Origin of the sequence: Streptomyces geranii (assembly GCF_002954775.1) — a bacterium.
GTDB lineage: Bacteria > Actinomycetota > Actinomycetes > Streptomycetales > Streptomycetaceae > Streptomyces > Streptomyces geranii.
Window position 1 is genome coordinate 1 of record NZ_KZ672954.1, and the last position, 55,140, is coordinate 55,140.

At 68.9% G+C, this 55,140-nt stretch carries 63 protein-coding genes and 1 pseudogene; 15 read left to right on the forward strand and 49 right to left on the reverse strand.

From position 1 onward, the window contains the following. Both CW359_RS47495 and CW359_RS04055 read right to left on the reverse strand, forming a co-directional pair. The coding region (locus tag CW359_RS47495; protein ID WP_408647450.1) for a CoA-transferase at window positions 1-255 on the reverse strand (255 nt) is incomplete at its 3' end. Between the two features lie 812 nt (window positions 256-1,067). After that, a complete protein-coding gene (locus CW359_RS04055) occupies window positions 1,068-1,727 on the reverse strand; it encodes a ScbR family autoregulator-binding transcription factor (RefSeq protein ID WP_105968461.1) in 660 nt (219 codons plus the stop codon). Window positions 1,728-1,818: 91 nt separating this feature from the next. Here CW359_RS04055 and CW359_RS04060 point away from each other — a divergent pair, with 91 nt between their 5' ends. From CW359_RS04060 to CW359_RS04070, 3 genes are all read left to right on the forward strand, one after another. Beyond that, window positions 1,819-2,928 (forward strand): ScbA/BarX family gamma-butyrolactone biosynthesis protein, encoded by a 1,110-nt coding sequence (locus CW359_RS04060; protein ID WP_105968348.1) that lies wholly within the window; start codon window positions 1,819-1,821, stop codon window positions 2,926-2,928. Between the two features lie 158 nt (window positions 2,929-3,086). After that, entirely contained in the window at window positions 3,087-4,187 is a 1,101-nt protein-coding gene (locus CW359_RS04065) for a glycoside hydrolase family 5 protein (protein WP_105968462.1), read from the forward strand. A 43-nt stretch (window positions 4,188-4,230) separates the two neighbouring features. Further along, window positions 4,231-5,139: an LLM class flavin-dependent oxidoreductase gene (locus CW359_RS04070; RefSeq protein ID WP_105968349.1), complete on the forward strand. Its 909-nt coding sequence runs from the start codon at window positions 4,231-4,233 to the stop codon at window positions 5,137-5,139. Window positions 5,140-5,155: 16 nt separating this feature from the next. Here the strand turns inward: CW359_RS04070 and CW359_RS04075 are convergent, their stop codons facing one another. The 3 genes from CW359_RS04075 to CW359_RS04085 all read right to left on the reverse strand — a co-directional run bounded on the left by CW359_RS04075 (window position 5,156) and on the right by CW359_RS04085 (window position 8,011). Further along, entirely contained in the window at window positions 5,156-6,148 is a 993-nt protein-coding gene (locus CW359_RS04075) for an expansin EXLX1 family cellulose-binding protein (protein ID WP_105968350.1), read from the reverse strand. A 115-nt stretch (window positions 6,149-6,263) separates the two neighbouring features. Beyond that, the gene (locus tag CW359_RS04080; protein WP_105968351.1) at window positions 6,264-7,055 is read right to left on the reverse strand and encodes a thioesterase family protein; all 792 of its coding nucleotides are present in this window, start codon (window positions 7,053-7,055) and stop codon (window positions 6,264-6,266) included. A gap of 107 nt (window positions 7,056-7,162) precedes the next feature. Further along, window positions 7,163-8,011 carry an amidohydrolase family protein gene (locus CW359_RS04085; RefSeq protein WP_198655083.1) on the reverse strand — a complete coding sequence of 283 codons (849 nt, stop codon included), beginning with the start codon at window positions 8,009-8,011 and terminating at the stop codon, window positions 7,163-7,165. A gap of 63 nt (window positions 8,012-8,074) precedes the next feature. Here CW359_RS04085 and CW359_RS04090 point away from each other — a divergent pair, with 63 nt between their 5' ends. From CW359_RS04090 to CW359_RS04100, 3 genes are all read left to right on the forward strand, one after another. Beyond that, the gene (locus CW359_RS04090; RefSeq protein ID WP_105968353.1) at window positions 8,075-8,839 is read left to right on the forward strand and encodes a GntR family transcriptional regulator; all 765 of its coding nucleotides are present in this window, start codon (window positions 8,075-8,077) and stop codon (window positions 8,837-8,839) included. Between the two features lie 99 nt (window positions 8,840-8,938). Further along, window positions 8,939-10,240 (forward strand): MFS transporter, encoded by a 1,302-nt coding sequence (locus tag CW359_RS04095; RefSeq protein ID WP_105968354.1) that lies wholly within the window; start codon window positions 8,939-8,941, stop codon window positions 10,238-10,240. Window positions 10,241-10,472: 232 nt separating this feature from the next. Beyond that, entirely contained in the window at window positions 10,473-12,740 is a 2,268-nt protein-coding gene (locus CW359_RS04100) for an ATP-binding protein (protein WP_105968355.1), read from the forward strand. Window positions 12,741-12,872: 132 nt separating this feature from the next. Here CW359_RS04100 and CW359_RS04105 read toward each other — a convergent pair whose 3' ends face one another. Next, entirely contained in the window at window positions 12,873-14,303 is a 1,431-nt protein-coding gene (locus CW359_RS04105; protein ID WP_105968356.1) for an RICIN domain-containing protein, read from the reverse strand. Between the two features lie 49 nt (window positions 14,304-14,352). Further along, on the reverse strand, window positions 14,353-15,288 hold the full coding sequence (locus CW359_RS04110) for a hypothetical protein (RefSeq protein WP_105968463.1): 936 nt from the start codon (window positions 15,286-15,288) through the stop codon (window positions 14,353-14,355). A gap of 351 nt (window positions 15,289-15,639) precedes the next feature. Here CW359_RS04110 and CW359_RS04115 point away from each other — a divergent pair, with 351 nt between their 5' ends. Beyond that, window positions 15,640-18,627, forward strand: a complete 2,988-nt coding sequence (locus CW359_RS04115; protein ID WP_105968357.1) for a helix-turn-helix transcriptional regulator — start codon at window positions 15,640-15,642, stop codon at window positions 18,625-18,627. Between the two features lie 64 nt (window positions 18,628-18,691). Here the strand turns inward: CW359_RS04115 and CW359_RS04120 are convergent, their stop codons facing one another. The 4 genes from CW359_RS04120 to CW359_RS46240 form a co-directional block, all read right to left on the reverse strand. Then, entirely contained in the window at window positions 18,692-19,552 is an 861-nt protein-coding gene (locus CW359_RS04120; protein ID WP_105968358.1) for a hypothetical protein, read from the reverse strand. A gap of 98 nt (window positions 19,553-19,650) precedes the next feature. Then, on the reverse strand, window positions 19,651-20,514 hold the full coding sequence (locus CW359_RS04125) for a hypothetical protein (protein ID WP_232838213.1): 864 nt from the start codon (window positions 20,512-20,514) through the stop codon (window positions 19,651-19,653). Then, entirely contained in the window at window positions 20,511-20,888 is a 378-nt protein-coding gene (locus CW359_RS04130; RefSeq protein ID WP_105968465.1) for a hypothetical protein, read from the reverse strand. The genes CW359_RS04125 and CW359_RS04130 overlap by 4 nt, the downstream gene beginning before the upstream one ends. 148 nt (window positions 20,889-21,036) lie before the next feature. Further along, entirely contained in the window at window positions 21,037-23,292 is a 2,256-nt protein-coding gene (locus CW359_RS46240) for an AfsR/SARP family transcriptional regulator (protein ID WP_232838214.1), read from the reverse strand. A gap of 373 nt (window positions 23,293-23,665) precedes the next feature. On the opposite strand from CW359_RS46240, the gene CW359_RS04140 reads away from it, so the two are divergent. Both CW359_RS04140 and CW359_RS04145 read left to right on the forward strand, forming a co-directional pair. Beyond that, entirely contained in the window at window positions 23,666-24,547 is an 882-nt protein-coding gene (locus CW359_RS04140; protein WP_105968359.1) for an NAD(P)-dependent oxidoreductase, read from the forward strand. Window positions 24,548-24,667: 120 nt separating this feature from the next. Beyond that, on the forward strand, window positions 24,668-25,432 hold the full coding sequence (locus CW359_RS04145) for an SDR family oxidoreductase (RefSeq protein ID WP_105968360.1): 765 nt from the start codon (window positions 24,668-24,670) through the stop codon (window positions 25,430-25,432). Window positions 25,433-25,441: 9 nt separating this feature from the next. On the opposite strand, the pseudogene CW359_RS04150 reads toward CW359_RS04145, so the two are convergent. Next, window positions 25,442-25,522: pseudogene (locus CW359_RS04150) on the reverse strand (IS5/IS1182 family transposase); the annotation flags it as partial. 179 nt (window positions 25,523-25,701) lie between these two features. On the opposite strand from CW359_RS04150, the gene CW359_RS04155 reads away from it, so the two are divergent. Continuing rightward, entirely contained in the window at window positions 25,702-25,923 is a 222-nt protein-coding gene (locus tag CW359_RS04155) for a hypothetical protein (RefSeq protein WP_105968361.1), read from the forward strand. Window positions 25,924-25,987: 64 nt separating this feature from the next. Here the strand turns inward: CW359_RS04155 and cyaB are convergent, their stop codons facing one another. After that, a complete protein-coding gene (cyaB, locus tag CW359_RS04160; protein ID WP_105968362.1) occupies window positions 25,988-26,542 on the reverse strand; it encodes a class IV adenylate cyclase in 555 nt (184 codons plus the stop codon). 17 nt (window positions 26,543-26,559) lie between these two features. Next, entirely contained in the window at window positions 26,560-27,414 is an 855-nt protein-coding gene (locus CW359_RS04165) for a helix-turn-helix domain-containing protein (protein WP_105968363.1), read from the reverse strand. Window positions 27,415-27,579: 165 nt separating this feature from the next. On the opposite strand from CW359_RS04165, the gene CW359_RS04170 reads away from it, so the two are divergent. Together CW359_RS04170 and CW359_RS45745 are read left to right on the forward strand one after the other, a co-directional pair. Then, window positions 27,580-27,792, forward strand: a complete 213-nt coding sequence (locus CW359_RS04170) for a hypothetical protein (RefSeq protein WP_105968364.1) — start codon at window positions 27,580-27,582, stop codon at window positions 27,790-27,792. A 2-nt stretch (window positions 27,793-27,794) separates the two neighbouring features. Next, on the forward strand, window positions 27,795-28,112 hold the full coding sequence (locus tag CW359_RS45745; protein WP_198655084.1) for a hypothetical protein: 318 nt from the start codon (window positions 27,795-27,797) through the stop codon (window positions 28,110-28,112). A gap of 613 nt (window positions 28,113-28,725) precedes the next feature. Here the strand turns inward: CW359_RS45745 and CW359_RS04180 are convergent. Further along, complete coding sequence (locus CW359_RS04180; RefSeq protein ID WP_105968365.1) at window positions 28,726-29,064, reverse strand: XRE family transcriptional regulator; 339 nt, start codon at window positions 29,062-29,064, stop codon at window positions 28,726-28,728. Continuing rightward, window positions 29,061-29,438, reverse strand: a complete 378-nt coding sequence (locus CW359_RS04185) for a type II toxin-antitoxin system RelE/ParE family toxin (RefSeq protein ID WP_105968366.1) — start codon at window positions 29,436-29,438, stop codon at window positions 29,061-29,063. Before CW359_RS04185 ends, CW359_RS04180 begins: the two co-directional genes overlap by 4 nt. Before the next feature lie 523 nt (window positions 29,439-29,961). Between CW359_RS04185 and CW359_RS04190 the strand changes: the two genes are divergently transcribed. Then, complete coding sequence (locus tag CW359_RS04190) at window positions 29,962-30,477, forward strand: MarR family winged helix-turn-helix transcriptional regulator (protein ID WP_105968367.1); 516 nt, start codon at window positions 29,962-29,964, stop codon at window positions 30,475-30,477. A 67-nt stretch (window positions 30,478-30,544) separates the two neighbouring features. Here the strand turns inward: CW359_RS04190 and CW359_RS04195 are convergent, their stop codons facing one another. The 3 genes from CW359_RS04195 to CW359_RS04205 form a co-directional block, all read right to left on the reverse strand. Then, a complete protein-coding gene (locus CW359_RS04195; RefSeq protein ID WP_105968467.1) occupies window positions 30,545-30,970 on the reverse strand; it encodes a PPOX class F420-dependent oxidoreductase in 426 nt (141 codons plus the stop codon). 74 nt (window positions 30,971-31,044) lie between these two features. Further along, a complete protein-coding gene (locus tag CW359_RS04200) occupies window positions 31,045-31,437 on the reverse strand; it encodes a nuclear transport factor 2 family protein (RefSeq protein WP_105968368.1) in 393 nt (130 codons plus the stop codon). Window positions 31,438-31,655: 218 nt separating this feature from the next. Then, a complete protein-coding gene (locus CW359_RS04205; RefSeq protein ID WP_105968369.1) occupies window positions 31,656-32,036 on the reverse strand; it encodes a VOC family protein in 381 nt (126 codons plus the stop codon). A gap of 300 nt (window positions 32,037-32,336) precedes the next feature. Here CW359_RS04205 and CW359_RS04210 point away from each other — a divergent pair, with 300 nt between their 5' ends. Then, window positions 32,337-33,218 carry an SPL family radical SAM protein gene (locus CW359_RS04210; RefSeq protein ID WP_105968370.1) on the forward strand — a complete coding sequence of 294 codons (882 nt, stop codon included), beginning with the start codon at window positions 32,337-32,339 and terminating at the stop codon, window positions 33,216-33,218. 915 nt (window positions 33,219-34,133) lie between these two features. Here CW359_RS04210 and CW359_RS04215 read toward each other — a convergent pair. Continuing rightward, window positions 34,134-34,799 carry a hypothetical protein gene (locus CW359_RS04215; RefSeq protein ID WP_157968477.1) on the reverse strand — a complete coding sequence of 222 codons (666 nt, stop codon included), beginning with the start codon at window positions 34,797-34,799 and terminating at the stop codon, window positions 34,134-34,136. A 410-nt stretch (window positions 34,800-35,209) separates the two neighbouring features. Between CW359_RS04215 and CW359_RS04220 the strand changes: the two genes are divergently transcribed. After that, window positions 35,210-36,127 (forward strand): NADP-dependent oxidoreductase, encoded by a 918-nt coding sequence (locus CW359_RS04220; RefSeq protein ID WP_105968372.1) that lies wholly within the window; start codon window positions 35,210-35,212, stop codon window positions 36,125-36,127. A 282-nt stretch (window positions 36,128-36,409) separates the two neighbouring features. Here the strand turns inward: CW359_RS04220 and CW359_RS04225 are convergent, their stop codons facing one another. The 29 genes from CW359_RS04225 to CW359_RS04350 all read right to left on the reverse strand — a co-directional run bounded on the left by CW359_RS04225 (window position 36,410) and on the right by CW359_RS04350 (window position 55,039). Beyond that, a complete protein-coding gene (locus CW359_RS04225) occupies window positions 36,410-37,276 on the reverse strand; it encodes a hypothetical protein (protein ID WP_105968373.1) in 867 nt (288 codons plus the stop codon). Window positions 37,277-37,345: 69 nt separating this feature from the next. Beyond that, window positions 37,346-37,534, reverse strand: a complete 189-nt coding sequence (locus CW359_RS04230) for a DUF4314 domain-containing protein (RefSeq protein WP_105968374.1) — start codon at window positions 37,532-37,534, stop codon at window positions 37,346-37,348. Window positions 37,535-37,838: 304 nt separating this feature from the next. Next, window positions 37,839-38,897 carry a hypothetical protein gene (locus CW359_RS04235; RefSeq protein WP_105968375.1) on the reverse strand — a complete coding sequence of 353 codons (1,059 nt, stop codon included), beginning with the start codon at window positions 38,895-38,897 and terminating at the stop codon, window positions 37,839-37,841. An 82-nt stretch (window positions 38,898-38,979) separates the two neighbouring features. After that, window positions 38,980-39,564 carry a hypothetical protein gene (locus CW359_RS04240; protein WP_105968376.1) on the reverse strand — a complete coding sequence of 195 codons (585 nt, stop codon included), beginning with the start codon at window positions 39,562-39,564 and terminating at the stop codon, window positions 38,980-38,982. Window positions 39,565-39,581: 17 nt separating this feature from the next. Beyond that, window positions 39,582-39,866: a hypothetical protein gene (locus tag CW359_RS45120; protein WP_157968478.1), complete on the reverse strand. Its 285-nt coding sequence runs from the start codon at window positions 39,864-39,866 to the stop codon at window positions 39,582-39,584. A gap of 38 nt (window positions 39,867-39,904) precedes the next feature. Next, on the reverse strand, window positions 39,905-40,252 hold the full coding sequence (locus tag CW359_RS04245) for a hypothetical protein (RefSeq protein WP_105968377.1): 348 nt from the start codon (window positions 40,250-40,252) through the stop codon (window positions 39,905-39,907). Between the two features lie 99 nt (window positions 40,253-40,351). Beyond that, window positions 40,352-41,425, reverse strand: a complete 1,074-nt coding sequence (locus CW359_RS04250) for a PP2C family protein-serine/threonine phosphatase (protein WP_105968378.1) — start codon at window positions 41,423-41,425, stop codon at window positions 40,352-40,354. After that, window positions 41,422-41,823, reverse strand: coding sequence for a hypothetical protein (locus CW359_RS04255; protein ID WP_157968479.1), 402 nt, complete (start codon window positions 41,821-41,823; stop codon window positions 41,422-41,424). Before CW359_RS04255 ends, CW359_RS04250 begins: the two co-directional genes overlap by 4 nt. 73 nt (window positions 41,824-41,896) lie before the next feature. Then, window positions 41,897-42,220 (reverse strand): hypothetical protein, encoded by a 324-nt coding sequence (locus tag CW359_RS04260; protein WP_105968380.1) that lies wholly within the window; start codon window positions 42,218-42,220, stop codon window positions 41,897-41,899. A gap of 15 nt (window positions 42,221-42,235) precedes the next feature. Beyond that, window positions 42,236-42,538, reverse strand: coding sequence for a hypothetical protein (locus CW359_RS04265; RefSeq protein ID WP_105968381.1), 303 nt, complete (start codon window positions 42,536-42,538; stop codon window positions 42,236-42,238). A 116-nt stretch (window positions 42,539-42,654) separates the two neighbouring features. Further along, window positions 42,655-43,338: a hypothetical protein gene (locus CW359_RS04270; protein WP_105968382.1), complete on the reverse strand. Its 684-nt coding sequence runs from the start codon at window positions 43,336-43,338 to the stop codon at window positions 42,655-42,657. Continuing rightward, the gene (locus tag CW359_RS04275) at window positions 43,335-43,559 is read right to left on the reverse strand and encodes a hypothetical protein (protein ID WP_105968383.1); all 225 of its coding nucleotides are present in this window, start codon (window positions 43,557-43,559) and stop codon (window positions 43,335-43,337) included. Before CW359_RS04275 ends, CW359_RS04270 begins: the two co-directional genes overlap by 4 nt. Continuing rightward, window positions 43,556-43,903, reverse strand: coding sequence for a hypothetical protein (locus tag CW359_RS04280; RefSeq protein ID WP_105968384.1), 348 nt, complete (start codon window positions 43,901-43,903; stop codon window positions 43,556-43,558). Before CW359_RS04280 ends, CW359_RS04275 begins: the two co-directional genes overlap by 4 nt. Next, window positions 43,900-44,604, reverse strand: coding sequence for a hypothetical protein (locus CW359_RS04285; RefSeq protein ID WP_105968385.1), 705 nt, complete (start codon window positions 44,602-44,604; stop codon window positions 43,900-43,902). Before CW359_RS04285 ends, CW359_RS04280 begins: the two co-directional genes overlap by 4 nt. Before the next feature lie 19 nt (window positions 44,605-44,623). After that, a complete protein-coding gene (locus CW359_RS04290) occupies window positions 44,624-45,076 on the reverse strand; it encodes a hypothetical protein (RefSeq protein ID WP_105968386.1) in 453 nt (150 codons plus the stop codon). Then, a complete protein-coding gene (locus CW359_RS04295) occupies window positions 45,073-46,578 on the reverse strand; it encodes a DNA cytosine methyltransferase (protein ID WP_105968387.1) in 1,506 nt (501 codons plus the stop codon). Before CW359_RS04295 ends, CW359_RS04290 begins: the two co-directional genes overlap by 4 nt. Window positions 46,579-46,647: 69 nt before the next feature. Next, window positions 46,648-47,145, reverse strand: coding sequence for a hypothetical protein (locus CW359_RS04300; RefSeq protein WP_105968388.1), 498 nt, complete (start codon window positions 47,143-47,145; stop codon window positions 46,648-46,650). Window positions 47,146-47,189: 44 nt separating this feature from the next. Continuing rightward, window positions 47,190-47,354 (reverse strand): hypothetical protein, encoded by a 165-nt coding sequence (locus CW359_RS45125; RefSeq protein WP_157968480.1) that lies wholly within the window; start codon window positions 47,352-47,354, stop codon window positions 47,190-47,192. Further along, complete coding sequence (locus CW359_RS04305) at window positions 47,351-47,569, reverse strand: hypothetical protein (RefSeq protein WP_105968389.1); 219 nt, start codon at window positions 47,567-47,569, stop codon at window positions 47,351-47,353. Before CW359_RS04305 ends, CW359_RS45125 begins: the two co-directional genes overlap by 4 nt. Further along, the gene (locus CW359_RS04310) at window positions 47,569-48,219 is read right to left on the reverse strand and encodes a hypothetical protein (RefSeq protein WP_105968390.1); all 651 of its coding nucleotides are present in this window, start codon (window positions 48,217-48,219) and stop codon (window positions 47,569-47,571) included. The genes CW359_RS04305 and CW359_RS04310 overlap by 1 nt, the downstream gene beginning before the upstream one ends. Before the next feature lie 81 nt (window positions 48,220-48,300). After that, window positions 48,301-48,750 carry a hypothetical protein gene (locus tag CW359_RS04315; RefSeq protein ID WP_105968391.1) on the reverse strand — a complete coding sequence of 150 codons (450 nt, stop codon included), beginning with the start codon at window positions 48,748-48,750 and terminating at the stop codon, window positions 48,301-48,303. A gap of 102 nt (window positions 48,751-48,852) precedes the next feature. Beyond that, a complete protein-coding gene (locus tag CW359_RS45130) occupies window positions 48,853-49,833 on the reverse strand; it encodes a helix-turn-helix domain-containing protein (RefSeq protein ID WP_157968481.1) in 981 nt (326 codons plus the stop codon). A gap of 89 nt (window positions 49,834-49,922) precedes the next feature. Next, entirely contained in the window at window positions 49,923-51,050 is a 1,128-nt protein-coding gene (locus CW359_RS04320; RefSeq protein ID WP_232838216.1) for a PD-(D/E)XK nuclease family protein, read from the reverse strand. 32 nt (window positions 51,051-51,082) lie between these two features. Continuing rightward, window positions 51,083-52,174, reverse strand: coding sequence for an AAA family ATPase (locus CW359_RS04325; protein WP_157968482.1), 1,092 nt, complete (start codon window positions 52,172-52,174; stop codon window positions 51,083-51,085). 23 nt (window positions 52,175-52,197) lie between these two features. Then, window positions 52,198-52,542, reverse strand: a complete 345-nt coding sequence (locus CW359_RS04330) for a hypothetical protein (protein ID WP_232838217.1) — start codon at window positions 52,540-52,542, stop codon at window positions 52,198-52,200. Between the two features lie 219 nt (window positions 52,543-52,761). Continuing rightward, window positions 52,762-53,349 (reverse strand): hypothetical protein, encoded by a 588-nt coding sequence (locus CW359_RS04335; protein ID WP_105968394.1) that lies wholly within the window; start codon window positions 53,347-53,349, stop codon window positions 52,762-52,764. Between the two features lie 190 nt (window positions 53,350-53,539). After that, on the reverse strand, window positions 53,540-53,794 hold the full coding sequence (locus CW359_RS04340) for a hypothetical protein (protein WP_105968395.1): 255 nt from the start codon (window positions 53,792-53,794) through the stop codon (window positions 53,540-53,542). A gap of 32 nt (window positions 53,795-53,826) precedes the next feature. After that, window positions 53,827-54,675: a peptidoglycan-binding protein gene (locus CW359_RS04345; RefSeq protein ID WP_105968396.1), complete on the reverse strand. Its 849-nt coding sequence runs from the start codon at window positions 54,673-54,675 to the stop codon at window positions 53,827-53,829. Window positions 54,676-54,715: 40 nt separating this feature from the next. Beyond that, a complete protein-coding gene (locus tag CW359_RS04350) occupies window positions 54,716-55,039 on the reverse strand; it encodes a hypothetical protein (protein WP_105968397.1) in 324 nt (107 codons plus the stop codon). Between the last annotated feature and the right edge of the window lie 101 nt (window positions 55,040-55,140).

Consider the following 55,140-nt stretch of genomic DNA (forward strand, 5'->3'; position numbering starts at 1 on the left):
GGCCCGCAGCCGCTCGGCGAGCGTGCCCTGCGGGATCAGCTCGACCTCCAGCTCACCGGCCAGATACTGACGCGCGAACTCCTTGTTGGCGCCGATGTACGACCCGGTGACCCGGGCGATACGGCCCCCCGCACCAGCACCTCCCCCCGAAACCTGATCCCGTACTCCCGGAACTCCCCCACCCCCGCCAGCACCGCCCACTCCCCGACCCCCACCATCCGCTCGGCCCGCGCGGACACCGCCCGGGGCGCCCACCGCTGCCCGTACCCCCCGGTCATCCCGTCGACGACCTGGTCCACCAGCCCGGTCAGCCCCGCAGCGGCGACCGTCAGCGGGAGGACGGGCCGGCCGTCGAAGTGGCCCGCGCACAGCTCCGGGGTGATCAACAGCCCTGCGGACACCCGGCAGTCGGCATAGGAGACCCCGGTCAGCGGGAGCGACCCGCGCGCGGGCGCCCCGTACCTGCGCGGCCCCGGCACCGTCACCGGCGCGACCTGTGGCTGAGGCGCGAGCAGCCGTTCGAACACCGCTGCCGGCAGTACGTCGTACTCGATCCGCGCCGACACACACGCGCCGCCCGCGAACTCGCCCGCCAGCCGCGCGTCGGCGTAGGCGCGGCGGCGGCTGTGGAAGCCCGCGCCCGCCTCGGCGACCAGGGTCATCGTGCCCGCCGGCCAGTCGGCGGGCGGCGCGTACGTCGCGTGGAGGGAGCGGGCGAGGTAGTACGGCGGCACCTCGTGCGGCGCCCGCAGGGTCTGGGCCGCGCACATCCCCAGGGCCGCGAGGCGCCGCCCGGCGTCGGCCGCCGAGATCGGCAACTCCTGCTGCCCGGTGGGGTGTTGGCAGGGGACGAGGGCCTCGGCGTACCCGGGAGCGGGCACGCGCAGATCGTCGAGCGCGTAGTACGGCGACGAGACACACACCCGAGTGGAGTCGAACAGGTCCAGCACTTCGCCCGCACCTCTATTTCCGGATTCGGCATTCAGCGGAAAGGATTCCGGAAAGATATTGATCCATATGCTTTGGGAGGGCGGAAAAAAGTGAGCCAAACGGGTGATGCGGGTATGTCAGACCGCCGCCGCTGCCTCGGATTTCGGCCGCCGGGGCAGCCGCCCCCGTACCCGCTCCAGACATCCCTCCGGATCGGGCTCCGCCTGCAGCCCGGGCAGCACCAGGAGCCAGAACTCGGCCACCGCCTCCTCGACGCTCCGGCGCCGGTCGAGGGCGTCCGAGATGCTGTGGCTGCCGAAGAACCCGGCGACGACGACCCGCGCGGCGCGGGACACATCCGTACCGGCGGCGAGTTCCCCCGCGTCCCGCGCCTCGGCGAGCAGTTCGGCGACCGTGGAGATCCAGCCCACGAAGGGCTGCGGCAGGTGGGTCGGGATGCTCTTGTGCTCGTTCCAGAGCCGGTTGCCCGCCCGTACGATCAGATTGTCGCGGTACTCCCGCGCGACCTCCAGGCTCAGCCCCACCGTCCGGTCGAGCACCGGACCGCCCCGGGAGCGCCACTTCTCCACGAGTCTCGGCCACTCCCCGAAGTAGGCGTCCAGGACCGACTGGGCCAGCCCCTCCTTGTTGCCGAAGTGGAAGTAGATCGCGCCACTGGTGTAGCCGCTCGTCCGCGCCACGTCGCTGATGCTCGTGCCCACATATCCATGCCGCTCGAACAGCAGTGCCGCCGCCGCGAGAATGGACCGCCGGGTGACTTCCGCGCGTTCTTGCATGACCACTCCCAGAATCGTCCCTTCAGGCGAACCTATCCGACGGCCGGAGCGGAATCCCCAATCGGAAAAGAATCATTGATCTCATGATTTTATGACCGAATTCCTCTCGCTTTCCGGCCCGACCGCCGCGCCGACCACACCCGCGACGCCCACCGCACCCACCACACCCGCCCTCCGCTGGGACCGCTCCGTCCCGCGCGCCCTCGTCCACCGCCGGTCGATCGCCGAGGTCCTGCTCACCGACGGCCACGCGCTCGGTGAGGAAAGCTTCCTGCTGGCCGCCCAGTGGTCGCGCTCGCACCCCACCTTCCGCCCGGACGGCGACGGCCGCCACGACCCGATGCTGATCGTCGAAACCCTCCGCCAGATCGGCCTGTACGTCGGCCACCGCTTCCTCCGTACGCCGCCCGAGAGCAGGGCCGTCATCAAGAACATCGGCTTCCGGGTGTACGACGGCGCCGAACCGGTCGTCGGCCACGGCGCGACCGACGTGGTGTGCCGTACCGACGTGTTCGACGTCCGGCGCACCCCGGGGCTGCCCGGGCCCGTCTCCTTCAGCCTGCGGACCGAGTTCCGCGCGGACGGCCGCCCCTTCGGCACGGCCGAGGGCCGGGTGCGCGTCCTGACCGGCGCGGAGTACGCCGCCCTGCGCGGCCCGTACGCGTTCGGGGCGCCCGTGCCCGACGGGCGCCTGCGCCGGATCTCACCGGCGGAGGCCGGCGTACGGACCCCGGAGGAGGTGATGCTCGCCCGCGAACCCGGCGACCTGTCCGGAGACTCGTCGGGCGACCCGTCGGGCAACCTGCCGGGCGACCCGTCCGGCAACCCGTCAGGCGCCCTCCTCCTCTCCCCCGCCGACCTCCACCACCCCCTGTACTTCGACCACCCGAGCGACCACGTGCCCGGCATGGTGCTGCTGGAGGCGGCCCGGCAGGCTGTGAACGCGGTTCACAGCCGCGCGAGTTGTGAACCGAGCAAGGTGGGCCGCCTGAGCGAATGCCTGTTGTCCGCCACCCGGTTCACCGAGTGGGACCGCCCGGTACACATCGAGGCCGTGCCGTGCGTAACGGGCGGGCCAGGCCTGCCAGGCGCACCGGGCGTACCCGGCGACGGCCCGGAGGCGGACGGCCGCTGGTCCTTCCGCGTCGTCCAGGGCGGCACCGAGACGACGAGCGGGACCCTGCGGTTCGCCTCGACCTGAGCGTGTTCGACCCGTCGCCCCTCGTTCCGCCCGGCGGACGCGTTACACGTCGGAAACCTTGACGATCTCCGTGCCGGGTGCAACGATTCCGGCGCCTCGATGTTTACGTAAACATCGCCCCCCTCGGTCCTTCGACCGGCATGCGAAAGGGCAAGTTGATGCGCAACGTCCTCGGCGGCATCCGCCCCTCCTCCCCCCGGCTGCGCGCCGCCCTCGTGGCCCTCGCCCTCGCCGCGACCAGCGGCACTGCGGTCGCCGCGAGCCCGGCCCCCGCCTCCGCTTCCCCCACGGCCGCCTCCTCCGCTCCCGCCTCCCACGGGCTGGCCAAGGACACGACCGCGTTCAAGGGCGTCAACTGGGCCGACCCGCGCGACAACTTCGCCGACGACCTGCTCCAGCTGTCCGGTCTGTCGACCACCGACACCTACGCCCAGACGTACTCGAAGGCGACCCGGATCATCGCGGCGTTCCGCGCGAACCTCGGTGCCAACACGGTGCGGCTGCCGATCAACCCGTACACGGTCAACGGCGCCTACTGGAAGTCGTACCGGGGTGTCATCGACGCGGCGTCCGACCAGGGCTTCAAGGTGATCGTCTCCTACTGGGAGGGCACCGGCGCCCAGAAGGACGGCTTCATCGACGACCAGGCCACCTACTGGCCGATGTGGGACCGGGTCGTGAAGGCCTACAAGAACGACAGGCGCGTGTACTTCGAGCCGATGAACGAGCCGCACGGCTACACCGACACCGAGTGGGCCGACATCGCGGCGAAGTGGCTCGCGACGTACAGGTCCGTGCCGCGCAACCAGGTGTTCGTGAGCGGCGCCGGGTACAACGACCACGTCACGTCCGTCTGCGCCGACCCGCGGCTGAAGGGCACGTACCTCTCGCTGCACCACTACGGCTTCTGGAAGGACTACGCGACCTACGACCAGTGGGTGGCCGACCTGAAGGTGCGCATCGGCGACTGCGCGAGCCGGACCGTGGCGGACGAGTTCGGGGCCTTCATGACCACGGGCCTCGACTACAACAAGAAGACCCCCGACAACAACTTCGTCAACTTCATGCAGGCCGTCACCGACACCTTCCGCGAGCTGAGGATGGGCTCCGTGTACTGGCCCGGCCTGCGCACGGACGACATGTACTCGATCCAGACCCTGACGGGCACCACCGCCCGCCCCTGGCTGGCCACCACCAACCAGTCAGGCGCGGACCGGCTGGCGTGGGGCTGGGGGCGCGGGAAGCCGGTCAAGGGCTGAATACCTAGTTGATCACGCCCGGTGGGGATCGTAGGTTCGGGAGATGACCAACCAGACGGACCTGCCTGACCTGACGGAACCGGCCGGGCTTCGGATCGGTGTGATGTACGACCGCGACTGGGCCCCGGAAGGACTGCCCGGGTTCGCGCGGCGGGCCGAGGCCCTCGGTGTGGACGACCTGTGGGTGGTGGAGGACCTCGGCTGGAACGGCGGAGTGTCGGCGGCGGCCGTGGCCCTCGGCGCCACCGAACGGCTGCGGGTGGGCATCGGGATCGCCCCGGCCCCGCTGCGCAGTCCGGCACTGCTCGCGATGGAAGTGGCGACGCTGGCCCGGGTGTTCCCGGGTCGGTTCGTCGCCGGGATCGGGCACGGAGGGCGCGAGTGGATGGTCCAGGTGGGCGTCACACCCCGTTCGCCGCTGGCTCTGCTGGAGGAGACGATCACCTCCGTACGGGCTCTGCTGCGCGGGGAGCGGGTCGAGCTGGAGGGGCGTGAAGTGCGTCTGGACGGCGTCCAGTTGGTGCACCCGCCCGTCGAAGTGCCGCCGGTGGTCGCTGGGGTGGTGCGCGCCCGTTCGCTGGAGCTGTCCGGCCGGGTCGCGGACGGGACGCTGATCGCGGAAGGCCACGGCCCGCGCGACCTGGAGAACACCCGGGCGCTGAACGCGAAGGGCGGAGCGGGTCCCGAGCACACACTGACGGTGTTCGCCTTCGCCTGCGTGGGCGACGACCCCGACGAGGTGGCACGCGCCCTGCACCCGCACACCGAGGGCCACAGCGCGTGGCTGGGCCGCCCGCAGGAGGAGGTGTTCACGCTCTCCGGCAGCGCCACGAAGGTCGCCGAGGGCATCGGCGCGCTGTCGGCCGCCGGTGCGGACACGGTCGCCCTGCGTCTCGTCGGCACCGAGCCGCTCCGCCAGCTGGAGGCCGTACTGAAGGCGTTGGGCCGCTGACCGTCAACCCCTCGGTTCAGTGCGCGGCGAACTGGACGCTGGTCGCCTGGACGGCGTCGGGCCGCACCGCGATGCCGTCGAGGGTCAGCTGCTCCCCGTAGATGTCGGTGATCCTGATCGAACCGCCGCAGCCGGTGCCCTGCTCGGAGAGGAAGTAGTTGTACTCGGTGCGCGCCAGCCGGACCCAACTGCCGCCGCCGGTACGGACTTCGAGGCGGGCCAGCGGGTTGCGGTGGCCGATGACCTGGATGCCGCACCAGTACTGGCTGGACCCGGTCTTGTAGCGGACCGAGAGCGGGGCGGCCGTGGCGGGGCTCAGCAGGCTCCAGCTGATCGGGATCCGGCCGGCCACCGGGTCGGCGATCTTGGCGAACGCCTCGGCGCTGAGGTCGAGTTGGCCGGGTGCGCAGTCGCCGGGGCACTCGTTGGTGATCCGGACCGTGACCGAGGCCCCGCTCGCCGCCCGCACGAGGATGTACGCCCCGCACGCCATGGACGTCTCGTAGTCCGTGGTGTTCATCGCGGCGGTCATGACGTCACTGCTCGGGCCGTACGAGCAGGCGTGGCCGTCGCCGTTGCCCGCGCCGTAGAAGGTGGCGACGCCCTGGTAGGTGGTGCCGGGCTTGATCCGGCCCGCCAGTGGGGCCGACCCGGAGGCCGGCCGGGCCGCCGAACCGCCCGCCGCTGCCGAGGACTTCGAAGCGGTGGCGGTGGGCTCGGGGGTGGCCTTCGGCCTGGCCGGGGTCGCCTTCGGGCTCGGGGAGCGGCTGGCGGAGGGCGTCGGGGCCGGCGTCGACTCCGGTACCGGCACGGTGGGCGGGAGGGTCACCCGGGTACCGGCGACGGAGGAGCTGGCCGCGCTGTCCCCCTTGTCGGGCTGGTGGTCGGGGCGGAAGGCCACGACCAGGGATATGACCAGCGCGACGGCGGCCACGGAGGCGCAGACGAGCACGGTGCGCCGCTTGTTGGGCGAGCGGCGCGGGGAACGACGCGAAGAACGGGACGCCACGGCAGAGGTCCTTACCTGGTCCGGAAAACAGTTGCTGAGAACACGTGTTGAGAGCACGTGTCGAGAGTGCTTCCGGCCCTTAGTCTCCACGGCGCCCCGAAAGGTTGCCGTGGTTTCAGAGAGACCGCTGGGGCCGGACCGTGAGCATCTGCTGGGCGGTGCCGACCGGGCCGTGGATGTCGTGCAGGACGCTGCTGGTGAGGCCCTGGCCGGTGGGGCCGAAGGTGACGGTGGTGTCCAGGCCGGTCCAGTCGCCCTCGGGCTGCCGGTGGAGATGGATGGTCAGATCGACGTTGGGGAACATCCAGGCGGTGGGCGGCTGCCGTACGGCGATGCCATTGGCGGTGTCGACGAGGGTGACGTAGGACGCGAGCGGGCTGCTGGGCTCGTCGGCGACGAGGGCGAGTCGGGTGGAGAGCCAGGCGGTCGCGCGGCCGGGCCGGGGCGGTGCGACCTGGCGGACGTCCAGTGAGGCGACGTATCCGCCGGGCCAGGCCAGGTGCATCGACCAGGGGTCGAGTGCCTCGGGAGGGGTGAGCCGGTCCTCGGGGCCGCCTTCGACTGCGGTGGTGTCGAGGGCGGCGAGCAGCCAGGCGCGGGTGCGGACCACCGGGCGTCCCGCGATGAGGACGACGGCTTCGAGCAGTTCGATGGTGCGGCCGGGGCGCAGGGTCTCCACCCGGATCTCGCACTCGTCGAGGGCGGGCCGGCCGAGGATGTCGTGGCTGATCCGGGACAGGACGAGCCCGGAGTCCGGCCGGGCGGCCAGATGGCGGTCCATGGCGTGCACGATGAGACCGCCGAGCGGGCTGAAGTGCTGCTCGTCCGGGTCCCAGGCGCCGCCCACGTGGACCGTCGGCTTGTAGCGGTGCTCGTCGATGCGTTCGTAGTAACTGCCGTCCGTCATCTGCCCATCGTCCCCGAAAACGCGCGCCATTTGATTGCGAAGATCGCCCGCCGGACGGCCCGGCGCGCAATTTTCCGCCTGCCGGCTCCTCCGGTCAGCTCCTCCAGTCAGCTCCTCCGGTCCGCGCCCGGACCGGTGATCCCGCCGAACAGCCGTGCCGGGTTGGCGCACAGGACGCGGTGGGTCTCGGCGGGGCCGAGTTCGGCCGTGAGCCAGGTCAGGGTCGTGCCGTAGACCCGGTCCCGCTCGTGGCGGGTCCAGGGCCAGTCGCTGCCCCACAGCATCCGCTCACCGCCGCCCGCGCTCAGCAGGGCGCGCAGCATCGCGGTGGCCGCGCCCGGCGCCGAGCGGTAGGGCGCGGACGCCTTCACCCACACATGCGGCGCGGCCAGCAGCCGGGCGAGCGCGAGGGAACCCGGATACGACAGCGAGGGGTCCCCCGGAAGTCCCAGGTGGTCGACGACCACGGCGCCGGGCCAGCGGAGCAGCCAGGGCTCCAGCTCCGTCCACTGCAGTCGCTGCGCCTGGACCTCCAAGTGCAGTGCGCGGGCGGCCAGTTCGCGGGCCAGGCGCTGCCAGAGGGGCTCGTCCAGCGGGGGCACCGGGCGGTCGACGAGGTTGAGCCGGATACCGCGCACGCCCGCCGCCACGAGCCGGTCCAGCTCCTCCCCCGGTGTCCCGGGGTCGATGACGGCGACCCCGCGCAGGCGTTCCGGCGCCTTGCCGAGGGCGTCGAGGAGATACGAGTTGTCCGTGCCGAGGAAGCTGGGCTGCACCAGGACCCCGGCGGCGAGGCCATGGGCGTCGAGCAGCGCCAGATAGGCGTCCACTGTGGCGTCGTAGTCCGGGCTGTACCGCCGCCCGTGCGCCAGTCGCAGACCGCGCTCGAAGACATGGGCGTGGGTGTCGAAGGCGGCGGCGGACCGAGTGAGGGGCACTGGCGGTACGGAAGTCACGTACAAAGAATAGTCCTATGAAGGACTAGACGTCAGCAGGATTCGAGACCATGCTTTCTCGCCATGCAGTCCATCTCACCCACACCACAGAGCCGTGGCGCGGCCGACCTCGCTCGGACCGACCCCCGGCTGCCGCTGCACGCCCGTCTCCGGGAGGTGATCGCCGAACGCGTCCGGTCCGGCGAGTGGTCCCCCGACCAGCCGCTGCCCGCCGAGTCCGCCCTGGTCGAGTACTACGAGGTGTCCCTCGGGACGATGCGGCGCGTGTTCCGCGACCTCGTGGACGAGGGCCTGCTGGAGCGGCGCCAGGGCACGGGGACCTTCGTGCGCAGGGCGTCCCTGGACGCCTCGCTGTTCCGCTTCTTCCGGTTCGGGAGCGCGGGCAGCGGCTTCCCGCAGAGCCGTATCCTCTCCGCCGCCCGGCAGGTGAGTACGCCGGCCATCGCCACCGCCCTCGGCATCGGCACCGGCGACGAGGTGCTCCATCTGCACCGACTGCGGCTCTACGACGAGCAGCCCGTCCTCGTCGAGGACATCTGGCTGCCGCTGCCGCTGTTCGAGCCGCTGGAGCGGATCGGCGCCGACGACCTCGGTGACCTGCTGTATCCGACGTACGAACGCGCGTGCGGCCAGATCGTCGCGGCGGCCACGGAGGAGCTGACCATCGAGGCCGCCGGTGCCGCCGACGCCCTGCTCCTCGGCTGCGCGCGCGCCGAGCCGGTGGTCGTGGTCGAGCGCGTCGCCCGCTCGCACGACGCGACACCGCTGGAGTACCGCCGCTCACGCGGACTCGCGCACACCTTCCGCTACCGCATCGACATCCGCTGACCCCGCCGCTCCCCTTCTCTGTCTCTGCTGCTCCTCCCCTCGCTTCCCCCCTTCTCCTCCTCTCCGCTCACGTTCCCCGCACACGAAGAGAGCCGACGCATGTTCGCTTGGTACCGGGACACCGACAAACCGCAGAAACGAGCCTTCTGGGCCGCGTTCGGAGGCTGGACGCTCGAAGCCGCCGACGCGCAGATGTTCGGGCTCGTTCTGCCGACCCTGCTGGCCACCTGGCATCTGAGTACCGGGGCCGCCGGCACTCTCGCCTCCGTCACCCTGATCTTCACCGCGTTCGGCGGCTGGCTCGCGGGCTGGGCCTCCGACCGCTACGGACGCGTCCGGGTCCTGCAGTGGACGATCATCGTCTACTCCACGGCCACCGTCCTGATCGGCTTCACCACCGACTACTCCCAACTGATGGTGCTGCGCAGCATCCAGGGCTTCGGCTTCGGCGGCGAGTGGGCGGCCGGCGCGGTCCTGGTCAGCGAGTACATGGGGACCCGTAACCGCGGGCGGGCGCTGGGCACCGTACAGAGCGGCTGGGCGCTGGGCTGGGGGCTCGCGCTGGCGACGTACACCGTGCTGTTCAGTCTGTTCCCGGAGGAGTGGGCCTGGCGGTCGATGTTCTGGCTCGGCGCGCTGCCGGCCGTCCTGGTCATCGTCATCCGCCGCAAGGTCACCGACCCGCCCCTCTATCTGCGGCGGGCGGCGAAGGCCGAGAACCGGGTCTCCCTGCTGCGGATCTTCAAGCCGGACCTGCTGCGCGTCACCCTGCTCGGCGCGCTCCTCGGCCTCGGCAGCCACGGCGGCTACTACGCGCTGACCACCTTCCTGCCCACCTACCTCCGCACCACCCACGGCCTGTCGGTCCTCAAGACCAGCGGCTACCTGGCGGTCTTCATCGCCGCCGCCTTCTTCGGCTACCTCACCTCGGGCAACCTGGCGGACCGCATCGGCCGCCGCCGGAACATCATGTTCTTCGCGGTGATGTGTCTCGTCTCGGTGGTGACCTACCTCTTCCTCCCGATCAGCGACACCCAGATGTTCTTCCTGGGCATCCCGCTCGGCTTCTTCTCGGCGGGCATCCCGGCGGGTCTCGGCGCGCTCTTCGCCGAGTTGTACCCCACAGCGATACGGGGCACAGGGCAGGGCTTCTGCTACAACTTCGGCCGGATCGTCGCGGCGGCCTTCCCCGCGCTGGTCGGCTTCCTCAGCGACCGGCTCGGCATGGGCGCCAGCATCGGCCTGTTCGCGGGCAGCGCGTACGGGATCGCGGTCCTGGCGGTGGCGCTGCTTCCGGAGACCTCGCACGAGGAGCTTGAGGGCTCCGAGGACCCGGTGGACGAGAACGAGGGCGGAGGCCGCTCCGGAACGGCCGCTACGACAAGGCCGCGCGTGTCCTGAAATACGGCCCTGACCAGCAAAAATACGGACCGTACCGGAATACTGGACGTGGCTCGATATGCCCGGTTATGCTGATGTTGATCATATCTAAGCACCGATCTCCAAGCTGAGACCGGTCCACTACAGGTCACGGACGTAACGGAATCGACCTGCTCAGCCGCCATTCCGGTCAAGTGCGTGTGTGCGTCAGCCGTTGCCGAGCCGCGGCGACTCGCGGCGGGAGGCGAGTGACGTGACCGTGCCGGTCTCACGGACAGGCAACCTGCCGGAGGCGTTCACCACGTTCGTGGGCAGGCGCCACGACATCACCGAGGTTCGCCGTCTCCTCGGCTCGGCACGGCTGCTGACTCTCACCGGAGTGGGCGGCGTGGGCAAGACCCGGCTGGCACTGGAAGTGGCCGCCGCGGCCAGGCGGGCCTTCCCGGACGGGACGTGGCTGGTCGACCTGGCACCGGTGCGGGATCCCTCGGCGGTGGCGACCGTGGCCGCCTCCGCCGTGGGCAACGTGGCCTCGGGCGCCAGGCCCGCCCTCGTCACGCTCGCCGAGCACCTGGGCGAGCGCCGGGCACTGATCGTGCTGGACAACTGCGAGCACCTGCTCGACGCCTGCGCCGAACTGGCGGACACGCTGTTGTCGGCCTGTCCCGACCTGCGCGTACTGGCGACGAGCCGTCAGACGCTCGGTATCGCCGGCGAACACGTCTTCACCGTGGCGCCTCTGAAGGTGCCGGACGAAGCGGTCGAACTCCTGCGGGACCGTGTGTGCGCGGTACGGCCCGCCTTCCGGATCACCGACGCCAACTGGGACACGGTCACCCGGCTGTGCGCCGGCCTGGACGGGCTGCCGCTCGCCATCGAGCTGACCGCGTCCCGGCTGCGTACGCTCACCGTGGAACAGGCCGTGGACCGGCTGGAGGACCGGTTCGCGCTGCTCACCGGGGGCAGCCGGACCGCACGGCCCCGGCAGCGGACCCTGCGCGCGGCGATCGACTGGAGTTACGAACTGTGCTCCCCCGCCGAGCGGCTGCTCTGGCACCGGCTCTCGGTCTTCGCCGGCGGTTTCGTCCTGGACGCCGCCGAGGCGGTCTGTGCCGGAGAGGGCATCCCCGCGCGGGAGGTGCTTGACCTCCTCGACCGGCTGGTCGTCCAGTCCGTCGTCCTGCCCGTCGAGCACGAGGGCCTGCCCCGCTACCAACTGCTGGAGACCATCCGCGAGTACGGCCGGGAGCGGCTCGCCGGGTCCGGCGAGGAAGAGCTCCTGCTGCGGCGGCACCGCGACTTCCACCTCGCCCTCGCCGAGCGCATCGCCGACGGCTGGTACGGACCCGGGCAGGAGGAGGCCCTGGCCCGCCTGCGCGCCGAGCACGCCAATCTGCTGGCCGCGCTGGCTCACGACGACGACCCGCAGGCCGCCCTCGCGCTGGCCGCGGCGCTGCGCTTCCACTGGTGCGTCGGCGGATTCCTCGGCGAAGGGCGACGGCAGCTCGACCGTGTGCTCGCCGCCGCGCCCGAACCCACCCCCGCCCGTGCCCGGGCGCTGTGCGCCGCGTCCTGGGTGGCGCTGCTGCAGGGCGACCACGGAGCGGCCGACCGGTGGCTGGCCGAGGCCGGTGAGCTGGGCGAGCGGCAGGGCGATCGGGTGGTGAGCGCCCATGTCGTGGGCCTGCGCGCCTCATTGGCGATGTTCCAGGGGCGGATGACGGAGGCCGTCCCCTTGTTCGAACGCGCGGTCGCTGCCCAGACGGCGGCCGAGGGGGAAGCGGCGGCGGTCTTCCAGCTGTTCCAACTGGCCGGACTGCAGAGGGACATGGGGAATCCGCGTGGGGCGGAGACCGGCCGGCAGGCGGTCGCCCTGGCGCGGGTGCACGGTGAGCGGTGGGCTCGCGCGCATGCGATGTGGGCCCTGAGCTGGGACGCCTGGGGGCGCGGTGACCGCGAGGAGGCCGTGGCGCTGATCCGGGCCGCGCTCGAGATCGAGCGGGGCTTCAACGAGCCGCTCAGTGCCGCGCTGATGCTGGAGACCCTCGCCTGGATCATCGCCTCCCACGGGGAGTACGAACGGGCGGGCCGGGTCATGGGCTCCGTGCGCAAGCTGCTGCGTGATCTGGGTGTGGACGTTTCCGCGTTCGGTCCGCTGATGGCCGGGTTCCACGCAAGGTGTGAACTGAGGGTCGCGGGGGCGCTGGGTCCGGAGGCGTACGAGCGGGCTGTCGCGGTCGGCGGCGGCCACGACAGCCCCCGACAGGCCATCGACCACGCCCTGGACACCGGCGCCGAACCGGCGGACCCGGCCACCGCCCCCGGTCCTCTGACACGTCGCGAACTGGAGGTGGCCGAGTTGGTGGCCACGGGCATGAGCAACCGTCAGATAGCCGCCAGACTGGTCCTGTCGCTGCGTACGGTCGACTTCCACGTCGGGAACATCCGCACCAAGCTCGGCTTCGGAACCCGCGTCCAGATCGCGAGCTGGTGGGTGTCGGCGCACCGGCGGGCGGAGTGAACACCGGCCGGGAACCATCCCGTTGGCCTCGCCCTGCCTACGTCCTGCGCGCATCTCGCGTACGCAGGACGCGACGGTCCGCCGGCGGAACCGGCGGACCGTCGCGCGTAGCGGGGGCCTACGCCCCGGCGATCAGCTGCCGACCAGCGCGATGTCCCACTGCTGGCAGGTGTTGCCGAGCGAGGGCCACTGGCGGACCAGGGCGCCGTCGGCCGTCGAGCAGTTCTTCACATCGACGGCCTGGCCGTTCGCGACGTTGGTGATGGTGTAGTGGCCGTTGGCCTCGACGAAGTCCCACTTCTGGCAGTTGTTGTCGGCGGGGGTCGCCAGGCCCATCAACGCGCCGTTCCAGGTTCCGCAGTGAACGTTCTCCAGGGCCTGGCCGGTCTTGACGTTGGTGATGGTGTAGTGGCCGTCGCTCGTGACGGCGAACCGCCACTGCTGGCAGGTGTTGTCCAGCGAGGCCCACTGGTTGATCCCGGTCCCGGTGCCGCAGCCCTCCGCGTTGAGGACCTTGCCGCTGTTGACGTTGATCAGCCGGACGTCGTTGTCCGGACTGGGCCTGATCCTGAGCAGGCCGGGATAGTCGCTGACCAGCGGACCGGTGACCGACGGCGGGGCGGCCGTGAGCACGATGACCTGGTCGATCGAACCGTCGTAGTAGACGAACGTGTTGTAGGTGTTGTCGCCCTCGGGCGCGAGCCGTGCGTAGGCGGCCTCGGTGACCTCGTCCACCTTCTCGGAGGTGAACAGCTGGCTCAGCCCGGTGGCGGGGGCGGGCCAGCCGCTCGCCGACTGTCCGCCGGCGTCCGTCCAGTTCTCGGGTTGCGGAAGGTGCCCGATGTCCCCGGTGTAGTCCTTCGGGAAGATGATCACCGGCCCGTACTCGGGGTCGTCGAAGTACGAGAGGGCGCAGTTGAAGTCGGCCAGCGCCTTCAGCTGGGTGAGGGGGTCCGAGAGGAATCCGGACACGAGGGGACCGTGCGTCGGCTTGCACTTGGCGATCTCCGGCACACTGGTCGTCTCCCTGTCGACAACGAGTTCGGGGCTGTGCGCGGCGGCCAGGGGGTCGGTGACCGAGGCCGGGGCGTTGGTCCGCACCACCACGCGGTCGGTGGGCCCGTCGTAGGTCACGAAGAGTTCGTACGTCAGGTCGCCCTCGGGCTGCACCGCTTCGTAGGCCGCGCTGATGAGGGTGGTGAGGTCGTCGGTGGTGAAGGTGGGGCTCTTCCCGGTGACGGGCGTGGGCCAGCTGGTGGGCGTGTGCCCGGTGGAGTCGGTCCAGTCCGGCGGGGGCTGCAGGTTGTCGATGTCCCCGGTGTGGTCCTTCGGGAAGATGATCACCGGCCCGACCTCGGCGTCCTCGAAAGCGGCGATGGCGCCTTCGTGCTCGGCCAGCGCCTCCACCTGCTCCCAGACCGTGTTCTCGTCGGCTCGCGCCGGCGCGGCGAAGGTCAGTGTGCCGGCAGCCAGCAGGGCCAGGGTGGCGAGGAGACCGCCGCGCGTCCGCCGTCGAGGTGAGGTTCCGGTCCGGACAGCCGCTGCCCGCTTGTTGTCTTTCACGATGCGATCGCCTTCGTCTCGGAGGTGGGTTCTCTCACTTCTCGCATGGTCAGCTGCCACCGCCTCTGCACATCGTGATCGCGCTGCAACCCCGGGTGTACTCGTTCGCGGGAATCCTGGGAATATTCAGGTTCGAGGTGTAGGTGAAACTGGAACTCGTGTCGTTGTTCGGCCGGTAGACCGTCGCGCCCGGGTTGTAGTGGGGGTTTATCAGGTAATGGCTGTAGGTGAAGGTGATGGAGCGCGTGTCTATCAGGGTCCCGGTCGCTCGCGCGGTCATTCGGTAGACGCGCACTCCCTGGATCGCCTCGCGCGGAATCCGGTGGACGTAGGCCCATTCGTTCTGGACCGCGTACTGGTTGTAGAGATTCGCGTTCCCGCGGATCTGAGTGGGCACGTGGAGCGCGTTCCTGGCAGCCTGGGTGTTGATCTCGAAGACGTAGCTGTCCGCCGTCACGGTGGCCGTGCTTCTGCACCTCGACGGAAAGATGTTCGCCACCCACCCGCGGCTCGCGTCGGCCACGGCCTGCAGCTGACCGCAGCGCGTTCGGGCAGCGCTTTCGAGGTTGCGCAGTCCCTGGCTCCGCGCGAACGGAGTGGTGATGTCGAGCGATCCGCTCGTCGAGATGTAGTTGCTGTTCCCGGGCCGGTCGCCTTGCACATGCGAGACGATATTGTTGTTGCCGCCCCGTGAGCCGAAGCCGTTGTTGAATATCGTGTACGGGTTCCGGGAGTCACCGCGGTACACGGTGCGCGGCATCGTCCGCTCCGGAAGAAGGTTCTGGTTGCGCAGGTTGGAACAGGGCCATGACTGCTGTCCCGAATTGTTGCCTCCCGGACAGGGGTCGCTCGCGGCCACCGCCTTCGTGGCTCCCAGGGGGGACTGGAGGGATACGACGGCCAGGAAAGCCACGAGAAGGACCAGGAAAACGGAACCCCTGATCGCCGTATTACTTCTTGCGCGTAGCGCGATTCGCTTGATCATTTCTGCTCCGGACTGGGCGGGAGTGCTCGAAAGGCAGAGCGGGATCGCGAACGGCTGCCTGCGCGGGCGGACAACCCGTGCCACCGATGTGTCATGTCCGCCGTCATCCGTCCACGCCGCCAAGCATCCGGGCGGCGTCGGCCCCCAGGTACCGGTAGTTCTACGAGGTCAGTACCTGAATCACGGTCTCGACGGCGCGGGCGGGAACTTTTCCGGCGCCTCGACTCCCGGTTCACCGACGCGGCGGTTACGGCGATCACCGTAAGAGAATGATGTGTGGGGGGAATGTAAAGACAGGGGGCAACTGTGCGCGTGGACGGGGTAGTTGGGGACAGCGGGAGCGGGGTTCCCTTGCTGGGTCGTTCCGTCGAACTGGCCAGGTTCGACGAGCTGCTCGACCGTGCGGCAGGCGGTGCGCGCCGCCCGGCAGGGGGTGGGGAGTTCGGTGACGGCGGCCGTTCCCGGCTCGTCGACATCACCGGTGAGGCCGGCATCGGCAAGAGCCGGCTGCTCGGCGAGGTCTGCGAGCGGGCCCGTCGGCGCGGCATGACCGTACTGCGCGGCAGGGCCACGGAGTTCGAGCGGCGGGTGCCGTTCCAGGTGTTCACCGACGCGCTCGCCCACCTCGCCCCGCACACCCTGGACGGCTTCCAGGAGACGGATACGGAGGCGGTGGCACCCCTCCTCCAACGGAGCGGCACGGCCGACCGTTTCGGACTGCACCGGTCCACGGCCGCCCTGCTCACCCGGCTCGCCGCCCCCTCCGGGCTGCTGCTCGCCCTCGACGACCTGCACTGGGCGGACCCGGCGTCCCTGGAACTGCTGGACCATCTCGTACGCCATCCCGTGCACGCCCCCGTCGTCCTGGCCGTGACCCGCCGAGACCGCCAGAGCCCCGAGTCCCTCGCCGCCAGGCTCACCCGCGAACTCGACACCGGTACGGTCGTCCGCCTCGGCCTGCGACCACTGAGCGCACGCGACTGCGCCGAACTGGCCGGCCCCGCCCTGCCCCCCGCCGAGACGACCGCGCTGTACGCCGCGAGCGAGGGCAACCCCTTCTACTTCCTCACCCTCCTTCAGGCCCACCGAGGCGGTACGCCGCCCAACTCCTCGGCGCCACCAGGGCCTTCGGCACCGCACGGCTCCTCCGCCTCGCCCAACTCCTCGGCACCGCCCGAGCTGGGCACCCTGCTCTTGGACGAACTGACCGCGCTCGACCCCGCCCAGCGCGGCCTCGTCGACGCCGTGGCGGTACTGGGCGAGCACGCCACCCCGGCGATGCTGAGCCGGGTGACCGGCCGCTCCGGCGCCGAGTTCACCGCCGACGTCCACGCCCTCACCGGCCGCGACCTGCTGCGCTCCACCCCGCAGGGCCTGCTGACGCTGCGGCATCCGGTCGTACGCACCCTCGTCCACGAGAGCACCCCGCTCCTCAGACGCGTCGAGATCCACCGGCTCGCCGCGCGGGAGCTGGCCCGCGCGGGTGCCTCCGCCGCCGAACGGGCCCACCATGTCGAACAGTCACTGACCGACTGGGACCCGGCAGCGGTGGCCGTACTCGAAGAGGCCGCCGCACGAACCGCCCGCACCGCCCCGGCGAGCTGTGCCCACTGGCTCGACGTGGTGCTCCGCCATCTGCCGCACACCCCCGAACACACCGCCCACCGGCGTGAGTTGGTCCTGAGTCGCGCCCGCGCGCTGGCCGCCTGCGGTGGCCTGCGCGAGAGCCGCGACCTGCTCCAGGAGCTGATCGCCACCCCACGCACGCCACGGCGGTCACCCGGCGCCCCGGCCACCGACGGGAACCAGGACCGCGTCAGAGTGCGCGCGGTCGTCCTGTGCGCGCTGGTGGAACGTCACCTCGGGCGCTGCACCGAGGCCGTCGCCCTGCTGCGCCGCGAACTGGCCCGCGACCCCGCCCCTGGCGACGTCGTCCGGCTCGGTCTGGAGCTGGGCTCGGCCGCGCCCCAGGACAGCGGCACGTCGTACGCCGAGGTGCGCACCGAGGTCGAGGTGGCGCTCGCGGCGGCCCGGTCGCTGGGGGACGAGGTCAAGGAGGCGGGCGTCCTCGCCGTGGCCGCGCTGGGAGAGGCGTACGAGGGCAACATGGCGGCGGCGCACGGGCTCGCCCGGCAGGCCGCTGCCCTGGTCGACTCGCTGCCCGACAACGACCTCACCGCGCTGTGCGAACCGCTGGCCAGGCTCGGCTGGGCGGAGGCTTTCCTGGAGCGCTATCCGGATGCCGAGCGGCACGCGGAACGCGGTCTCGACATCGCCCGGCGCAGCGGCCAGTTGTATGTCATGCCGCATCTGCTGCTGTGCCTGTCGCACATCCGCGTCCAGACCTGCCGGATCTCCTCGGCGCTGGAACTCGCCGACCAGGCCGAGGACATCGCCCGCGGGATCGGCAGCGACCAGTTGCTGGCGTTCGTCCTGGCGAGCAAGGCCGCGGCGCTCGTCGCCGCCTGCCCGCCGGGCGACCCGCGCCCGCTCGCCGTCGCCGAGGAGGCGGTGGCCGCCGCCGGTACCGGGGTCGACTGGTGGGCGTCCACGGCCTGGTGCATCTTCGGCTGGGCCGCGCTCATGGCGGGCGATCCGGTCCGCGCCCGGGACGCGATGCTCCGGGCCGGCGGCCCCGAACTGCAGCGGATCCAGCCGTCGATGCGCCCGCTCTACCTGGAGATCCTGGTCACGGCCGCGCTGGTGACGGGCAGGCCCGAGGAGGCCAGGAGCTGGGCCGAACGGGCACGCAAGGAGGCGGAGCAACTGGGGCTGCCGATGCTGCGGGCGTCCGCGCTGCGCAGCACCGCCCATCTGCCGCTGGCGCAGGGGGACACGGCAGCGGCGGCGGACCTGTTCGCGGAGGCCGCGGCGGAGAGCGCCCGCTGCGGCGCGGCCTTCTGGGAGGCCTACTCCCTGCTGCTCGGCGCCCCGCTGGAAACGGCGGCGGGCCACGGCCGGAGCGGCACCCGCGCCTGGCTCAGGGGCCGTCGGCTCGCCGAGGCGGGCGGCAGCGGAATGCTGGTGGGCCTCGCCGACGCCAACCGCCCGCCCGGTGGCGCCGCCGAGGCCCCGTACGACTCCCCGGACCGCGCCGAACTCACCCAGCTGCTGGCCACCCTGACCGCCCGGGAGCTGGAGATAGCCGAGCTGGTGGCGCAGGGCCTCACCAGCCAGGCCATCGCGGACCGGCTCTACGTCAGCCGGCGCACCGTCGAGACCCATGTCTCCCGCGCCTTCCGCAAGACCGGGGTCTCCTCACGCACCGCCCTGGCCACGCTGGTGGCCCGCCGCCGCGCGGGGAGCCGTTTCGTGGACGCCCGCGCGGACCGGGACTGATCCCGGACTGATCCCGGTCCGGGCCGGGAAGCCCCTGCACCCTACTTGGCCCCCTGCTTGGCCCCTACTTGACGTCGATGAAGTCGCCGGGCGACGTCGCGGCGCCGGTCGTGGCGGTACCGGCGAAGACGAAGCGGTAGTCGCCGTCGGAGCCGGCCTTGGTGGTGGTGCTCAGGGCGCCGGTGCGGCTGGTCTTGACCGTCTTGAGGGTGCTCCAGGTGCTGCTGCCCTTCTTGCGGAACTGCAGCTTCACCGGCTGGGTCGCGTATCCCGTGGTCTTGCCCGTGGACCAGTCGGCGCGCGTCAACTTGCCGGTGACCGTGATGGTCTTGCCCTTCTTCACCGGCTCCGGGGTGGCGTTGACGGTCAGCTTGGCGGCGCGCTTGATGTTGGCCCTGGCGACGTCGTCGTCGATGCTGATGTTCAGGTAGAGGTCCCAGGCGCCCAGGAGGAGCTTCCAGGCCCCCGGGGTGCCGTTGCCGCCCTTGAAGTCGACCGCGGGGTCGATGGTGAAGACCGCCTGGCAGCTGTAGCTGTAGCCGCCCTGGACCGTCGTCTCCGTGCAGGCGGGGTCGGCGTCCGTCCCCAGGGCGCCGGTGATGGTGTCCGTGCTCGAGATGTCGGTGCCCTGCCACAGGAACGCCTGGGTGAGGGCCAGGCCTTCCTCGTCGAAGGCGGTGAACGTGACGGGAACGGCCTTCTTGCCCGTCACGCCGAGAACGATGTCCTTGCCCTTGTTGACGACCCCCTTCGTGAAGGTGGTGTCGCCGATCGGGTCCTTCGGCAGCCCGCCGCTCTGCGAGGCGAGGGCTCTGAGATCCGTCGCCACCCCAGGACGCTCAACTCCCTGGGCGGCGCCCGGAAGAAGGAGCGCCGAGAGGACGAGGGCGCCGGAAAGGACGGTGGCCGTGGTGCGCATACGCATGTGATTCCCCGAGGTTGAGTTGAAGTGAAGAGTGAAGGTGAAAGGTGGAAGCGAAGAGGCCAAGAGGCCGGTGCACGCCCGTATCGCGTGGACGGGGCTCAGGACGCGGGTGAGCGGAAGACGTCGTCGATGTCGATGCTGTAGTCGGGCGTCGGGTAGAGGCCGGTCGGGAACAGGTCCGTGGGGTACGGGTACGTCGGCTCGGAGCCCGGTGCGGGTACGTCGGCCGGGTCGGCGGTGGGCTTGCCGTCCGGGCTGCACACGTGCGGTGCCGAGGGCTCGGACAGTTCGTGGTCGACGACCCGCTTCGACCGGAAGTCCACGACGGCCCGGCCCCAGACGTCCTCCTCCCCGCCGCCGACCGCGACCTCCTCGGGCAGTTCCTTGGTGGCCAGCGGCTTGCCCACGGTGATCGAGAGAAGGGCGCCCTCGCAGGGGCTGCGGTCCGTCGCGTACAGGGCGGTGGGCAGGGCGATCCTCCGCTCGACGCGCGCGTCCAACTGGAGTTCGACGCGTTTCACCCGGCGGATGTCGAAGTAGTAGTCGGGCCGCGCCCCGTCCGAGAGCCGCTCGCCGTCGTCGCCGTCCGCGACTCCGTACACCAGCTTCCAGAACTCGAACTGCACGGTGATCTTCCGGCAGAGCGGCCCGTTGTACCCCGGCAGACTGACGACCTCCACCTCGCCGTCGTCTCCGTAGGTCTCCTTGGGCGTCTCGACGAAGCGCTGAACCCACTCCGCGGTTTCCTCGGCCGTCCACCCCTTGTTGTCGTGGCAACCGGACGCCCCGGTCGGATACGGAGGGGTGACGGACGGCGTCGGCGAAGGACTCGGCGGCTCGGACACCTCCGTCGCGCTCTCGGAAGGATCGCCGGACAAGGAGGTGCCCTGGGCGCCGGAACACCCCCCGGCGAACAGGACGACGCCGGCGAGGGCCGCGACGACGGGCGCGACGGGCCTCACCTGTCGAACCAGTTCCTGGCCTCCGCGGAGGCGGCGCCCCGCAGCACGACGAGGGGAAGGACGATGCCCGGGAGAACCCCGACGCCGCCCCCCTGCAAGAGGCCCACCACACTGCTCAGCAGGCTCAGCGCCTCGACGACGATGATCGTGACCCGTATCCCGTTCGCCCGGGTGCCGGCGAAGACGCCGCACAGCAGGAGCGCCCCCGCGACCAACAGCGTCAGCACCGCCACGAACCGGAGCAGCCCGACCCCCTCGTCGTCACCGTGGTCCACCGCGTCGTTCACGACGGCCAGCAACAGGAACCCCGCCGCCAGGTTCAGCACGGCCTGGACCCATACCCCCACCAGCGCCAGCCTGACATTCTTCGGCATCTGCGCTTTCACGCCCGGTGTCGTCATGACTCAAGACAACGGCACCTGTGTCAGGGACACGTCGGTAGGAGTACGTATTCGATGTACGTATGTGTCCTCGCCGGGCCCGCCTGCCTCGGGGCGGCGGACGGCCCGCCGCACCAGCAGGTCAGGCGCTGTCCAGGACCAGGGACAGTGGTGCCGGACGGGTGTGGCCGGCGTCCGCCCCGGCGTCGGCGTCCGTCGGCTGGTCCAGCATCACCACCGTGGCGAAGCGTTTTCCCGGGGACCAGTCGAGGTCGCACAGGAGTTCCGGGGTCGCGCCGACGATCACGGTGAGCGGGATGCGGCCGGGCAGTTGGGCCATGAGGCCGACCAGTTCCACGGCCGCCGTGTCCGCGAGGTGGAGGTCGTCGACGATGAGGACGATCGGGCCGTCCTGGGCGGCGGCTTCCAGGAAGTGCCGCCAGACCTCCGCCCACTCGTCGGCGCCCTGCCGGACCGGCGGGCGGTTCATCGCCCCGAAGAGCGAGGCGCAGCGGGCGGAGAGCCGGTTGGCGCGGCTCTTGTCGGTGGTCAGACGCTGGATGACGGCCCTGATCCTGCTGCGGACCGTCCAGAGCGGGTCCGACGCCGACAGTCCGGAGCAGCTGGAGAGGATCATCCGGTGCAGGCCGAAGGGGCCCGCCTCGACAGCGTCCTCCCTGTTCCAGGTCAGCACCTGGGCCGCGGCCAACTCCTCCTCGGCGATTCCGGCCAGTTCGCGGAGCACCTCGCGGCGGGGCGCGTCGAGGTTGCCGAGGACGGTGATGAGGTGCGGTTGCGACCAGCGGGTGCTGTGGGTCATCACGCTCTGGAGCAGCTCCAGTTCGCGGCGGTGGGTGGAGTCGTCCTGACCGGTGCCGGCCATGTCGTCGGCGACGGTCCGGGGCTCGATCGCCGCCAGCAGCCGCCAGCGGGTGGGCACGCCGGGCAGTGCCTCGTACGAGAAGTGGTCCTCGGTCTCCTTCCGGGTGCGTTCGGAGACGACGATGTCCCCGGGAGCGACCAGCGTGAGCAGGGAGCCGCACTCCTGGACCAGCGTGCCGTTGACCCTGGGCGGTGCGCCGCCGGGCCGTTCGCTCATGAGCACCTCGCCCGTGACGACGACGGCGCGGAGCACGGCGCCGCCGGTCATGGCCGTGCGCAGGGCGTCGGCGGCGCGGGCCGCACGGAGGGGGTGTTCCTGGTCCTCCGGGTCGACCGGGAAGAGACCGAGGGTGATGTCGCCCATCGAGGAGACGACCACACCGCCGAAGCGCTCGAACTCGTCCTGGACACAGGAGTCGAGGAGCCCCATCGCGGCGTCGAGATCGTCACGGTCGCCCCGGACCGGGCCGGGTTCGGTGCGTACGAGGAGCAGGCTGACCGGGCTGCGGATCGCGGAGTGGGCCGCTGGTACGGCGGCGGTGCGCACCGGCGGAAGGTCGCGGGCCGGGGGCCGGGGCGTCGTCTCCACCGGGAAGAGGGGGGTGGGGGCCGGCAGCCGGGCGACGGCCGGTGAGCGCCCGCGGGGTAAGTCCTCGGGGTCGTGCGGGAGGGCCGGGGCGGTCCTCTTCGGCGCGGTGAGGACCGTCACCGCGGTCGCCGGGCGGGTGGCCGGGTCGTCCGGGGCCGGGGCGAGCTGGAGGTCGGGGTCGTGGGTGAGGATCGCCTGCTGGAGCAGCTGGAGTTCGCGGCTGGGTTCGAGGCCGAGGTCCTCGACCAGCAGGGCGCGCAGTCTGCTGAACACCCCGAGGGCGTCCGCCTGGCGACCGCAGCGGTACAGGGCGCGCATGAGCTGGCCGCAGGCGCGTTCGCGCAGCGGCTCGTCCTCCACCGTCGACTCCAGCTTGCCGAGCACCGCGTAGTGGCGCCCGCAGGCGAGTTGGGCCTCGAAGAGGTCTTCCAGGGCGTCCAGCCGGGTGTTCTGGAGAGTGGTCAGCTCAGGCCAGAGCAGTCCGGCTTCGGTCAGGTCGGCGAGGGCGGGGCCGCGCCACAGCCCCATGGCGTCGCCCAGGAGGAGCGCCGCCCGGTCGGGTTCGCCCGCCGCCAGCCGGGAGCGCCCCTCCTTCGCCCACCGGTGGAAGAGGTGCAGGTCGATGTGGTCGGGGGTGACGTCCAGGGAGTAACCGGGAGCCTGGGTGCGCAGGGTCACCGGCGCTTCCGCGGTGCCGCCGGTGACGAGGGTGCGGCGCAGGCCCCAGACCGCGTTCTGCAGGATCTTGCGGGCGGTCATCGGCGCCTCTTCGACGCTCCACAGAGCCTTCAGCAGTCTGCTGACGGGTACCGGCTGGTTGGGATGGAGGAGCAGATATCCGAGCGTGGCCCGCTGTTTGCTCCCGCCGAGAGCGATCTGCCGTCCCTCTGTGACGACCTCAAGCGGACCCAACATCTTGAACCACATGGCTCCCCCAGCGAGTGGTCGGCGGGCGGCGGAGCGGATCGCGTCGCCCAGTCAAAACGTACCCAGCGATCATACAGATCGTGAAAGGCAATACCACGGGTGCCTGAAATCCCGGAAATGGCTGCCCAGGGCCGTGATTTACCTACCGATGAGCGGACAGTGGATGTGCTGAGACCGCCCTCCGCCATGCTGACGGAGGCGGGTCGGCAACCGACCGACCCGCGCCTCCAGGAGTGCGCCGGCACCCTGCCCCCGTAAGGCGCAATTCCCATGTGCGTACCGGAATTCGGCGGCCTCTCGCCATAGCGCGCCTCTTCCACGGCCCGGGTGTCGGCTCGACGAAGAGCAACGAAGAGCAACAAGGAGCAGGTCAATGTCGAACACGAACCAGGGTCCGGTAACCGTCCTCGGCCTCGGGATGATGGGCGCCGCCCTGGCCAACGCCTTTGTGAGGAACGGCAACCCGACCACCGTCTGGAACCGTTCCGCGGGCAAGGCGGAAGCGCTCGTCGCGCAGGGCGCGGTCTTCGCCCCCGACATCAGGGAGGCCATCGCGGCCGGCCCGGTCGTCGTGGCCTGTGTCTCCACGTACGAGGTGCTGAACGAGCTGTTCGCCGGTGCCGCCGCCGAACTCAAGGGCAAGGTCGTCGTCAACCTCACCTCGGGCACCCCCGAGGACGCCCGCGCCGCCGCGGTCTGGGCCGAGCAGCACGGTGTGCGTTACCTGGACGGCGCCGTCATGGCCGTACCGCAGATGATCGGCCTGCCCCAGGCCCTGATCTTCTACGGCGGCTCGCAGGAACTGTTCGCCGAGCAGGAGGAGTTGCTGAAGCCGCTCGCCGGCACGGGTGTGTACCTGGGCGAGGACACCGGTGTCCCGATGATCTACGACCTCGGTCTGCTGTCGCTGCTGTGGTCGAGCCTCGCGGGCTACTTCCACGCCGTGGCGCTCGTCCGGTCGGCCGGTGTCCCGGCGGAGGCGTTCACCCCGTTCGCCGCCGGCTGGATCGAGCACGTCATCGCCCCGGCGATCCCGCAGAGCGCCCGGGAGATCGACTCGAACAGTTTCGAGACCGAGGTCTCCAGCCTCGATGTGAACAAGGCCGCGATCGAGCATCTGGTGGCCACCAGCAGGCAGTTGGGCATCAACAGCGACTTGCCTGCCGCCGTCCAGGCGCTGATCGAGCGTCGGGTCGCCCAGGGGTTCGGCACCCACAGCCTGGCCAGCCTGGTCGAGGCCTTCGAGCAGGGCTGAGCCACCGCGCGAGAAGTGACTTCATGAGCGACCCGGATCACCCGGCGATTAATTATCGATGGCACCGAAACCAAGTCACCCGGTTGATGAAACCGGGCCCATTGAAGGAAAAAGCTGAGAATGAATGCCTACGCGGGCAGGAAAGCCGTAATTACCGGTGGTACGCACGGAATGGGTCTGGCGATCGCCAAGTCCCTGATCGCGGGCGGCGCCGAGGTCCTTGTCACCGGCCGCAACGAGAAGAACATCGAGGAGGCCAAGGCCGCGCTCGGTGTGGACGCGCACGTCGTCCGGTCCGATGCCGCCGACCTCGTCGCCATCGACGCGCTCGCCAAGACGGTCGAGGAGAGGCTCGGCCGGTTCGACCACCTCTTCGTGAACGCCGGCACGGCCGTCCTGGAGCCGCTCCAGCACGTCACCGAGGAGACGTACGACCGCCAGTTCGGCATCAACACCAAGGGTGCCTTCTTCGTCGTACAGCGCCTCGTCCCGCTCATCAACGAGGGTGGATCGATCGTCTTCACCAGCTCCATCGCCGACCACGGCGGCACGCCGGCCATGAGTGTCTACTCGGGCTCCAAGGCCGCGCTGATCTCCTTCAGCCAGGTCTTCGCCGCCGAGTTGCTGCCGCGCAACATCCGCGTCAACGCCATCGGCCCCGGCTTCATCGACACTCCGAGCATGGGTGTCCCGGGTCTGAGCGACGAGGAGAAGGCCGGATTCATGGCGCTCGGTGACGAGATCACCCCGATGAAGCGCCACGGCCAGGTCGAGGAGGCGGCACGTGCGGCCCTTTACCTGGCCTTCGACGCCACCTTCACCACGGGTGCGCGTCTGCCGGTCGACGGTGGGCTCGGCCAGGGTCTCTCCTACCCGCAGCAGTGAGGTTCTTCGGCGTTGCCGCTCCGGGGTGCGGACGGCTTTGGCGATTGACGTCATGCGGTTCGGGCTGCATCGGGATCTGCGGAAGGCCCGGCAGATCGGTGGTGCAGCGTCCGCTGCACCACCCGACCGCGCTTGCACGAACATGAACAGCCCATCAACGCCTACCACGTGGCCCATGACGACGAGGACCCGCCAACGGAAAACAGACCGCAGTCCAGATAAAGCCCCAGCTCACGCACTGTGGTTCCCGTACACGCGGGGGTGTTCCCATGTCCGTGACAGAAGAGCTGAGCTTGTCCTTGTGGTCCCCGCGCCCGCGGAGGTCCCTCGACGGCATCGGCCAAGGGCTCACCGACCTGGGCAAGGACGTCGCAAACCACGAGACCTGGCTGCGCACCCTGGAACGCGCCCGCTGGCCACTGCCCACGATCGGCGTCCTCGCCGGGCCCGCGGGTGCCGCAACGGGAGCCGTCGCCCTCTTCACCCGCTGAACAACACTCCGCCCCCTGCACGGTCATGACGGCCGCGCAGGGGGCGTTTCGGCATGCCCGGGGGTCAGCGTCGCTGAGCGGCGACCGCGTCCGTGTACAGCTCGCGCGTCAACTCCTCGGAGCCGATGCCGAGTTCGGCCAGTACGACGCGGATGTCGTCGAGGGCCGAGCTGACGTCGTCCTCGTCGACGAGGGTCTCTACCTCCAGGAACGTCCCGTCGATCTCGGGCACGCGGACGAACGTGGCGAGCATCTGCCGACCGCGAGCCTCGAAGTCGTAGTTGCGGCAGCGCTTCTCGAAGGCGATGACCGGCGCATGGCCAAGGCCGCGCATGATCGCGTGGGCCGCCTCGGCGTCCGTCACCTGAGTCTCGTGCTCGGGCTTGGAGCCGGACGCCTCGTCGACCGCCGCGTCCTTGAACGTGAGGACCGTTCGGGTTCCCTCCGCACCTTGTACGGTACGCACGCGCAGTTCCTGGCCGGCCTTTTCCAGGGATCCGTCAGGCCGGTCGTAGTAAGTGTCCCGGTACACCTCGACGCGGGCCGTCGCACGCTCGTCGAGCCGCCGCATCACTGCCTCGGGCGAGTGGACGCGGGCCTTCAACTCAGCCTCGATCACGGGCCGTTCCTCTCTGCTCAGACCGTGCGCTGCGCGACGTCGATGACAGCATCAAACATCCTTCGGAACCCCCGGAACAGGGGCCCGTGCGGCGTCTCCATCACCTTGTACGTGGCGCTCTCGTGGCCCTCCCACCCTGAGTCGAAGGCGCTGACGAACATGGCGTCGTCCGTGCGGATGAGCCGCCAGGTGGGCAGCATGCGATACCGGTACACCTGGATGTCGCAGTAGGCGGCAAGCAGTTCCCGCAGCCGGGCCTCCGTCAGGCGTACTCCTCTGGCGAGGGACTCAGCGGACTCTCCGATCTCGGCAGCTCGCCGGGTGAGCGCGTCGGAGTCCGGATCGAGGAGCAGCACCCGGACGCGGACCCCTTTGCCGCCCTGCTCTCGCGGGAGGCAGGCGCGCAGGAGGCTGTCGTCAAGGCCGATCAGGCCGAGACCGCGCACGGCCAGCACGTCCAGTTCCTGCGCCTCGCGGGCCTGCTGCTGGATCTCCTCGGCTGCGGAGTTCTGGGCCGCGTAGACGCGGACGACTTCGGGGAACGCGGCGAGGTCGAAGGCGGCGCCACCGGTGCGCTTCTCGCGGCTCGCGGCGAGGCCGAGCAGGTGCCGTGCGTCGTCGGGCATGTGGAGGCCGTCGGCGATCCGCTCGTACACGTCGAGGCGGGTCACTTCGCGGCGGCCGTTGATGATCTCGTTGACGCGGGCCTGTGTCATCCCGGCCGCAGCTGCGATGCGGGACTGGCTGGCGCCGGCGTACTGCTGCACGTGCCGGAAGACGGCCCCTATGTCCCGTGCGCGCAGAGCCTGTCTGACCTCGGCACGCTCCCATGCCCAGTCGGGCAGCTTGATCGGGTCGAGTGCGGTCGGCATGGCGCAGTCCCCGGATATCCACAACAGGATGGAAAACCATCTCACCGTGAGATTACCGGTGGGGGATCGAACCCACACCGTGCGTCACAAGATCCTGGCCAGATCGGAAGGACCCCGGCAACCGCGCGAACGGCCCCGGGGCATGGACGACTGGTTGGAGCCGCCGTGAGCGAGAGTACGCACACCCCCGACACCTCGAACACCCATGGCAGCTACGGGTACTGCGCCTGGCATCAGGCGTTCGCGTCGGGCGTCCGGCTGATCCAGGTCCAGGAGCAGGGCTCCGGTCCGGGTGGCGGCGCCTTCGCCTGCCGGCCGTGCCGTGAGTCCTACGACCTGGTCCCGTTCGCCGACCGCCCGGTGACCGACACGTTCTGACGGTGCACCCCGACTTCGCCGACGCCACCCAGATGCTGCCCGTACCCCATGCGGGCGGCATCTCCCGCAAGCGCGTCGAGGGCAAGGTGTGCGTGTGGTGCCGCCAGGCACTCGACAACGGCCACGTCGACCTCGGGCCCCGGCTGAGCGTCGTCGCCGGGCAGCTGGAGCGCTGGTGGCCGCGCGGCTGCCGCCCCTGCGCCGGCCGCAAGGCAGCCGACACCTACCAGGCCCACATCCGTACGTGCGCCCGCTGCACCCACCGCGACTACTGCCTCGACGGCCGCGCCCTGTACGCGCTCGGCGTGGAGTGCAGGTAGCCCCACTGAACTCCCGTCCGTCCCCGCCCCAGGCTCATGGGGACGGGCGGGACAGGCCCCGGCCGGTCATGTGTGTCCCGGCCGGGGCCGCTCCATGTCGTGATCGTCTACACCTCGGCCGAGCATCGGCCGAGGTAACGATCACCGGAGACGAAAAGAGCCCCTCGGCTTCCGAGAGGCTGACCAGCTGTCACCAGGTGAAAACGTTCCTGCGCCAGTGACACCGAGGTGGGGCGGGTGGGACTCGAACCCACGGCCGACGGATTATGAGTCCTTTGAGGATCTTGGCGGTCCTTGCCGATCAGTGCCGATTCACGCCGTTCTTGCAGGTCAGACGTGTCGATCACTGTCAGCCCTGTGCAGTGTTTGTCGGCCTGTTCCTGTCCTTGCGACCCCTCAATGGCCCCTGGAAGCCGATGAGTTCGACGTTTGCCACAGCAGTGACCGCACCCGCCCTGCTCAGCCAAGAGGATGGAACCTTCGCGCAGCGGAGTCCCCTACCGACGCGATGGTGCTCCACCCCTTCTCCCGGGGTGGAGCACCATCCCTGACGTCAAGGCGCGAGCTTGTCCACCGGACCGCTCATCGACGTGGGTCGCAGCGCGTCGACTGGTCAGCCGAGGACATAGGACTCATCACCGAAGTCAGCGACGATCTTCAACTTGCCGCCGAGCGCCTTGACGTAGGCGGCGAGGGTGTCGACCTCGCTGCGCTCCAGTTGCCCCTTCTCAATACGTGAGACACGGGCCTGGGTGACGCCCATGGCTTCGGCAACCTGGACCTGGGTGGTGTGCTGCCGCTTCCGCAGCTCGGCGAGGCGATGCACGCGGGAGGCCAGGACCATCGCCTGCGCCCCCTTCCTAATCTGATCCTTTTCGGCATCGGTGAAGGCGAAATCCTCGGCCAGGTCTCCCCAGGAGACAGCCTGCGGGTCCTTGAGGTGATCAGTCATTGCGCCCCGTCCTCTCCATCGATTCGCTTCAGATGCTCCGCGTATGCCTGCTCCGCCTGGGGCACCGCGACGCGGTACCAGCCGGACCAGTTGCCCGCCTTGTCACCGCCGACCAGGATCACGGCCTGACGGTCCGGGTCGAACACGAACAGCAACCGCACTTCAGTCGCCCCTGCCGAGCCGGGGCGAAGCTCCTTGAGGTTCGACAGAACCGAGCCCTTGATCGTGTCCACCAGAGGCCGACCCAGCGCGGGTCCTTCCTCCTGGAGGGCAGTGACAGCCTGGCTGACCTGAATCAAGGTGTCTCGGTCAGCACGGCGCAGGCCGTGAAGCCACGAAAGAGCCGGCTCGACCACAACGATCTTCCAAGCCATGCAGGCATCCCCCGTCTGCGATTATTACACTGATAACATACACCACTGACAGCATATTGAGGGACTGCGATTCTTGCAGTGCGGACGCGCTACCGCCGATCCCGCACGGCGCCAGCGACCAGCATCCCGGCGCTCGACACCAAGGGATGGCCGTTTTGCGTACTGCTGCCGTCTGCCGAGTACGCGGCAAACGAGGGCGCACGGCGTCCGTGGACTCACGCGGAGAGGCCTACGACACCCTTCCTGGCCGAGGAGACGTTCAGGCGCTCGGTCACACGCTCTGCGCGAAGGGCGGCCTGGGTCTTGTCAGCCGTCGAAGAGTGGAACCTGCTGGAAAATGGGGTCGTCGCGCAAGCAGAGGAAACGGACGGGGGACAGGTAGCGCCCCTGGACGACTGATCGTCGACAGGGAACTCCGCGACCAGGTTGGGGCGCACGGGGTGGTAGTTCCAGTCCGCAGGACCGGAATGGCAGTAGCCTACAATTAACTGTCCATGGAAGATAATTCTTCGGAAGACGAGTGATGGCCGACGCCGACTTGAAGCTGCTGTACCGGGAGCTGGTCTCGCTGGAGATCGAGCTGTGGGACGGCATTGAGGGGCGATTGCGGGCCGAGTACGACCTGCCGCTGACCTCGTTCGAGGTGCTGCACCTGCTGCGGCAGCAGCCCGGGCGGCGGATCCAGGACATCGCTGAGAAGTTCTCGATCACGGTGGGGGGCACGAGCAAGGTGGTGGATCGCCTTGAGGCGGCGGGCCTGTGTGGGCGGCGGGCCAATCCGAACGACCGTCGTTCCTCGATCGTCGAGCTGACTCCCGAGGGGCGAAAGCTGGTGGACGGGGCACTGAAGGTCTTCGAGGAGGAGCTGGAACTGCGTATCGGGTCGGTGATTCCCGAGCAGTCCGTACGCGAGGTGACCGCGGTCCTCAGCACGCTGCGGGCGGCCGGACGCGCCCTGGAAGCGGAGCGGAAGGCCGCCGCGCAGACGCCGGTGCCGGCAATGCGGGCGCCGAAGCAGCCGGGCCGACCTGCTTCGTGAGCCGCGGCGGCCCGGCAGTGCCCGTGGGCTGCTGGACGAACACAGCCCCGGACCATCAGCCCACGATTCAGTCGGCGATACCGGCGAAGGCGATGACTTTGTCGATGTGGCCCCGGACGAGAAGGTTGCCGGGGCCGCCGTTGCGCGCGGCGTACTCCTCGGTGCGGTCCTCGCCCATGTATCGGGCGCCCAGGAGGCCACCCCAGTGCAGCATGCCCTCCGGATCCTCGGAGATCGTCGCGCGGCCCTGGAGGAGGACGAACGTGTACGGGGGCCGGTCCTCGTCGACGCAGAGGGCGAACCGTCCGTCGCGGGCGAGGTTGCTGCCCTTGACCCCGTTCTCTTCGGTGGTGAGCACGATGTCGTCGCCGTCGAGGAGGAACCAGACCGGTGTCACGTGGGGGCTGCCGTCGGCGCGGACGGTGGACAGTTTGCCGGTGCGGGTGCCGTGCGTGACGAACGCCCGCCACTGCTCGTAGGTCATCTTCCGCATGCGGTTGCCTTTCATGTGCGTACGGATCGGCTCGTGGGTGTCCGGGGCCGAGTCGGCCCCGGACACCACGGGCTCTAGCCCCAGAAGATGTCCTCGGCGGCCGGGTCGGCGGAGAAGAGCCACATCTCGGTGATCTTGCCGTTCTCGATGCGCAGGAGGTCGACGCCGTCCATACTCATCGACGTGTCGCCGCGGCGGCCGGTGAAGTGGATGGTGGCGGCGACCAGGTCACCGTTGCCCATGAGGGTGTGGATCTTGCCGATGGCGAAGGTGCCCTGGCTGCTCTCCATCATGCTCGCGAGCATCTGGAAGACGGCGCCCTGGCCCTTGTGTTCGCCGGAGAACTGGTTGGCGCCGGGCTGGTGCCAGACGATGTCGGCGTCGAGGAGTTCACCTAGCGAGGCCATGTCTCCGGTCTGGACGGCCTGGAAGTAGGTGCGGGCGATGTCGATGTTCGAGCTGGTCATGTCGTTTGCTCCTTGGGTTCTTGCACGGGGGTGGTGACTATCGGGCGAAGTCGAGGCGATCGGCGAGGCCGGCTTCGGTGAACGCGGCCTCGTTGAAGTGGGTGAGGACGCGAGCCCTGCGGGGCGCTCAGGCAGGGAAAGGGGCGGAAGGAGAAGGTCCGTCGGCCGTGCTGGAGAACGGCCGTCCGGCGGTGTCGTACGACCGCCTGCGCGGCCGGTCAGGGGGCGGGTGCGGAGAAGACGCCGAAGTGGTTGCCAGCCGTGTCCCGCAGCCGGGCGAAGGTGAAGCCCGCGGAGTCGGAGACCGGCTGCATGAGCACCTCGGCGCCCAGTTCGCGGGCACGCTCGACGGTCGTGGTGACGTCCTGGACGAGGACGTAGAAGATCGCATAGTTGGGGAACCTGCCCTCCGACTCCCACACGCCGCCCGCCGGCTGCTGGGCACCGGGCGGCATCACCGAGTGGTAGGTGACGCCCGGGGTGTTGGTGTTGGGGACGTGGTTCCAGTCGAAGAGTTCGCCGTAGAACTTCTTGACCTTCTCCGGCTGGTCGGTGCCGAACTCGAACCAGGCGACCGAGTTGAAAGCGGGAACGGTCATGACACTCACTCCTTGACAGTCCCATATAGGGACAATCGCAACTCTCCAGGGTGCGCCTGATCCGGAGGGCAGCGACCGCGCCTCACTGGAACGGCCCACAGGGCCTGCCTGCTGGAGCAGGCAGCCAAGGCCTCGGATCGGCCACCCGCCCAGCAAACCATTTAGATTCCACGGAATCAACTTCCAGAGATTATTGTTCCCTGTGATGCAGGTTTGGCGCCCAGTCGCCTCGCCCCGCGCACATCACAGGAACGAGGCCGCCCCCGGCGCGGGCGGCCGACAGCGGAGAGGAAGCCCGTCATGGAACCGGTCGAGATCGAGGCGAAGACCCTGATCCAGAAGTCGAAGACCCCGTCAAACGACTATGTGATCAACCCCTACACCGGCTGCGTTCTGGGCTGCGCGTACTGCTTCGCCTCCTTCGCGGGACGGCAGTTCGGCCGGTCGGCGAAGGAGTGGGGCGACTACTTGTACGTGAAGAAGAACGCCGTCGACCTGGCCCACAAAGAGCTGGCCCGGATGCCCGAGCACAAGCGCCACGGCACGATGCTGCTCAGCTCGGTCACCGACCCCTACCAGGGCCACGAGACGAAGTACCGGCTCACCCGCGGCATCCTGTGCGAGCTGAAGGCCGTCGAGTACCCGGGCCTGGTCCGCATCCTGACCAAGTCGCCGGTCGTCACCCGCGACATCGACCTGCTCACCAGCCTGCCCCGGGCCGAGGTCGGCATGACCGTGACCACCGCGGACGACAAGGTCAGCCGCTGGCTGGAGGTCCGCGCCCCACTCGCCTCCCGCCGCCTGCGCACCCTCACGGAACTACGCGAGGCGGGCATCCCCACCTTCGCCTTCGTCGGCCCGCTCCTGCCCCACTTCGCCGCCCAGCCCGAACTGCTGGACCACCTCTTCGGGCAGCTCGTCGAGGCCGGCATCACCGAGGTGTTCATGGAACACATCAATCTCAAGCGGTACATCCGCGAGCGTATGGACCAGGTCCTCGCCGACGAACCCGACGAGGTGCGCGAGGCGTACATACAGGCCCGCACCAGGGAACACCGCGAACAGCTCGACACGATCGTGGCCGGCCTACTGGCCAAGCACAGGCTGCGACTGCGCTTCGACGAGGTCGTCCATCACGACGACAACGACGCCCTGCGGCAGAGGCTGGCCGGCCCGGCGTGAGCACGTCGCACCGGCGCCAGCGTCAGGTGACCGCGTCCGGCTCGGGGACCGCCTGCGCCCAGGCGCCGATGGCGTTGAGGTCGTCGCGCAGCCCCTCGCCGAGGGGTGTGAGCCAGTATTCGACGCCGCCAGCCCGGTACTCAACCGGCCGCCCTGCGGATGGCCGCCCCCGCCGCGCAACCCATCAAATGGGACAGCGGCTCGGCCGGATGCACCATCGGTCTACCCGCTACCGCGCCGCCCCGGCCCCTGTACGGCCCCTGGGTCCTGGCATCGGCTCCCAGGGCAGCCACCCGGACCGCGAACAACCACCTCGATCACCTGCTCCACCGCAGTTCAGAGGGGTTCGAACTCTCCAGAGCGCCGCCGCACCCCAAACCCACGAGCAGCGGATCCAGTCCGTCCAGGCAAAGTTGACGATCCGACACCCAAAAATGAACGTTTTCGCAGGTCAGAAGCCTGCACAGGTGGGGCGGGTGGGACTCGAACCCACGGCCGACGGATTATGAGTCCTTTGAGGATCTTGGCGGCCCTTGCCGATCATTGCCGATTCACGCCGTTCTTGCAGGTCAGACGTGCTGATCCGTGTCAGCCCTGCGCCGTGCTTGTCGGTCTGTTCCTGTCCTTGTGGCCCCTCAATGACCCCTGGAGATGGATGAGTTGGGCCCGTGCCACGACAGCAGGCGCGTCCGCCCAGTTCAGCCGAGGGGATAGAACCCTCGCACAGCGGATTTCCCTTCCAACGCGCAGAGGTTCCGCCCCTCTACTCGGGGCGGAACCTCGATAGCCGTTTCCGCAGGCCAGACGTCTACACGCAGCTTAGTCGAGTTCAGACACAACGAGGTTCCCGCGGTTTCCATCTCGGCACTGGCAACCGCGGCGCCCCTGCCAACTACTCCAGATCGAGGGGCAGCCCTACGCTGCACTCTCGGCTTTGGCGTCGCTGGATGCAGTCGCCGACGTCTCCGTAACGGGAGCAAGGCTTCGCTTCTTCCCCACCCCAGCAGCCTTGGCTTGGACGTACCAGCCGGCCTTGATTGCCCTCCGGGTCTTTTCCGTCAGCCAGGAACAATCGTCGGCCTCGTGCCTGTTCGTGTGCAACAGCGCCAGAAGCTCAAGGAGCCGATCAGCCCGGTTTAGGTAGTAGTCGGCTTGCTCAGACGCCACGGCACCTGTGCGATTTGCCCAGTACAGATCAACGTCGAACTTCTCGATGTCGCAGAAGTCCTTCCCGAAGATGCCGCCAACCTCCTCCTTCGTCCATTGTGTTTCGAAGCGCGCGATGTCACTGGCGGTCTCCCCAATCTGCCGGGCCAGATCTTCCCGCGACATGTCCATGTTGAGTCCAGCGGCGATGAGTACGCCTTGCGCGCTCTCGATTTCTCGCGACATGGCTTGGAGGTATACGAGCATGCCTCGGATCCACGGCCTGGCCGTCGCTGCTGCACGGGCACGCTTCTGTGTCGTCAGTGCCTCACTGAGATATGAGCCCAGGTTGTCGAGAGACCAAGAGATCGAGGCGTCCAGGGCACGCGGCACAACTGATGTCTCGTCATCGGAACTCGTGATAGTCGAAGTCATGTCCAGCCTCCGGGATATGCGACGTCGTGGAGACCAACGAGCAGAGCCCTGTCCTGCGGCGCTTGCTCACAAGATTCATCCAGACGCGGTAAAGGGTGGCTCCTGGCTTACGTGCTGACACGCAACTGCCCTTGCACGCTTGTCGGCGGCCATTGAGAATTCCCCACGTACGGCCCCTTGTGCCGTCACTCTCCGTCGACGTCCCGCGTGCTCGGGTTGCACGGTGTGGATCAGGCCAGGGGTGCTTTCCCGGCGGGGCCGATGTCGGCGCGGACTCATCGCTGTCGGCGGCAGTCCTGGGAAGACAACCCCGTCCCTGAGCCGTTGAATGCGATGGCACGGTCGATGTGTGGCATCCGGCGCGTGGCCGTCCAAGGCTTGTCCGAGCGAGGGAAAGGGGTGATCACGCGATGAAGGCGGTGCGGTTCCACGAGTACGGCGGGATCGATGTGCTGCGGGTGGAGGAGGTGGAGCAGCCGACGCCCGGCCCCGGACAGGTGCTGGTCGAGGTCCGCGCGGCCGGGATCCAGCCCGGCGAGGTGATGATCCGCAAGGGTGCGCGGCACGGACGCTGGCCGGCCACGTTCCCCTCCGGGCAGGGCAGTGATCTGGCCGGTGTCGTGGTGGAGGTCGGCCCGCAGGTGCGCGGCTTCGCGGTGGGCGATGAGGTCTTGGGCTTCACCCATGGCAGGGCGAGCCATGCGGAGTTCGTCGTGGTCGACGACGTGGATGTGGTCTCGCGTCCACAGGGGCTGTCCTGGGACGTGGCCGGGTCGTTGTACGTGGCCGGCACGACCGCGTACGCCTGCGTGTTCGCGGTGGATCCCGGGCCGGCGGACACGGTAGTGGTGTCCGGTGCGGCGGGCGGCGTCGGGTCTCTTGCCGTGCAGCTCGCTCGGCGGCGCGGCGCCGCGGTGATCGGGCTGGCGAGCGAAGGGAACCATGCCTGGTTGAAGGAGCGCGGTGTCGTCCCGGTCGCATACGGGGAGGGCGTGGCCGAACGGATCCGGGAGGCTTCCGGCGGGAACGTCGACGCGTTCATCGATACGTTCGGCGACGGCTACGTGGACCTGGCGGTGGAGTTGGGTGTGCGGCCCGAGCGGATCAACACGATCCGCGATTGGCAGGCCGCGGCCAGGGTCGGGGCGCAAACCTACGGAGAAGGTGCGGCGGCGTGCGCGGTCGTGCTCGGCGAGCTGGCCCGGCTTGCCACGCGCGGGGAGCTGGAGGTGCTGATCGCCCGCACCTACCCGCTGGAGCGGGTGCGTGACGCGTTCCACGAGCTGGAACGGGGGCACACCCACGGCAAGATCGTGCTCCGTCCATAGCCCCGGCCGGCCGAGGCGACCGTCGAGCTGGCACCCCGGAACATCAACGCGGTGTCACCGTTGGCGGCCAGATGCCCCCCGTCAAGTGGCCGCCAGCGGGGAAACACAACTGGCCACTGACACACGCTGAAGAGAATGACGCGGGTGCTGCTCCCCAGAGGGGCGGTCCATGAGCCCATCGCCCTACTCGTGAAGCCGCCACCGTTCTCCTGCTCCTCCATCGGTTCCAAGCCCAGGTGGGAGCGCGGCGCGGGCCGCGCTCCCAGGTCGAGCCGTACGTGGTCAGGTGGAGCTAGCCTTCGGGCGGCGCTTGGGGGTGCGGCTGCGGGGACGCGGTTTCGTGGTGGAGCTGGTCTCGGATGCGGGTTGGGCATCCGCTTCGCCGCTGATCTCGCCGGAGGGCTTCGACTCCGAGGCGGCGTCGGGATCGGCGCTTGAGGGCTGCGCGACTTCCGGTTGAGGTTCGGGCTCTTCGACGGGTGCCGGGGCTCCCTCCTGGGCCTCGTCAGCAGCGGCGCTTTCGGGCTGCTGGTCACCTTCAGGCGCCGAGGTTGGATCGGACTCGATCTCCGGGTCACTGTCGCCGACGGGGCCAGGTTCGGTGTCGGTCGCGGGCTCGGGGTCTTCAACGACGTTGGACGGCGTCGCGTGGGCTTCGGGGCCACAGTCGCGAAGCGAGGTGCCCGTGGCCAGCGGGGCCTCATCCATCACTTGCGTGAGTGCACTGTCGAACAGATCTATCCATGGCCGGTGGCCGACGTAGCGGGGTTTGTAGTCGAAGGCGGGGAGGAGGTCGTCTTCGAGGGTGCGCAGGATGATGAGTTCCGGATCTTCGTCGGCTTCGGTGACGAGGGTGGTCGCCTTGTTGTAGCGGTGACCTTCAGGGAGGCGTGCAGCGACTTGCGCTTCATAGAGGGCGTGGTCGGCAAGGGCGGCGCTGTCGAGGAGCGGGGGTGCGGCGCTGCCGGTGATCCAGAGTTGGACGGTGGTTCCGCCGAAGATGGGGCGGAAGCTGATGCCTCGTCCGTCGCTGTAGATGAGGTGGGCTGCGCCGTCGGCGGGTGCTTCGGCGTCGATCGCCCAGTCTCCGCCGAGGCTTTGGGCGAGGTGGGCCGCAGCTTCTCGAACTGCGGCATCGGTGATGAGCATGTGTGGTTCTCCAAGAGGTCTGCGGGTGAACCGGCAGGTCCGCCCCCTACAGGGACGGGCCGAGTACGGCTATGCGGGGCGCACTTCGTCGCCGTCGTCGAGGAGCATCGAAAGGCTGGAGCCGCCGTCCCAACTGACGGAGAGGATGGAGAGGCTGGCATCGAACCGGTGGACGGTGCCTTCGTCGCCGGGTTTGAGTTCGGTGTGCGAGTCGGTGGTGTGCACGAGGGCGATGCGGTCGCCCTTCTTGTAGGTCATCTGCGCTCCAGTTGTGATGTGTTTTGGAAGTCGTGGTGGGCCGCCACCACGACCCCGCCGATTGACGAGGCCGTGGTGGCCGACTGCTAGGCGTCGTGGTCGCATACCTCGGTGGGGCAGGCTCCGCAGTCGAAGCAGTGGTCGCATGCACAGGCCTCGCAGCCCGGCTCCTGGCACCGGACGTCGTGGCTGCGGCAGTACGGGAATGTGAACGGCGGCTCTTCCATGACTCCCCTCCCCTTATGGTTCTATTCTATATGCATTTAGGGGGGAGTTCAAGATCGGATAAGGCAATTTCCGCAGGTCAGGCCGCTACATTGCGCACCAGGGCTTGGACCTTCCGGATGGCCGCGAGGAAGACAGCCTGCGAGTGCAGTCGATCGCGCCGTTCCAGGGACTCCAGTGCCTCCCTGGCGGCCCTGGCGGGCACGTTGCCTTCGTGCAGGATGTCGCCGCACCCGATGAGTACGTGCGGGCCGAGGTCCCAGAGGATCGCGTTGACGGCCGCGCCCGCCGCCGCAAGGGGGTCGATGTCCGTCAGCGACCACCCGAACTGGTGCGGGTCGATGCCGCGTTCGCGCATGACCTGTACGGCTGCGCGGTACATGCCACCGGTCCCGCCCGCAGGCTCGTCGAACTTCATGCCCTGCTCAAGCGGCATGTCGTCGAGCAGCATCCTGTCCATCAGGTAGGCGACGTCCGGCGGCGTGTGTATCTCCGCGAGTGCGTCGTGAGCGCCTTTGGATCGCATGACGGCAAGCAGGGTTCCGATCACGTCGGTGGTGGAGCGGAGATCGGGGTCATCGCTTGTGGTCAGGTGCAGGAGCCCGTTGGTGAGCGCGGCCTCGACGACGGCTCGTACGGCAGCGGCTCGCCGAGCGTCGGGCTTCTCGTCGTCGACCCACTTGTGCAAGGGCGTGGCCCGGTCGATGAGGTCGGGTCGCATGATCCACATGCGAGCCCAGCACTCGCGGAAGGCGGCCAGCAGCTCGGTGTCGTCGAGACTGAGCCACCAGTCGGCGGCGAGGTACGCGTCCGGGCCGCGCAGGGGCCATAGGGCGAGCGCGGCGACCGCACCAATGGGGATTTCGATGCTGTTCCCCCCGTGCGCCTGGTGCCAGGCGTAGCTGACGGCTTCCGCCAGCTCGAAGGCGTGGGCGTGCGGGTTCCTCTGTGACGGGCGGTAGTGGCCCAGCGTGCGCTTGACGGCAGCGAGCGCGGGGCGGGGCTGGGTGGCGATTGTGACGGGTTGGGGCGCTGGCGGCAGATCGGTGAGGAATCTGCGGGGCGGTGCCGCGGGGGCGGCTGGGGCGCGCTGCTCCTCAGGCTCGCTGGCGTCGGCGAACAGGTCGAGTTGGCTCATGCGGTCTCCTGGATTCGATTCGATCGAGGCGTCCCGTGGCGGCCTGCGGGCCGCCACGGGGTGAAGGTCAGCGCGCTGCGCGCTACATGCGCCGGAGCGTGGCGGCGGGGTCTTCGGTGTGACCCGTCGCCGAGTGCGCGGCGTGCCGCAACAGCTCGGTCAGTTCCTCGGTGGTGACCTGGGCGAGCAGGTCCGTGAGGCTGAGGTGACGTTGATCAGCGCGGCGGTAGGGGTATCCGAGAGCCAGGGTGAGCACGATGCCGGAGACGAACTGGTCCGTGCATTCACCGCAGAGGCCGAGCTGACGGCCGATGCTGTGGACAGCACCGGCGTCGGCGAGGAGAGCCGACTTCGGTATGGCCTCGTGGGCAAGCCTGGCTGATTCCTGCTCCCGCTGTACGAACGCCTCCCAGTTCAGGCGGGCGTCGGCTTCTCGGCCCTCAGCCTTGAGAGCGGCACTCGCGAGGGTGGCCTCGAAGCGGGTGGTCGAGAGGGACCGCAGGACGTACTGATCGGGCGTGAGTCCGATGTGGGCCACGGCAGGGTTGCGGGATTCACCGCTGAAGAGGTGAAGGGTGACCAGTAGCGCGGCCTCGACCGTGGTGGGACGGAGGCTCAAGCGACTCACGACGCTCGCGCACAGGTCCTTCAACATGTCGGGGTTCATGTCATTCTCCAATGGGGTTAGTTGGGCCGCTGGTTGGCGGCGAGGTACGCCTCTGCGGTGGCATGGCGTGCCGGGTTGGTGACGAGCTCTTCGGCCCACTTCCGGCCAGCAATCTCTGCGGCAACGTCTTGGTCGGGCGCGGCAACGACATAGGCATGACGGCCAGATGCCTCCAGTTCGGCGCACCGTTTGCCGTGGGCGGCGTCGTCACTGGGAGGAGGCTGGACACCGGTGATCGTCATCTCTACGGGGGTCGGTTCGTGGTAGATGTCCCACCACTGCGGGCCGGGTGGACTGGTCACGGCTCTCCTTCGGGGTACGGCGGGGGCCAACAGGCCTGTCATGCCTGGGGGTTCGGGGTGGGATAGCGCGCATGGACTTCCGCCATCACTCCGGCGATGTAGTTCATGAGGGTTCGGATCTGCTTCCTGTCGCCGCCCAGGAACAGGGCCAGGTCGAAGACCTCGGAGGCGGCGGTGTAGTCGAGGAGCTGCCGGTACTGCTCGACGGTGAGGGTGATCAGCTGCTCCGGGCGCAGCGCCCAGGCGGCGACGGCGGCATTTTCGGCGAGGCGCAGGGCAGCGCGCAGCGTCTCGTCGTCCGGCGAGCGGGTTATGAGGATCAGGAACATGGCGCCGAAGTGGTGTTCGGGCGTGTTGAACGTCGGTATCGAGGGGCGGGCGGACATGGGTACCTCCGGTTGGGATACGAGCCGCCCTCGAATGCTTCTTTTCTATATGCATCGAGGGGAGGGGGCGGCTATTTCTCGGACAGACAAGGGGGAAGGTCAGGCCTGAACGATGTCCACGACGAGCGCGGTGGCGTTGTCGGCGAACTCGTCCGCACCGGCGGCCATCGCGTCTTCGACGACCAAGGCTGCGGCGTCCTTCGCGTCGTCGGCGAGGTCGAGGATTCCGCCGACGTCTTGACCTCGTGCTTCGAGCGGCGCGTACGCACCGTCGGTGCACAACAGCAGTCGGCGTGTGTGACCTCTCTCGGTGGTGGCCGTGCCGATGTCGCCGTTCATCAGGCAGGAGGTGACGAAGTTCCGGTCGTACGGCCCGGCGGTGCGCCCTCGGCTGCGTAGGTCTTGGGCGTAATTGTGATCGTGGGTGAGGGGTTGGGATATGCCGATCGGGGCCAGTCGGTACGCCCGCGCGTCGCCGCACCAGGCGACGCGGATGAGGGGCGACCGATGGTCGGCCACGGCAACGACAGCGACGGCGCTCGGGTCGGTGCGGGGGTCGAAGTCCCACCGCAGTTCGTTGCGGGCCTGCACTCGCGCCGCCGCGAGGGCGCGGGCGGGGCTACCGTGCCGGGCCGCCTCCCTGGCGATGACGTGTGCGAACCTTTGGGCGAAGCGGCGGACTTGGGGCCTGTCGCCGATTCCGTCGAGGACGGCGAAGGCCCACCGGCCGGTGTTCCTGTTCCGCTTGATCGCGTAAGCGTCGCACTGATAGCTCCGGCCGCCGCAGTGCTGGACCGCGCTCACCTTGAAGCCGATGGTCGTCGTCGCCCCGGAGAGCAGACCTGCTGCACGCTGGATTGCCTCGGCGCTGAGTTCGGGCAGGGGCGTGAGGTCGCCGGCGCGGTTGGTCGCGCCGGTGATCACGACGGGGCCTCGCAGGAGGGGCGGTCGGCTTCCCCCGGTGATGCTCATCCACGCCTGCCGGGCGACGTCGTTCACCGACTCGGTGCCGTGTCCGGCATGGACGACTGCCCGGCGGCCAAGCCGGTGCGCATGAGGGGCTTGGATGTAGAAGCCGATGCCGTGAAGCTGATCGGCACGCCGCGAGTCGAGCAGTAGTTCTTCGACTTCGCCGTTCGAGGAGACCAACAGAGCGGGCGTTGTGGCGATCATCTGAGGGGTCCAATCGTGCGAGGGGGGAGACCCCGGGGGTTGACAGGAAGGGGAACTGCGATGTCACGCGGGTCGGGCAGCGGGTGAACGTAGTAGTAGCCGGGCGGATGTGCCTTCAGATCAGCGAGCTGAGCGAGGAGGGACACGTCGGCGGTGAGCCTGTCCCAGACGGGGTCCGGCTGCTTGAGCAGGTCATATCGAAGAAGGAGGCGCCCGCCGGTGCCGTGCAGGAGCCGCAGGTCGTAGCCGAGATCTCGACGGGTGGCAACGAGTGTGCCGATGCGGGGCTCGATCTTGATCGCCTCCAAGCGGATGCGTCGGAGCAGCGCGAGTGCAAGGCGGCGAGTAGCCGCGCACACTTGCTGATCTGCGGGTGGACAGGGGTCTGGAATTCTCACGTATGGCTCCTTGGCGTAGGTCCGCCCGGCGGCCGGGATGTGCTGATCACCGGCCGCCGGCGAAATCGTTGGGCTAGTTGGCTCCGCCCATGGCCCAGTGGACGCCCCGCTTCTCGTCCGCCTCCTGGCGGCGGTGCAGCGCGAGGCGAGCGTCGCGCTCCTCGGCGCTCTCCTGCCACATGCGGATGTCGGTGATGTCCACGTGTCGGTACTGATCGGCGACGATCGCGGCGGCAGCCTCCGCGCCGAGGGCTTCCTCGCCGTTGTTCAGGAAGGTTCCCGACCCTCCCGCGTGACGGCCGGGAAGCTTGGTCCAGTAGCACTGGGGGTTGCAGGCGCAGCGATAGGAGTAGCTGATCTTCCAACGGCGACTGTTCAGTCGCTCTTCGCGGTTCACAGAAGCCCTCCTCCCTCAGCCCACGGGGATGGCGGAGTTCTGCAGATCCAGGAAGATGCAGGCGGCTGCGGCCGTGGGCATGTGGGCGGCCACGATCTGACCGTCCTCATCCCAAGTGAGGAGTTGGATCACGACGTCGAGCAGTGGTTCGGGGAGCGTCTGCCGCCAGTCGTCGTAGTCGGTGCCGGGGAACCACTCCTTGCAGGTCCGCCGCAGCGCGCCCGCGATCGCCTCGGCCAGCCGGTCCGCCTGGGCGGGGCTGATCTGCTCGGCACTCAGGCGTCGGCGGATGCCCTCGGGACTGAAGGGGTCTGTCACGGTCTCTCCTGATGGTCCAAGAAGGGGGCCACATCCCCCTTCTTTCTGGTTCTATTCTATATGCATTTGGGAGGGGGGCAAGATTTTCGGCGATTTTTCTTGATCACTGAGAGACTTTATTTCCGCAGGTCAGAAGCCGTTTCCACAGGGCTGAGGTCTCGTATGTGGAGGACGAGCCGCGCTCCCTCGACCACGTGCCCCATGCGCATGTCCGGGCCTACGACGCGCGTGTGGTCGTCGTCGTCCAGGACGCCTTGATCCACAAGCCCGTCGATGCATGCCTTGAAGCTGGGGTACCAGTTGGCGGGGTCTCTCCTCTGTCCGTCCTCGGGGTGCAGGACGCCGATGATGTGGACCCGTTCCAGGTGTGGCACTGCGCGCGAGGCGGCCCAGGCAGCGCGCCGCAGCACTCTGGTGATCTCCGCGCGCTTGTGGTGGTGAAGCCGCTGGTTGGCGTTCAGGAGCGTCAGCCGGGGCGGCAGCGCGACCCTGAACTGGCGGCCTGTCATCCCTTCGAACCAGTCCGGTTCCTGCTCGGCCAGAACGCCGACCGGGGGAACTGCTGTGGGCGTTGCCGACTCTGTTGTGGCGGGGGCGTATCCGCTCCGACGCGGCACGCCGGCGTTGGTGATGGCCGACGCGTGCAAGGCGGAGATCAGCATGAGGCGGCGCCTGCAGCCAGTCGTGGCGTCGGCGACCAGGGCGCGCATGTCCCCCGGGTTGTACTGCTCGATCCGTATGCGGATGCTGTCCCGCGGGTCGCAGGCCGCGAAGATCCGTCCGGGCTTGATATGGGTCACGCGCGGCCCCGGTCGACGAGATCCGACAGGGCCTTCGCCGCCAGCGCCGCCGGCCACGCGGCGACGACCAACGCGAGGTACAAGGCGACGGCGCCCGGCCGGAGTTGGCAGACCAGTCGCAGGGTCGGGTCGTGGGCGAGCAGCCTCCGGAAGGAGTCCGCCAGGATCACGGCTCCCGCTGCCCATGCGAGGAGGACAAGCAGGGCGAGCACGCTGGTCACGACTCCACCTTTCTGGTGTCGACGTGAACCCAGACGGTGTGAAGGACGCGGGATCGGGCCAGGCGCAGGGCGAGGGAAGCGGTACGGCCGTTCGGGTGCGCGGCGAAGCCCGCGCAGATGGCGGGGGCATCGGTGCCGAGCGTGGCGTGGCAGACGATGTGCCCTTCCTGGGCGATGGCGTTGGCGACCATTTCTGCCACGCGCCCCTCTTCCAAGCGCATCAGGTTGCCCGGCCGGAAGATGCACGTGCCGCATCGCCCCGCGCAGATCCGGACGCTCCATGTCGCCGGGTCGGCAACGTCGTGGCGCAGTCCGTCGGGCGAGTAGGTGGCCGAGCTGGTCATCGATCGGCCCCCGGAGTGGCGGCGCGCACCGCCTCACCGGTCGCCGCGAGAAGCATCTCCAGGCAGTGGGAGAACAGTTCGGGGTCTGGCGCAGTGAAGGCGGCCCCGTAGAGGGCTAGCGTGGTCGCGGTGTCCCCGTTGGCGAACGCGGTGATGAAGCGTGCTGCGAAGAGGTATGGCTGCGGGACGATGTCCTCGGGACGGCTGCCGTCGGAAGTCAAAATGATCCAAAACGCCGTGTCAGCATCGAGTCCCTGCATCTTCGCCAAGGCTGCCTTCGCCATGACTGCGAGTCCCGTCGCGACGCCGTACATCAGCGAGGGCGTCCCGTTCCGCGCGAGGTCCGCCAGGATTTCCTGAGCCTGGTCGTGGCGCCCCTCCGTCCAGTGGGAGACTGCCTCGACGAGTCGCTCGGCGACCGTCGGGAGCGTCTCCGGGGCGCCCCCGTTCGTCGGCATGACCGGCACAGACCAAGTTGCGGGCTGGCCCGCGACCTCTCTCCAGCCGTTAACCGTCTCCGGGGTTCGGGCGTCGGGTCGGATCATGTAGCCGTGCTCGACCAGCCGGTGACCGGCGCTGGCCGGGCGGAAGCTACCCCAGTCGAGGAAGAGGTGCACCAAGTAGACGCCGTGGTCCTCGTCCAGAACTCGAATCCGGAAACCGTCCGGCGTGCCGGTGCATATTGCGGTCAGGTGCTTCACTGCGATTCCTCTCGGTTGGTCAGGGAGCGTCGGGGAGTTCGAGCTGCTGCGCGGCCTGTTCCTCCGCGTCCAGCGGGTTCGGTCCAGGGCGGTAGTGGGGCAGGCACCGGGGGCACTGCTGCTCCACGGCCCGGCGGTGAGCGCGCGATCCGGCAGCCGTGCCGCACGATTTGCGGATGACCGGGACTGGCAGCTCGGTGGGGTCGGCGTCCGGCAGCTCATGGATGATCTCGCCGTTGAGCCAGATCCGGCCGCCACAGATTCCGGTGAACAGGCTTTTGGCTGGGACGACTTGCCGGATGCATGCGGCCCGGAAGGGGCAGCCTCCGCAGACGTAGAGGACCGGCTCGCAGATGGCGACCAGTTCGATGCCGTTCTTCCATCTGTCGTCGGCAACGGCGAAGTCCTCGTCGCCGAAGCACGGGGCGTGAGAGGTGACGTGGGTGCCGATCAGGGTTCGTGATCCGGTCATAGGACGGGCTCCAATCGCTGGCCTATCCACCGGGCGACGTTGACCGAGACCGCGTTGCCTGCCTGCGCGGTCTGCTCGGCCTGGTTGCCGTAGACGACGTACTTCTTGGGGAACCGCTGCCCTTCGAGCTGTTCGCGGGGCTTGAGCATCCGGAAGTAGCAGTCGTTGATGTCCGGGGCGTTTTGCACCAGAGCGGCTGAGTCGCGAGTGGAGAGGGTGTGAACGGGTTCGGCAGCCGTCTTCACCGCGGCCTTGCGGTACGGCACGACGAGGGTGTTCCGCGCGCGGTCGGGCACTGTGCCGGCGTGCGTGACGAGGCCGTGGTGGTTGCCCTGGGCGGTAACGACGCTGAGCGGGTCGCTCGCGGGGCTGGCGGTGGCGTGGTTGCGGTACTCGATGATGAACGGGTCCATCGTCAGCAGGGCTTCGCTCTCGCGGGTGGTGCGAGTACGCATCGGAACGTCGAGGGGGACGGCGTCGGTGTTCCACGAGCCGCCGGTCGGCACCAGAAGCGCATCGCCCTGCTTCACCGTCCGGACGGGCATCGGCCGGTCCTCGACGGCGTACGCCCTGTCCCCACCGTCTTTGCCATGGGTGAGCGAGATCGAATAGGGACGCCAGGGGAACTTGAGGCGGCCCGCGCGGATGCGATCCATGGTCGTATCCGCGAGGGGCTTCTTGCGGTCGCCGATCCGCTTCCCGAGGTCGCTGAAGTCGATGATGTCGCTGGCCGGGCGAACATACGGCTCGACCATGGCGTGGCGGCAACGGGTGTTGGGGCAGCGGTAGATGTAATCGCGCCGGTATTTCCCGATGCGCAGGCCATCGGTCTTGGTCCACGACTGGACGGCGTGCACGTCCTCACCGCAGTCGACGCAGGGAGCGAGCGGCCTGGGCTCCAGGTCGGGCTTGCGCATGGTCTTGAGGGTGAAGACCACGTACATCCGATCACGCCACTGCGGGGCGCGTAGGTTGACCTCGTCGCCGACGTGGGCGCTACTGACGCACACGATCTGGTACTGGTATCCGAGCAGTTCCATGGCTTGGAGCCAGGTCGCGAACAGGATCCAGTCCAGGCCGAATTCGACGACGTTCTCGACGACGACGGCCTTGAACCGCTTGGCTTCAGCAGCGCGCACCACGCACCAGGCGGTTACCCGGGTCGCCTCGAAGGCGTCCTTGGTGAGGGACTCCCAGTCGTCGCGTTCCTCTTCGAGCAGGTCGAGGAGATCGAGTTGGTTGGTCTCTCGGGCCTTGCCGCCCGCGGGGCTGATCTCGGTGCAGATGACGGATGCCCATACGGCGTCGGCCTTGGGCAGCATGCGCATGGGGAAGCCGTCGCTGAGCGTCATGACGGCGTGCTCACAGTTGGGATGGTTGGCGGCGTGCGTCTCGATCGCGAGCCGCCAGTGGTTGATGCCGAGCAACAGCTCGTGCCCGGCTTCGACAAGTCCGGTGCTGCTGCCGCCGGCGCCACACAAAAGGTCAATCCAGGTGGCCATGTGGGTAGTTGTTCTCCAAGAGGTCCTTCGTGCCCGGCCCCGCGTTGCGGGGCCGGGCAACGGCCGAGATCAGTGAGTGCGGAGACCGCCGTGCGCCTGCGCACGGCGCAGGAAGTTCATCCAGAACCGCCATATCGGGTCGCCGACGGGCATCTCAGCGACGGCCACGCCCGGGTGGGCGTCATAGGTGGCGAGGGCAGCGGTGATCTCGGCGATCGTCACGAGGAAGCCCTCCGTGGAGTAGAGCTTGTATCTGGGGATTCCGGTCGGCTTCGGCTCCGAGGCGTCCTTGGCAGCCTGGTACGCAGCTCGGAACTCGGCGATGCGATTCACCGTGTTCAAGTCAGGCACGATGCCGGGCTGGAAGTTCGCGTGGGTCAGCCCGTAGGCGGACAACTCGGGGTAGGACGGGACAGGCAGCTCGACGAGCATGCCGAAGTTGTTCATCGCGTCGAGGGTGCGCGGCATCGCCGTGAAGGCGAACCGGAAGTAGTTCTCGTCTCCTACGGCAGGCTTGCCGTCAGGGGTCTGGATGTAGACGTCGTATCCCACGGGGTTGTTCTCCAAGAGGTCTCCGGCTGCCCGGCCCGGAGTCGGGCCGGGCAGCACGTTCAGCGGTGGGCGGCATGGCGGCGGTGGACTTCGCCGTGCGTCGTGCGGCGCGGGTCCCGGCTGCGGGCCTCCCAGCGGAACTCCGCGATGACGATCACGGTGAGGCCGACACCGACACCGAGCGCGAGCACGAGCAGTGCGTACAGCGCGTGCAGTTCGGTCACCGCGCCACCACCTCGTAGCGAGCCGGGCAGGGCTGAAGGAGCTGCATGCACGCGACGAAGACCCCGTGGGCGTCGTTGGTCGCGAGTCCGTTGTCCAACGCGGCCTGGGCTCGGGCTCGTTCGGCCTCGTCCTGCGGGTGGGCGATGACGCAGGCGCAGCGGCGCTTGCCGGTCTCCTCCGCCGGATTCGGCGGGACCTCTTCGACGTCCGCCATCAGGCGATCACCCGCCCGGTGGACGCGAGGTAGAGGATGCCGACCCCGTCGTTCAGCTCCCACACCGTGAGCGGCCAGTCCGTACTGCCCTGCGCGTGGACGCACGTCCAGCCCTTCGCCGCCATGGCGCGCACGAAGTTGGCGTACTCAATGAGGGCCGTGCCGGTGTCGGTGAGAGGGCCGTGGAGCAGCTTGGACACCGGCAGGCGCTGCGCTGTCACGCCCCGGAGCCGGACGGAGATCAGGTCGATGACGCGTGGCGCGAGGCGCCGCTCGGTGACGAAGGTCGTGATGGCCTGGATGAGCGGGACGGTGTTGTTGCCGTGTCCCGCCTGCTCTCCGTTCTCCGTGGAGTCGTAGAGCACCTCGTCGATGTTCGGGTTGTCGTCGTGGCGGCGCTTGACGTGGAAGCCCTCCAGTGCGGCCGGGTCCATGGGCAGGTCCTCGACCGAGGAGATCCACAGATGCGAGCCGTCGGTGAGCTCGGCGGTGATGGCGAAGGCGTTCCCGGACTCGACGTTGGTCACGAGCGGGATGCGGCGCAGCGCGGTGATGACCGGCTCGTACGCGCTCCACAGGTTCAGCCAGAGCGGGTCTTCGGTGTTGTTGTGCACGGGCATCGGGGCCAGCGGCGCCAGGTCGTTGCTCACAGTTCCTTCTCCAAGAGGTCGCGCGCAAGTCAACAGTACAGAGTTGGGATCTATCTCAGGGTAAATTGATGCCGCTCGCGCTCACCGCGGGCGGGCGACGAACACCAGCAGGGGTGCCGCGCGCCGCCCCTCTCGCACCTGTCGCGCTCGCGCGGTCAGGGCCTCCAACTCGTCGACGCGATGACCGACGACGTCGGCGATGTCCTGCGCCTGGTGGGCGAGTTCGCGGGCCTGCATCAGCGCCCTGTGGTTGTCGCGGTGGTCGAGGTGGATCTCGGCGCCGCCGATGTCGTCGAGGAGTTCGCCGACGACCTCGTCCCGCACGGGCTTGGCGTGCCCCAGCCCGCCGAGGTGCCGCTCGCAGTCGACCAGGTCCTTCAGGTCGGCGATCCGGATGAGCAGGTCGCCGACACCCTCGGGGTCCTGGCGGTAGAGGTCGGCGAGGCCGTGGATCTGCTCGCGGGCGGCGGCGGCGCCGTCGAGCACGATCGCACCCTTGTGGCAGTGGCGAAGTGTGGGCAGGTAGTCCATGTCGTCCTTCCGATCGAGAGGGGGCTCCTCCCCCTTTCTGGTTCTATTCTATATGCATTGCCGGTGATGTCCACATTTTCGGCGAATTTTTCTTTCAGGGGTCTAAGTTTTCCGCTGGCTGCGTTCCTTCTGCGCTCGTACGGCCGCACGCGCGGCCTTGCGCGCCTCATCGGCCGCTTCCGGGTGCTCCTCTACTCGCTGTCGGCGTCTGGCGGCTTCCTCGTACCAGTCGTCCCAGAAGCGCCCGCGTACCCGCTGCTCCTCCTCCTTGGCCTCCTCCTGTTCCCTCCGGCGTCCTGCGCGCGGGTTCGTGCCGCAGCCACGGCAGGAGGCAGCAGGGCGTCCTCGGTGCTTCGTGCAGCCTCTCGGCGGCTCCCCTCGCTCGGCAGCGGAGCCGTCTGGCGGAGCGGACGAGGGCTCCCCTGCGGCGTCAGCCGTGGGGGTAGGGGGGAAAGGAAGGACAGAGGAAGAACCAGGAAAGGAAGGGGTTCCACCACTGGAACCCAGTGGGTTCCTCCCGTGAAACTCACCGGGTTCCACCGGTGGAACCCGGCTGTCCTGCCCGTCTGGGTTACCCCCGTGGAACCCTGCCTCTTCGCCTGGGTTCCCCGCGTGGAACCCAGCCTCGACCTGCGACGATTCGGCCTTCTCTCGGCGAGCGGTCTCGCGGTCATCGACGTCTTGATATGTCATCGCAGGCTTTGCGGGAGCCGACCGCGTGACTCCGGAGCGGGCCTTGTTGGGGTTCTTCGGAGCAGCCTTGCGGGCCTCCAGTCGCTCCTTGAGCTCCGGCGTGGTCGGCGTGGGCGGTACCCCGAGAGGGAAGATCCGGTAGACCGCCGACCGTCCCGCCTTGCCGACCTCCACGCGTTCGACAAGCCCTTTGGCTATCAGCTCCGTGACGATGGTGATGGCGCGTTTGTCGGTCACACCGACCCAGGCCGCGAGGCGGGTGAGGCCGGGGCGCGCGAGTCGCGTCTCATCGTCAGCACTGTCCGCGATCTTCATGAGGGCGAGTTTCTGGCTCTGGCTGAGCACGTCGGGCGGCAAGTAAGCCGCAGCGATCATCAGTTGGATGGACACGGTTCCCCTTGGGCGGTACAGGCACGGCGGCAGGACGGGATGCCCCGCCCGGTCGCTCCCAGGCGGGGCTGAGACTCATCGGAGTCGGGTCAGGCCGGCGCGATGTTGATGACCGCGGGCGTCTTCTTGCCGGTCTTCCGCCGAGGGATCGCCAGTCCTGCGTCCTTGAGGTTCTTGACCATGCGGTTGACGTCCGGCGTCATCGGGACCGGAATTCCGGCGACCTCATGCAGGTCGACCATCGCCTCCACGTCGTCCTTCTCCTCGTCGTTGCCTCCGCGCCAGGACAGCTTGTTGGGGCCATAGGTCCCCTCGGGGGATTGGTCGAGCTTCTTGCGCGCGAACTTCTTGACCCTGTCGCCCTCGCTGGCGAGTTCGTGTCCCTTCACGTAGTCAATGAGCGCCTGTTCGCGGTCGGCGTCGTTGCGGATGAGCGCGGTCTGCTCAGGCACGCCCGGAGCTGTCCCGGGCCAGCACAGGGAGCGGAACGGGCAGTAATCGCAGATGGCGTCCAGACCGGGGCCGTTGAAATCGCGGGGCATCTCTTCGGGGCTGCCGGTCTCACGCACACGTTCCACCCACCACTGAGCCTCCGCCGCGCGCTGCGGGTCGAAGTCGATCTCTTGGACGTGCTCCGCGCCGGAGTCCCGGTTGATGAACCGGAAGCGAATACGGCCGATGTCCAGTGGCCCCAGGCGGGACAGGTACCGCTGGCCGGGAACGTCCTCGAACCCGACCTCGAACAGTGCGCCCGCGTACAGCTGGACCTGCCGCAGCTCGGCGGCCGTGGCACCGTAGCGAAGAACGCGGTCCCAAAGGTATGTGGACTTGGTCTTCACGTCCTCCACGGTGAGGACGTCGGCGGGTATCGCTGGCCTGTGACGAGCGGGCAGACGGGCGGCGGTCGCCGCGTCAAGCTGTACGACGTCGACATGCCCTCGGATCAGGTTGTCCTGGACGCTGCGTTCCACCAGCCATCTGTACTCCGTGCGCGCGGACTCAAGCAGCCCGTGGTGAATGAACGTTCCGAGGATCGCCGCTCGCTTGTCGGGGTGATCGGTCGGTGTGATGCCGTGCAGGATGTAGGCAGCGCGTCGGCCGCACACGGTGTCGGACGCGCCGAGCTGGGTCTGACGAGAGCGGGGACGGCGGGCGTCCACATCGTGTGCGGCATCCCAGATGGAAGGTGCGATGCCGTCAACGGTGGCTACGGACATGGGGGAGTTCTCCAAGAGGTCAGCGTGGGCGGTCACTGCTCGGCGTCCGCGTCCTGCTCGTCGGCCTTGCGCTGGGCGGCGGCACGGAGCTTGTCGGCGTCGGACAGTGGGCCCTCCCCCATCTCCCGCCGGGGGCTGTCGAGTTCGGCGGCACGCTGCTCGGCGGCGGCCCGGATGGTGAGGATCTCGTCGTGGCTCAGGCGGTTCACCGGGTCTGGGACGGCCCGCCACAGCGCCTCCAGGAGCTTCTTGTCCGTCAGGCCGGCGATACGGGCGAGCCAGGGCTGTACGAGATCGCCGACAAGCACGGGCATGATGCGCGGCTGGGACTCGACGGAGCAGCCCAGCTTGTTGAAGACCAGGTCCTCGATGCTGAAGTCCCGCAGCGGCAGCGGCTTGTTCCGCTCGACGCGCATCCGCAGCGAGCGGACCTTGATGACCTGCGGGTCGGTGTTGCGCTTCATGCGCACCCAGCACGACGAGTCGAAGCCGAGGTCTTTCTGAGCCGAGACCTTCCACTCGCTCTTGTTCTGGATCGGCTGGCCGTTGTCGTCCGTGGCGCTGACCTGCTTGCCGCGGGCCAGCACGATGGCGATGCCGGGCAGCGTGCGCAGCAGGTAGACGATCCTGCTCCACCGCTCCGTAGCGTCGTTCCACAGATTCCGGCCGATGTCGAACGCGGCGTCCGGGTCCTCCTGGAGCAGGGCGCGGTTCTTGCGCGTCCGCCGACCGCGTTCGTAGGTCCAGTTGGTGAGCATCCGCCACAGCGCGGATCCCGAGTCGATGGTCAGGACGACCGGGGGCTCTCCGGCTGCAGCCGCACGCCTGGCCTCGGCATGCACGGCCTCAACCTGTTCGAGAATGTCTCGGTAGGTTCCGTCGTGCTCGATGATCAGATAGTTGGCGCCCTCGATGGCCGCGTACTCGTCGGCCGATCCCTCGTCGAGGTCGATCCAGTACATCTGGCCGATGCGGTCGCTGCTGGAGAACTGCGCGGCTGAGTAGGTCTTGCCCGCACCCTCCTCGCCCTCGATGAGGAGGAGAGGCCAGGGGACGATCCCCGTCGGCTTGCGTGTTTTCAGTTGGACTGCGGGCGGCGTTGCGGTGCCCGCCGGTGCATTCACGATCTGGCTCCAAGAGGTCGTGGTCAGTCCGTGCGCAGAGCCCGGACTTCGAAGAGGGCTGCCCACTCCGGGTGTTCGGCCAGCAGGAGCCGTACGTACCGGGAGCGGTAGTCGTTGTTCAGCGCGAACTCGTCGCCTCGGGTCGCCGCGCCGTACTGGTAGCGCAGGAGCTCGAAGAGCATCCCGATGCCGATGCGGCCGAACCCCTTCTCCGCGCAGTCGGCGGTCATCCGGATCAGCGCCCTGAGAACCCAGGGGTTGAGCGCGTGGAACGCCTCGAATCGCTGCTGGATGGTCAGGCTGCCGACATCGGCGGGGTGGCGAACGGGCTGGATGGTGCCGAACAACGGCGGCTGTTCGATCAGCAAGGCTCCCCCCCTCAGATATAGACCTAACACTCTGAAGTGTTGGAATCTATCTCTGGACAGGAGAATTGTCGATCGACAACACCGCCGACCACCCTCCGGCGGCCCCCTGGATCGCTGCACGATCCCCCCTTTGACGAACGAAGCACACTCCCTTGAGCGCGCTCCCATTCTATGTGCATTAAGGGGTTAGATCAAGACATGTAAGCCTCTGACCTGCGGCTATTCGGCGGTCCTGTTCGCCGCCCTACCTCGCGGCACGATCCTGGATCCGGGCCCGTCATAGCTGCCGTCACGCAGGGCCGACAAGACTTCCTCATCGGCCACCCAGTCCACTCCACGCGCACCCGCCTGTAGCGCGGGGGCGTCTGCAACGACCGGCTCCAGGAGCCAGATCGGTGATCCGGACAGGTTGTAGTCGGCGGGCCGGAACCGGCCCGTACTGATGGCCTTCCGCAGGAGCGCGCCGGACGGAAGCCGGAACAGAGTCACCAACTCGGCCTGACCTACCAGCGGGGGAAGTTGCTCAACCTCCCTCACCCAGTAGCCCGGGTCCTGCTCCTTGGTCAGCCGCTCAAGCTCCGTCTGATTGAGGCGCTTCGGGCGCGGGGTCGTCTCTCCGAAGCCCTTCACGAACCGGAGGAGCCAGTAAGGCGATCCGCTGATGATCTTGGCATAGCGGTAGTCGAGGGTGTGGTCCCTGCTGATCCACTGGCTGACCTGGAGCCGCTTCACGTCGTACAGCGCGGCGAACTCAGCTCCGCCGGCCAGATACGGCTTCCTTCCCGCCGGCGCCTTGTCCTCTGCCACTCCATCGCCTCCAGCTCACGTCACGTCTGCATATAGATTGTAACCAACGGGGAAGCAGAGTCCGACCTCGCCGAAGAGGCGATAGGGTGGAGTCTCCAAGAGGTCGAAGACCCCCGTCGCGAGGCGGGGGTCTTCTTCCATTTCCATGCTGGACTCTCGGCCGCTCGACGTCATCACATCTGATCGTGGGTCAGGTACGCGGCAGAGTGAGCGTCGTGTTCTCGTACTTCGGCGGACGGGCGTAGCCGAGCAGCCAGCCGAACCGAGGCGACAGATGCTCCTCGGCGAGCCGGAAGACGCCGTAGTAGGAGAAGGTGGCGACCGGGGTCAGGATTCCCGTGACGGCCGTCGCGTCGAGATCGAGTCCGTGGCGGAGGGCCACCGCGACGAGCCAGCCGACCGCGGCCGGAGCTCCCGTGCGCAGCAGCGAGACGTAGAGGTTCATGGGATGTGTGCTCCTTGGGCTGGTCAGCGGGATCAGGCGAAGAGTCGGCGCCAGGTCTCCGGCCCGGGGTAGCCGTCGGCGTCGGATCCGGTCCACTTCTGGGCGTGCTGGAAGTCGACGACGTTGAGGCGGTCCGCCTCACCCCAGTCGCGGGACGGGCCGACGCGGTAGTGCTTGCCGTAGCCCTTGCGCACGAGCTGCTGGCCCAGCAGGAGAATCGAGACGTTCGACTTGCCGGGCCCGAAGGCGCTTCGGCCGGGGAACGCCGACGGGCCCGGCTTGGGCGCCGTCGACGTCGTGGTCGGCCACTTCGGCATCGGGCCCGGGTCCGTGTGGGTGTTCTCGGGCGTCTGGCCGTGGCCGTAGTGCCCGCCCTCCGTCTCCCAGATGTGCTCGCTCCGGTTCGCCTTCCAGGTGGGGGCGCCCATCGGCCAGACATCCGGCACCCCCCAACTCCGCGCCCAGGCCAGGATCTTGTCGAGTCCCTTGGCCGGGGTGTCCCGGACGGTCGCGTACGACTTCCCGTTCACGCGGCAGTACGGGAAGAACAGCGTCTCGACTTGGAGACACACCTTCCCGGTACGGTTGGTCCGGGTGCCGCTGGCCAGGTCGACGACCGACTTGGACCGGCTGTTCGCCGGATAGAACTGGGCGGTCCTGCCCGTGAAGGGATCCCAGAGCAGATGCGGCGCGACTCCCTTGCCGCCGCCCGTGAAGTACTGCACGAGCTTGTCGAACGGCACAAGATCGGCAGGCTTGGCCGCCGTGGCGTTCTTGTCCCACGTGATGTGCCAAATGACGCGTGGGTCGTACTGCATGTCGGTGGGTGCGGTGTCGCTGAGCGGATGCCGCTCAGCTCCAGGAAGCCAGAGATCAGGCATGGCGCGTTCCTTGTTCTCCCCCGCGCCTGCTGTTCCGAGCCTACAGTCCGAGCTTGCCGGTCACGATCGCGACGATCACGCCCACCACGACCGGGGCCACAAGGGCGGTAAGAGCCAACCGCCGTACACCGCGGGCCTCTTGGCGCTCCGTCTCGCGCTCGCGCCGCATCTGGGCAACGTCGTCCTCGACGGCTTTGATCCGTACCTCGTCAGTCCGCCGGTCGGCGTCGTACTGGATCTTCGTCACCATCTCGGCGAGCCGCGCGCTGAAGGCAGCAAAGTCGGCACGCAGGTCGTCGCGCATCTGCTGCATGGCCCGCAGCAGTTCCCACGGCGTGGGGTCCTGTCCCGGCGGCGCGGTCACGGCGCTCCCTTCGGCAAGCCCCGCGCCGCTGAAGATCAGTCTATGAGACGCGGGGCAGGCCCGGACCGGCCGCGCTGTTTCGTGGGGACAGCCCTCAAGCT

Excerpts from the sequence above, each read along its gene's own strand:
- CW359_RS04340 (WP_105968395.1), bottom strand. The coding sequence starts at position 53,794 with ATGAACCTCTACGTCTCGCTGCTGCGCACGGGAGCTCCGGCCGCGGTC.
- CW359_RS04070 (WP_105968349.1), top strand. The coding sequence starts at position 4,231 with ATGACCAACCAGACGGACCTGCCTGACCTGACGGAACCGGCCGGGCTT.
- CW359_RS04065 (WP_105968462.1), top strand. The coding sequence starts at position 3,087 with ATGCGCAACGTCCTCGGCGGCATCCGCCCCTCCTCCCCCCGGCTGCGC.
- CW359_RS04185 (WP_105968366.1), bottom strand. The coding sequence starts at position 29,438 with ATGGCTTGGAAGATCGTTGTGGTCGAGCCGGCTCTTTCGTGGCTTCAC.
- CW359_RS04320 (WP_232838216.1), bottom strand. The coding sequence starts at position 51,050 with ATGTCCGTAGCCACCGTTGACGGCATCGCACCTTCCATCTGGGATGCC.
- CW359_RS04200 (WP_105968368.1), bottom strand. The coding sequence starts at position 31,437 with ATGACCAGCTCGAACATCGACATCGCCCGCACCTACTTCCAGGCCGTC.
- CW359_RS04190 (WP_105968367.1), top strand. The coding sequence starts at position 29,962 with ATGGCCGACGCCGACTTGAAGCTGCTGTACCGGGAGCTGGTCTCGCTG.
- CW359_RS04230 (WP_105968374.1), bottom strand. The coding sequence starts at position 37,534 with ATGACCTACAAGAAGGGCGACCGCATCGCCCTCGTGCACACCACCGAC.
- CW359_RS04235 (WP_105968375.1), bottom strand. The coding sequence starts at position 38,897 with ATGAGCCAACTCGACCTGTTCGCCGACGCCAGCGAGCCTGAGGAGCAG.
- CW359_RS04250 (WP_105968378.1), bottom strand. The coding sequence starts at position 41,425 with ATGATCGCCACAACGCCCGCTCTGTTGGTCTCCTCGAACGGCGAAGTC.
- CW359_RS04195 (WP_105968467.1), bottom strand. The coding sequence starts at position 30,970 with ATGCGGAAGATGACCTACGAGCAGTGGCGGGCGTTCGTCACGCACGGC.
- CW359_RS04110 (WP_105968463.1), bottom strand. The coding sequence starts at position 15,288 with ATGATCAAGCGAATCGCGCTACGCGCAAGAAGTAATACGGCGATCAGG.
- CW359_RS04060 (WP_105968348.1), top strand. The coding sequence starts at position 1,819 with ATGACCGAATTCCTCTCGCTTTCCGGCCCGACCGCCGCGCCGACCACA.
- CW359_RS04080 (WP_105968351.1), bottom strand. The coding sequence starts at position 7,055 with ATGACGGACGGCAGTTACTACGAACGCATCGACGAGCACCGCTACAAG.
- CW359_RS04055 (WP_105968461.1), bottom strand. The coding sequence starts at position 1,727 with ATGCAAGAACGCGCGGAAGTCACCCGGCGGTCCATTCTCGCGGCGGCG.
- CW359_RS04290 (WP_105968386.1), bottom strand. The coding sequence starts at position 45,076 with ATGACCGGATCACGAACCCTGATCGGCACCCACGTCACCTCTCACGCC.
- CW359_RS04315 (WP_105968391.1), bottom strand. The coding sequence starts at position 48,750 with ATGGACTACCTGCCCACACTTCGCCACTGCCACAAGGGTGCGATCGTG.
- CW359_RS04305 (WP_105968389.1), bottom strand. The coding sequence starts at position 47,569 with ATGGCGGACGTCGAAGAGGTCCCGCCGAATCCGGCGGAGGAGACCGGC.
- CW359_RS04295 (WP_105968387.1), bottom strand. The coding sequence starts at position 46,578 with ATGGCCACCTGGATTGACCTTTTGTGTGGCGCCGGCGGCAGCAGCACC.
- CW359_RS04215 (WP_157968477.1), bottom strand. The coding sequence starts at position 34,799 with ATGACTTCGACTATCACGAGTTCCGATGACGAGACATCAGTTGTGCCG.
- CW359_RS04090 (WP_105968353.1), top strand. The coding sequence starts at position 8,075 with ATGCAGTCCATCTCACCCACACCACAGAGCCGTGGCGCGGCCGACCTC.
- CW359_RS04155 (WP_105968361.1), top strand. The coding sequence starts at position 25,702 with ATGTCCGTGACAGAAGAGCTGAGCTTGTCCTTGTGGTCCCCGCGCCCG.
- CW359_RS04180 (WP_105968365.1), bottom strand. The coding sequence starts at position 29,064 with ATGACTGATCACCTCAAGGACCCGCAGGCTGTCTCCTGGGGAGACCTG.
- CW359_RS04280 (WP_105968384.1), bottom strand. The coding sequence starts at position 43,903 with ATGACCAGCTCGGCCACCTACTCGCCCGACGGACTGCGCCACGACGTT.
- CW359_RS04140 (WP_105968359.1), top strand. The coding sequence starts at position 23,666 with ATGTCGAACACGAACCAGGGTCCGGTAACCGTCCTCGGCCTCGGGATG.
- CW359_RS04095 (WP_105968354.1), top strand. The coding sequence starts at position 8,939 with ATGTTCGCTTGGTACCGGGACACCGACAAACCGCAGAAACGAGCCTTC.
- CW359_RS04210 (WP_105968370.1), top strand. The coding sequence starts at position 32,337 with ATGGAACCGGTCGAGATCGAGGCGAAGACCCTGATCCAGAAGTCGAAG.
- CW359_RS04345 (WP_105968396.1), bottom strand. The coding sequence starts at position 54,675 with ATGCCTGATCTCTGGCTTCCTGGAGCTGAGCGGCATCCGCTCAGCGAC.
- CW359_RS04240 (WP_105968376.1), bottom strand. The coding sequence starts at position 39,564 with ATGAACCCCGACATGTTGAAGGACCTGTGCGCGAGCGTCGTGAGTCGC.
- CW359_RS04225 (WP_105968373.1), bottom strand. The coding sequence starts at position 37,276 with ATGCTCATCACCGATGCCGCAGTTCGAGAAGCTGCGGCCCACCTCGCC.
- CW359_RS04145 (WP_105968360.1), top strand. The coding sequence starts at position 24,668 with ATGAATGCCTACGCGGGCAGGAAAGCCGTAATTACCGGTGGTACGCAC.
- CW359_RS04220 (WP_105968372.1), top strand. The coding sequence starts at position 35,210 with ATGAAGGCGGTGCGGTTCCACGAGTACGGCGGGATCGATGTGCTGCGG.
- CW359_RS04130 (WP_105968465.1), bottom strand. The coding sequence starts at position 20,888 with ATGCCGAAGAATGTCAGGCTGGCGCTGGTGGGGGTATGGGTCCAGGCC.
- CW359_RS04205 (WP_105968369.1), bottom strand. The coding sequence starts at position 32,036 with ATGACCGTTCCCGCTTTCAACTCGGTCGCCTGGTTCGAGTTCGGCACC.
- CW359_RS04245 (WP_105968377.1), bottom strand. The coding sequence starts at position 40,252 with ATGTCCGCCCGCCCCTCGATACCGACGTTCAACACGCCCGAACACCAC.
- CW359_RS04120 (WP_105968358.1), bottom strand. The coding sequence starts at position 19,552 with ATGCGTATGCGCACCACGGCCACCGTCCTTTCCGGCGCCCTCGTCCTC.
- CW359_RS04165 (WP_105968363.1), bottom strand. The coding sequence starts at position 27,414 with ATGCCGACCGCACTCGACCCGATCAAGCTGCCCGACTGGGCATGGGAG.
- CW359_RS46240 (WP_232838214.1), bottom strand. The coding sequence starts at position 23,292 with ATGTGGTTCAAGATGTTGGGTCCGCTTGAGGTCGTCACAGAGGGACGG.